A 57,047-nucleotide genomic window follows, 5' to 3' on the forward strand; every position below is an offset into this window, starting at 1 on the left:
CTGATCCTCGGCATCGGGATGCGGGTCGCCGCCGCCGGCGGCGCGGCACTGCTGGTCCTGATGTGGACGGCGGTCCTGCCCCCGGAGAACAACCTCTTCATGGACGACCACATCATCTACGCGATCCTCATCGTCGGACTGGCCCTGGTCAGCGCCGGCGACACCCTGGGCCTCGGCCGCTGGTGGAGCACGACCCGCCTGGTCGAAAGGCTCCCCTTCCTGAAGTGACCAACGGCAATCGCCAAGGACGCCCGCCCTGCGGCGGGCGTCCTGCTATGGGCCGGTGTTCCGGCGCCACCGCCGCCCACGTGCCGGGATGCTCTATCTGCGAGGCTCAATGGCCGCGGAAGTTGTCGGTCGGCACCAATCAGGCTTCCTTGAGCGGTGCCTGCCAGGTGAGGACCGTGCCGCCGTCCGGGCGGGGTTCGGCGGTAAAGGAGCCGCCCAGCTTCTCTGCCCTTTCGGCCATGTTGCGCAGGCCGCTGCGGCGGCCCTCTTCGGGGATGCCGACGCCGTTGTCCTCGACGCGGAGGAGCAGGTCGTCGTGGACGTCGATCGCCACGGTGACCTGGGATGCGTGGGCGTGGCGGGCGACGTTGGACAGGGCCTCGCGGACGACAGCCTGCAGATGTTCGCCGCAGTCGTCGTCGACCGCGGTGTCCAGCAGCCCGTCCAGCCGCACAGATGGGGCGAACCCCAACTGTTCGGCGGCGGCGTCCACGAGGGCATGCACGCGGCTGCGCAGCGATTCGGTGTCGGCCGGCGCCTGCAGCGCGAAGATCGTCGAGCGGATCTGGCGCATGGTGTCGTCCAGGTCGTCCACCGCCCGCTGGATCCGGACCGCGACCTCCCGCTTCTGCGTGATCTTGATGGCGGCCATCAGCGTCATCGCCGTGGCGAACAGCCGCTGGATGACGGTGTCGTGCAGGTCCTTGGCGATCCGGTCGCGGTCCTCCAGCAGCGCCAGCCGCTCAGTGTCACGGCGCCGGTGGGCCAGTTCCAGCGCCACCGCCGCCTGCCCCGCGAACGCCTCCAGCAGCCGCTGCGCCCCCTCGGAGAACACCGCGCCGCCTGGTGGATTGACCACGGAGATCACCCCGCGCGCGGCCTCACCGACGCCCAGCGGAACCGCCAGCAGCGGGCCCACCGGCACCTGAGTCGGCACCTGAGCCTCGCGGGCCGCCTTGCCCCCGTCGGTCAACCGCAGTGAGACGCCCTCGGTGAACACCGGGCCGGCCACCGAGTGGTCCAGGGGGATTCGCAGGCCCTCCAGCCGCTCGCCGCCGTCGCCGTGCGCCGCCTCCACCAAGAATTTCCGCCCGTCCTCGTCGGCCAGCGCCACCGTCGCCAGGCCCGCTTCGGTTATCTCGCGAGCGCGCTGCGCCACCAGCGCGGTCACATCGTGCGGGTCGGTACCCGACAGCAGCGCCGTGGAGATTTCCGTGGACGCCTGCAGCCAATGTTCGCGGCGCCGCGTCTCCTGGTACAGCCGGGCGTTCTCGATCGCCACACCGGCCGCCGTCGCCAGCGCGGTCACCACGACCTCGTCCTCGTCCTCGAACTCGCCGCCGCCGGCCTTCTCGGTCAGGTACAAGTTGCCGAACACCTCGTCCCGCACGAGGATCGGCACCCCCAGGAACGTCCGCATCGGCGGATGGTTCACCGGGAACCCTACGGAGTCGGCATGCTCGCCCAGGTCCGCGAGCCGGATGGCACGTGGCTCGCGGATGAGCAGGCCCAGGATGCCGTGCCCGTGCGGCCAGTGCCCGATCGCGTCGATCTCGTCCTCGCTCGCCCCCACCGTGATGAACTGGACGAGCCGCTCCCCTTCCTCAGCGATCACGCCGAGGGCGCCGTACCGCGCGTCGACCAGCGTGGTCGCCGCCTCGGTGATGCGCCGCAGCACCGACTCAAGATCGAGTTCGCTGCCGATGGAGACCACGGCCTCCAGCAGCGCGTGCACGCGGTCACGCGTCGCCCGCGCGGCCTCCAGCCGTGTCTGCAACTCGGTCAGCAGGTCGTCCAACTGCAGCTGCGGGAGAACGAGCCTCGCCCGATCTTCACCGGCTCGGGGTTCGTCGGCCATACGCCCAGTATTCCCGGCGACACCGGTAATGTCAGCCCTGGATCAACGACACCGACCATGCGGTCATGTCTCTTCGATCACTTCCCCGACGGGGCGGCGGACCGTTCCCAGCTCCTCCGCTGCGGGGACGCCGAGGCGCAGCAGCATCTGCGGGTGAGCGCCGCCGCAGAAGCCGGTCTTGATGAAGGCACGCAACTCGGGCACTTCGAGGGCCTGCGTGTGGAAGGCCGCTGCCAGGTCGCGTTCGGTGGCCCTCAGGAGTACACGCTGCAGGGCCTGCCCCGCGCGCAGCCAGTCGGCGGGCTCATCGCCGCCGGAGACCAGCAGCAACGTCAACCCGGCCAGCGCCTTTTCCTCGTCCTGCGTGCTCTGCGCACCCCACCCGTGGCCGCGAGCGAAGTCCCGGGCCGGGAAGTGCGGCGTGGTCTGCGGGGTCCGCTGCGGGTAGGCGCTCTCCTGGACGCCGTCGGCCCTGGACGTCCGGGGCGAGGGTGCCCAGCGGGCGATCTCCGCCTTATGCGCCGGAGTGCGCTGCTGGACGTGCTCGGCCGCCTCGGTCAAGGCCGCCAAGGCCCCCTTGACGTGGGCGTCCACGGCCTCGACCAGCCGGGCCCCCTCGCGCTCGGCGTCGTGCCGCATGGCCGCCAGGACCCCGGCGGGCACCGGGTCGGAGCGGAATCCGCCCCGGTGGGTGCGGCGCCGCCGGATCTGCGCATGCTCACGCAGGGTCTGCTGGTCCGGGGGCTCGCCCGGCTCTAGGTCGATGTCGGCCAGCAGGTGCGGGCGATCTGGGTCGGGCAGCAGCCGCACACCCGGGATGTACCCGAACGCGCGCAGCGAGGTCTTCAGGTTGTAGAGCGCGGCGCCACAGCTGATCATCATTTCGCGGCCGTCCGGATCCGCCACGTCGAGGCGGCGGTCGATGTCGGCGCTCAGGCTGATCCGTGCCCCGTGCAGGCCGAACCGCCATGGCTGGGTGTTGTGCACCGAAGGGGCCCACACCGCATCCTCGACGGCCTTGCGGGCATCGGCCAGCACCTGCTCGGACGGGCTTACCGCGTTGCTGTACTGCATGGTCGCTCCCTTCGAGGTCGGCTGTCCTCATTCATGCCCCGAAAGTCGGGGTAACTGCCGGGACGAAGGTCCGCTGTGGCAGAGACCTCCGTATCGACCGGTCCCCGTGCTCCCGGTGGCGATCCTCACCGACCGGGTAACGTTCAGGCATTGCGGGAAAGGCAGGGGAATGCTGCAATGACCAGTCCGAGCCGTGATGTCACCGGCCCCATCCGGGTGTTCCTGCTGGACGATCACGAGGTCGTCCGCCGCGGGGTGGCCGCGCTGCTGTCGGCCGAGGACGACATCGAGATCGTCGGAGAGGCCGGCACCGCCGAGCACGCCCTCGCCCGCATCCCGGCCGCCCGTCCCGACGTGGCGGTGCTGGACGTCCGGCTGCCCGACGGCGACGGCGTCGGCGTCTGCCGCGAGCTCCGCTCCCAGATGCCCGACCTGGCCTGCCTGATGCTGACCTCCTTCGACGACGAGGACGCCCTGTTCGAGGCCGTCATGGCCGGGGCGGCCGGCTACGTCCTCAAGCAGATCCACGGCTCGGACCTGGTCGGCGCCGTCCGCACCGTCGCCACCGGCCAGTCCCTGCTCGACCCCCGCTCCACCGCCCGCATGCTGCAGCGCCTGCGCGACCGGCAGGACAAGCAGGACCCGCTCAAGAGCCTGACCGAGCAGGAGCGCCACATCTTCGACCTCATCGGCGAGGGCCTGACCAACCGGCAGATCGGCGAGCGCCTCTTCCTGGCCGAGAAGACCGTCAAGAACTACATCTCCAACATCTTCGCCAAGCTCGGCATGAGCCGCCGCACCCAGGCCGCCGCCCTCGCCGCCCAGCTCAAGGCCGATTCCAGGAAAAGGCACGAGTAGGGCCGCTCAGGGGCGTCCGGGGACGATGGCGACCGGGCAGTGCGCGCGCAGGAGCATCGCGTGGCCGACCGACCCCAGCAGCAGCCCGGTGAATCCGCCGCGCCCGCGCGAACCCACGACCAGCAGATCGGCGTGCACGGACGCTTCGGCCAGGACGCGCGCGGCCCTGCCCCGGACGGCCTCGGCCACGACCTCGACATCGGGGTACTTCGCCCGCCACCCGGCGAGTGACTCGGCGAGAAGGCGCTGTTCGTCGGCGGCGAGGCTCTCGGGGTTGTAGACCAGCGGAAGCATGTCGCCGGGTCCGGTGGAGACGGGATGCGTCCAGGCCAGCAGTGCCCGCAGCCGAACCCCGCGCACGGACACCTCCTCGAAGGCGAACCCGGTCGCATCGGCTCCGGCCGGCGCCCCGTCGACGCCGACCACGATCTCGCCGTGGCCGGACGGTCGGAAGGCGCGGACGACCACCGCGGGGCAGGGCGCGTGCGCGGCGACCTGCATCGCCACCGAGCCCAGGACGAGGCCGGAGAGGCCGCCCGCGCCGCGCGGGCCGGTCACGAGCATGAGCGCGTCCCGGGACTGCTCGATGAGGACCTTGGCGGGCTGCCCGCCGGTCTGCTCCCCCGTCACATCCAGGCCGGGCAACCGCCCACGGGCGCGGGTCACGCCGGCGTCGACGATTCCCTGGCCGTCGCGCAGCATCTGCTTCCTGACCTGCGCCGCTCCCAGGTCGTCCGGGACGTCGAACAGCCACGGGGCGACGGCGTACACCACGTGCAGCGCCGCGCCTCTGCGGGTTGCCTCGGCGGCGGCCCAGTCGATCGCGAGCAGGCTCGGCTCCGAGCCGTCCGTCCCAACGACGATCTTGTTCATACGGTGACCCTCCGCAGCTCGCGGGCGATGCCGGCGGCCCACTCCGCGACCTGGTCACGGTCCCGGTAGTCGCCGCTCATCCGTTTGGCGATCTTGGACGCCAGGAAGCCCCGGGCGTCCGGGGCCAGGCGTCCGCCGAAGGTGGCGTGGCCGCGGGCGTGCAGCCGGTCGGCGAACTTGGCGACGCCCGGAACGGGCTCGATCGTGCGCTCCCGCGCGGTGTGGTCCAGCGGGCCGCTGCTGAACAGCCACACCGGCCGGTGCGCCAAGCCGCTGGCGTGATGCCGGACGAAGCGGCGCGCCTCCCGATGCCAGCGCCCCTCGTACAGCGCGCCGCCGACGACGACGGCGTCGTACCCGTCCAGGTCCGGGACCTCCCCAGCCGGACGCACATCGGGCTCCACACCCGCCCGTCGCAGCGCGGCGCCGATCCAGTCGGCGACCTCGGCGGTGCCTCCGCGTTCGGAGGCGTACGCCACCAGTACTCGGATCATGACGACTCCTCGATGTTCGGGTCGCGCTCATGGACGACCGCGATGGGGCTCGGCGCCTCGTGCAGCACGGCACGGGTGACCGCGCCGAGCAGGGTTCTGGGGGACGATCCGATCCCGCGATCGCCGACCACGAGCAGCAGCGCGTCCCGGGCGTTGTCGGCCAGGACGCGCTGGGCGCGTTCCATGACGAACCGGCGTTCCACGGCGACATCGGGATAGGCGGCCAGGCACGGCTCCACCGCAGCGGCGAACCGCACCTTGGCCTGCTTCTTGATGGCTTCGGGGTCGGTGAACGGCAGCCGTTCGGGGCCGGGCAGCGCGGCGGGATCCCACCACGCGCACACCAACGTGACCGTGGCATTGCGGAGCCTGGCCTCCCGCAGGGCGAATCGCAGTGCGGCCTCACTCGCCGGCGAACCGTCGATGCCCACGACGATCCGCGCGGCCGGCCGCCGTTCATGGGCGGGCACGACGACCACGGGTCGATCTGCATGCGCGGGAACATGCAGGGCCGTGGAGCCGATCGGCAGCTTGTCGAATCCGCCCGCCCCTCGGGCACCGATCACGATCAGCGCCGCGTCCGCCGACGCCTCCAGGAGCGCCCCGGGCGGCGTGCCCTTGACCAGCAGCGGCCGGACGTCCAGGTCCGGAGCGATCCGACAGGCGAGCCGGACACCCTCGTCGAGGGCCAGAGCCGCCATTCCCTGGACGATCTCCAGCGTGTCCTGGTCCCGCGGAGTCAGCGGGTAGGGCCAGGTCCATGCGTGGCAGACCAGCAGGGGCACCCCCCGCAGGGACGCCTCAGCAGCCGCCCAGCGCACTGCGCGTTCGGCCGCCGGTGAGGCGTCGAACCCCACCAGAACAGCACGTCCGTCCATTGAGGTCACCTCCTGGCTTTCAAGCCTCATTGGTCGGGGGCGCCGGATTCAGGGGCATGGGTCCGCCGATGCGCAGGACCTTCGGCCCTGGGTGTGCTCTGGCCGGGATAGCAGGCTGGAGGCAGAAGGAGGTGCGGTCATGAACATCGGATACGCCCTCGTGGCCGCCGCCCCCGGCGGCGGCTGGGGACACATGGGAAACGGCGGCTGGTCCGGCTGGATGTGGCTGTGGGGGACGGCGATGGTCCTGTTCTGGGTCATCGTGATCGGCGCGGCGGCATGGCTGGTCGTCCGAGCCGCGACACCGCACCGCGCCCCCACGCCGAGTTCTGCGACGGCGGGGCTGGAGCACGCCCGCGAGATCCTCGCCGAGCGCTACGCACGCGGCGAGATCGGCACCGAGGAGTACGAGGAGCGGCTGGCCAAGCTACGCAGTCCCAACATCCGCGCCTGACCTCTGCCGTCCCAGCAGACCCGACGCAGAGACCCGACGCGCAAGGCCCGACAAGGCCGAGATCACCGGGAGGAAGAGCATGACCGCGCACCCGCCGCTGGAACAGCGCCCCGCCGCCGACGTGATGACCCGGGACCTGCTCACCATCGCCGCGAGCGAGTCGGTGCTGATGGCCTGGGAGCTGATGTGCAAGGCCGAGGTGCATCATCTACCAGTCACCGACGACGAGGGCGGCTTCCTCGGCGTCCTCGACGCGCAGACGCTCACCTCGGCGTGGAACGCCGCCGTCCCGCAGCATGCCCGCCGGCCCGTGACGAGCCTCCTGCCGTCCCGGCCGCCCGCGACGGTGCGGCCATCGGCCACCATCCGCGAAGCGGCACGCGCCATGCTCGAATCCAGCACCGACTACGTACCGGTCACAAGCGACCACGGTCGGCTAGTGGGCCTGATCACCGCCCGAGACCTGATCGCCGCACTCGCCGGGCTGGAACGCGACATCGCCCCGCCCAGAGGCGGCATGCCGTCCCTCTACCGCATCGAACCGATACTGCCGAGTACCCCGCCGGCCCACCCGGGCCACAGCACCTTGGCACCCGACTGAGCGAACCCGTCGCGCCCCGGGTCCGGCGTCCGCGCCCCAGGGCTCGGCGACACGGTCAGGCGGCACGCCGCGTGACCTGCCGCGGCTGCGGGACGATCGCCACCGCGCACGGAGCGTGGTGCAGCATGGTCGAACTCGTCGCGCCCAGCAGCAGCGGATCCAGGCTTCCGGTGCCGCGATCGCCCACCACCAGCAGATCGGCGTCCGTGGCCGCCGCCAGCAGGGCCTCGCGGGGACGCTCCAGCAGCAGTGATACCTGCACGCCGACCTCCGGGTAACGCTGTCTCCACGGCTGGACCGCCTTGTCCAGCATGGCGGCGCGCGTCTCGAAGAGCTTGTTCTTGTCGGTGAACAGGGGCAGGTCGGCCTCGAGGACGGCGCCGGGTTCCCAGGCGCCGTAGACCACGCGCAGGTCGGAGTCGCGGAGGGCGGCCTCCTCGATCGCGAAGCCCAGGGCCGCATCCGCGCCGGCTGATCCGTCGACGCCGGCCACGATGAGTCCGTGCCGTCCGCCGGTGTCGCGGACGGCGATCACAGGGCGCCGCGTCCGCGCCGGCAGTTGCACCGCCGTGGATCCGGCGAGCAGCTGGTCCCGCTCGTGGGAACCAACGACGATCAGCTCCGCGTCGTCGGACTCGTGCACGAGTGTTTCGGTGACGGGTTCGCGTCTGAGCAGCGTGGAGACTTTGCCGCCCGCTCCCAGGTCGCGGGCTCGCTGGGCGCCTTCGCGTAGCAGGTTCTCACCGGCTCGCTGGACGATCACCTCAACACCGGCGTCCACGTATCCCGGTGGATAGGGCCAATGCCAGCAATGGCACACGATCAGGTTGAGTTCACGCAGGCGGGACTCCTCTGCCGCCCAACGCAGCGCGGGCTCGTTCTCCTCGGTCCCGTCATACCCGAACAGGATGTTCGGCCGCTGGGTCCGTATCAGTGTGGTCATCCGCCCGTCCCCTTCCTCAAGCCATGGACACAGTTCCAGTCTTGGCAGGCCGCGCACGCGTTGGAGGGGCCCAAGGTCCCAGGGCGGGCGGGTCGTCCGGCACTGCCCGGGAGGGACGCCTGGTGAGAACGTGGCGGTGCCGGGAATGCCCTGCGGAAGGCCCTGCGAAACTGCGAGAGGTCACCATGGAACGGTGGATCCTGTCCTATGACGACTACACCCCTGAAGCCGAGGGGCTGCGGGAAGCCCTGTGCACCTTGGGCAACGGCTACTTCGCCACCCGGGGCGCCGCTCCCGAGTCGTCCGCCGACGGCGTCCACTATCCGGGGACCTACATCGCAGGCTGCTACGACCGCCTGCCGGCGGAGATGGACGGGCGGCACACCCACAACGCCGACCTGGTCAACATGCCGAACTGGCTGCCGCTGACCTTCCGCGCCGCGGGCGGCGCCTGGTTCGACCTGGACCGCGCCCAGCGGGACGAGCGCCTGCTGTCGTATAGGCAGGAGCTCGATCTGCGGCGCGGCGTGCTGACCCGGCTGGTCCGGGTGCGTGACGCGCAAGGGCGGACGACGCGAGTGGCCCAGCGCCGGATCGTGTCGATGGACGATCCCCACCTGGCCGCGCTGGAGACCACGATCGTGGCCGAGGACTGGAGCGGCCCGATCGAGATCACCTCGGCGGTGGACGGACGCGTCGTCAACTCCGGAGTGGAGCGGTACCGGAACCTGCCCAACGCGCACCTGACGCATGAGAAGAGCCCGCAGCCGAGTGATCCAGAGCTGCTCCTGCTCCGCGCTTCGACCGTTTCATCCAAGATCGGTGTCGCCGTGGCGGCCCGCACCCGCGTCCGCCCGCCGGTCGAGCGGGGCCATCGCGCCGAGGACGGCTGGACGGGCCAGGACCTCACCGTGGACGCCGACGAGGGCGTGCCGGTCACTGTGGAGAAGGTCGCCGCCGTGTTCACCTCCCGCGACCGCGCCATCGAAGAGCACGGCCAGGCGGCCCTGGCGGCCGCCGCCGGCGCGGGCGGCTTCGACACCCTGCTGGAGAGGCACACACTGGCGTGGTCCAGGCTGTGGCGGCGCTGCCAGCTGAGCGTCGATCAGATCGAGGTGCAGCGCGTTCTGAACCTGCACATCTTCCATCTGCTGCAGACGGTGTCGGAGCACAGCGTCGACCTCGACGTCGGTGTCCCCGCCCGCGGCCTGCACGGCGAGGCCTACCGCGGCCACGTCTTCTGGGACGAGCTGTTCATCCTGCCGTTCCTGACCATGCGGTTCCCCGAGATCGCCCGCGCGCTGCTGATGTACCGGTGGCGGCGCCTGCCCGCGGCGCGCCATGCGGCGACCGATGCCGGGCACAGCGGGGCGATGTACCCGTGGCAGAGCGCGGCCGACGGCCGCGAGGAGACCCAGCGCATCCACCTCAACCCGCGTTCCGGCCGCTGGCTGCCCGACCACTCCCACGTGCAGCGCCACGTCGGGCTGACCATCGCCCACAACGTGTGGCGCTACTACGAGGCGACCGGGGACACCGGGTTCCTCGCCGAGTACGGCACCGAGACCATGCTGGAGATCGCCCGGTTCTTCGCCGACCTGGCCGCCTACGACCGCTCCACCGACCGGTACCAGATCCGCGGCGTCATGGGCCCCGACGAGTACCACGACGCCTACCCCAGACGCGACGAGCCCGGCCTGGACGACAACGCCTACACCAACGTCCTCACCGTCTGGGTGCTGCGCCGGGCCCTCGATGCGCTCGCCCTGCTGCCCGAAGACCGCCGCGTGGAACTGCGGGAACGCCTCGCCCTGACCCGCGAGGAGATCACCCGGTTCGAGGACGTCGCACGCAAGATGTACGTCCCGTTCCACGACGGCGTGATCAGCCAGTTCGACGGCTACGCCGACCTGCCCGAACTCGACTGGGCCGGCTATCGCGAGCGGTACGGCGACATCCGGAGGCTGGACCGCATCCTCGAAGCCGAAGGCGACTCCACCAACCGCTACAAGGCCTCCAAGCAGGCCGACGTGCTCATGCTCTTCTACGTCCTGTCCCCTGGCGAACTCGACGACATCTTGCGGCAACTCGGCTACGAGCACGGCCCTGCCCTGGCCGCCAGGACCATCGCCTACTACTTGCCGCGCACCAGCGACGGTTCCACGCTCAGCTCACTGGTGCACGCCTGGATCCTCGCCCGCACCGACGGGGACGAGGCCTGGCGGATCTTTCTGGAATCGCTGTTCAGCGACATCACCGACGCCCAGCACGGCACCACCCCCGAAGGTGTCCACCTGGGTGCGATGGCGGGCACCGTCGACCTGCTCCAGCGCTGCCACGCAGGAATCACCACCCGCGGCGGCACCCTGCGCCTGGAGCCGCGGCTGCCCTCGGCGATCGGCGAACTCCGCCTCGGCCTCCGCTACCGGGGCCACTGGGGCATCGACCTGACCTGCCGGCAGGACCTGGTCCGCGTGACCCTCCGACCCGGTGCCGCCTCCCCCATCCACATCCGCTACGCGGACGAGGACATCCAAATCCCCCCGGGCGCATCGTGGGAGAGCCCCTTGCTGCATGGCCGGACGACACCACCCGGCGCCTGACCCGGCAGGGGCCGACACGGGATGACTTTGGTCCCGGCGGCGGGTGACTCATGGCCGTGGGGACGATCCGCTTCCAGCGGAAACATGAAGGTGCATCCCACCGATGAGGAGCGGAAGCATCCGAATGCCCACCATGCTCCCCACCCGTGGGTGTCGCTCAGATTCGAGCCGAGGGAGGCACCATGAGCGCACTGGAGCGGCGCGAAACGCGCGGCATCTTCCCCGAACTGTTCGACTGGATCGAGTCGCCGCTCACCGCGTTCCGCACCGGGACCGGCCAGGCCATGCGGGTCGAGAACTACATCGACGAGGGCGACCACGTCATCCGCGCCGAACTGCCCGGCATCGACCCCGACAAGGACGTCGAGATCACCGTCACCGGAGGCGTCCTGCGCATCCACGCCGAGCGCCACGAGGAGAAGAAGGAGGGCCACCGGTCGGAGTTCCACTACGGCTCCTTCACCCGGTCATTCACCCTCCCGGCCGCCACCGAGATCGACGCCATCAAGGCGTCCTACGACAAGGGCATCCTCACCGTCCGCGTGCCGATGCCCAAGGCCGCCAAGGCCGAGGCCAAGCGGATCACCGTCGAGAAGTGAGACCGGCGGGCGGAGGGCATCGCATCGAGGACTCGGTTCGATGCCCTCCGTCCCCGTTCGCGCCCGAAGTGAGATGAGGCCGGTCCGGGCTGCCTGCCTGCGCCACGCCCCCTGCCCCGTCGTGTTCGTCGCCCGCAGCACCGGCCAAGACCGCGCCCGGGCCAAGGTCTGGCATCACCTGCAGGAGGGGCGGACGCCATCTGACCCCGTGGCATTGGCCTCCGCCGTCGGTGCCGGCGAAGGTGGAGCACGGGGCCATGAACGACACCAGGATGGGGACGAAAAACCGCCCGCGATCCGCAGGCCGCGGCTTCTTGACGAGGACGGCTCCGGCGCTGCTCAGGAAGTACATTTTCACTGAACAGGCGTGTCCATCAAGCTTCTGCCGGTGTAGGCCGGAGCACAGGCCGTAGCCATCGGCACGTCGGCTTCACACCCCGGCGGGACAGGGGACGACCGCGACCGGGCAGTGTGCGTGGTGGATGAGGGCGTGCGTCACCGCGTGGCTGCGCGCCACCGGCAGGCCCGTGCGCGGGTGCGTGCCGGCGATCACCAGGTCGACGTCGCGGGACGCGGCGACGAGGGCGGCGGCGGGGTTGTCCTGGACGATGTCCACGCCCGGGTGGTACTTGCGCATCGGGGCGTGCGCCTCGATGACGCGCCACCGCGCCCGCTCCTCGATGCGCCGCAGGTCGCCCCCCGCTCCGGGCTCGTCCAGCGCTTCGGGGAACGGCCAGGCGTGCACGACCCGCAGTCTGGCGTTACGGGCAGCGGCGGCCCGGAAGGCGTACTCCAGGGCCGCGCCATCGTCTCCGAGGCCGATGCCCACGGCGATCTCGCCCCGCTCAGCCGCCGGCTCGCCGCGTACGAGCACCATCGGGGACGCGGCGTTCCGGACCACTCCGAGCCCGACCGACCCCAGCAGGAGCCCGGCGAACCCGCCCAGGCCGCGGTGCCCCACCACCAGCTCGAACGACTCCCTGGAGTGCTCGGCCAGCACCTGGACGGTCCGTCCGGACGCCAGTTCGACACTCACCTGCACCCCGGGCCGGCGGGCGTGGGCGACGCGCTCGGCGCCCGCAAGCACCTCGCTCCCCGTGCGGGAGAGCGAGCCCGCCTCACCGGGCGCGAGGGTCAGCGGCACGTCGAACGGCCATTTCTCAATGGCGTGGACGATTCTCAGGTCGCTCTTGTACCGGGCCGCCTCATCGGCTGCCCAGGCCACCGCGTGCTCGGACGGCGCCGAGCCATCGGCGCCGACGACGATGGGATTGGACATGATCAACGCCTCCTTTTCACTCCTTCAACGGCTGCCCTAGCACAGACCGTGACGACCTCAGCCGCAGTCGGGCACGACGACGACAGGGCATCGTGCGTGGTGCAGCACCGTGTGATTGACCCGGCCCAGCACCATCCCCGCCAGGGGGCCGCGCCGACGGCGAGCACCGACCACCACCAGTCCCGCGCTCTCCGACGCCTCCACCAGCGCCTGGGCGGGTGTCCGGTCGGAGACCAGCCAGTCGACCGCGACATCGGGGTACCGCTCCCGGTAGCCGGCCAGGCACTCCGCCAGCTCCATGTCCTCGATCACCCGGCGGCGCGGGGAGAACTCCCCGCCCACCGCATGCAGAGCCAGAACCCTTGCATTGCGGAGCGCGGCCTCCTTGAACGCCCACTCAATGGAGAAGCGTTCGTCGTCCAGCCCCTCGATCCCGATCACGATGTCCGCCGGCGCGTCGGACGGGTACGGCGCCGACCGCGACACCACCAGCACCGGGCAGCGGGCGTGCGCGGCGGTGTACAGGCCGACCGAGCCGAACAGCAGACCCTCGAAGCCGCCCTGCCCGCGCGACCCGACGGTCACCAGGTCGGCGTGCTCGCTCTCCTCCACCAAGGCCCGGCCGGGATCGGCCGACACCAGCCGCGTCTCGGCATCGAGCCCCGAGTGGAGTTTCAGCGCGTACTGGCGGGCCTCGGCTAGCAGATCCTCGCGTTCGGCGACGAGGCGGCGCAGCGCGTCCGGCGGGATCGTCCCCTCGTCCAGGAGGGCACGCGAGGCATGCACCAGGAGCAGCGGGAGATGATGACGGTGGGCACGGTCGGCCGCCCAGTCCAGTGCGCGCCACGCATGCGCGGAGCCGTCGATTCCCACGACGATCGGAGCCGGCATCCGTCTTCCTTCCTCATTCATCGTTCACGTTCATTCTCGATGCTAGGGCGAAGCTCTCAGCTTCTTCTGCGGCCGAAGGTCCCGCCCCGGGCGACAACGGTCATCAATCCGCATCTGCATCTCGGTGCCCGGCGACAGCCTCACTTGGCCCGCTCTCAGCCCAGCAAACGCCCTCGTCCAGGGGCGGAGGCGGGGAACTGCGGCCACCACGGGGATGGCCGCAGGTTCCATCGTCGGGTCAGCGGGTCAGGACGACCTTGAGCGCGCCGGTGTCGGCGGCGTCGCCGAAGACGTCGTAGGCCTTGATGAACTCCTCCATCGGGAAGTGGTGGGTGATGAACCGTCCGGCGTCGAGCTGACCGCCGGCGACCAGCCGCAGCAGTGTGGGCGTGGAGTAGGTGTCGACCAGCCCCGTGGTGATCGTGATGCCGCGGATCCACTGCTCTTCCAGGTGCAGGGTGGCCGGGCCGCCGTGCACGCCGATGTTGGCGATGCGGCCGCCTGGCCGGGCCAGCGCCACCGCCGCCTCGAAGGTCGCGGGCACCCCGACGGCCTCGATGGCCACGTCCGCGCCCAACCCGCCGGTGAGGTCCCGGACGGCCGCGAGCGGATCCTGGCGCGAGTTGTTGACGGTGACGTCGGCGCCGAACCGCTTGGCCGCCTCCAGGCGGCTGTCGGCGAGGTCGATCGCGATGACCCGGCTGGGGCTGAACAGCCGCGCCCCCATGATCGCCGACAGCCCGATCGGCCCGGCACCCACGACCGCGACGACATCGCCCGGACGGACGGCCCCGTTGAGGACCCCGACCTCGTATCCGGTCGGCAGGATGTCGGCCAGCATCAGCACGTCCTGGGCGGGCACCCCGTCCGGAAGCGGGTGCACGGAGGTGTCGGCGAACGGCACCCGCACGTACTCGGCCTGCGTCCCGTCGATCTTGTGCCCGAGGATCCAACCGCCACCGCCCATGCACAGTCCGTAGCGGCCCTCGCGGCAGAACCGGCACGTCCCGCACGCGGTGATGCACGACACCAGCACCTGGTCGCCGGGCTTGACCGTCCGCACGCCCGCACCGACCGCCTCGACCGTCCCGACCGCCTCATGCCCCAGGATCCGGCCGTCGGTCACCGCCGGGACGTCGCCCTTGAGAATGTGCAGGTCCGTCCCGCAGATGGTCACCGCGTCGACGCGCACGATCGCATCGCCGTCCTCGACGATCTGCGGCTTGGGCACTTCCTCCCACGCCTTGTTTCCAGGGCCGTGGTACACCAGCGCTCGCATGATGCGCCTCCTCCATCGATTCGGCTGAGGTCTTCAGAGTCGAACTCGCCGGCCCGGCACCGGCAGGGGCCAACGTCCCGGGACATGGCGCTAACGTCCCTCCCCTGCCATGTCGGTGTGCATCACCGGCTCTGCTCCGCCCATGTCGAGCCGGAACGGCGGGTACCGGTCGGTCATCAGAAAGGCATAGGCGGCCACCCGCAGCGTCCAGCGGTTCATGCCCATGACGAAGCCGAAGACACCGCGCAGGTAACGCGTGGTGAACAGCAGCGCGACGGCCGCGATGAGGACCAGCACCCCGACCAGGCCGGGCACGTTCCGGCTCCCATCATCTGAGCCGATGCCGATGCCTCCGCCGGTGAACAGGGCGATCACCAAGTAGTGCGGGATCGCCAGCAGCCACCACTTCACCAGCACCAGCCCCCGCGACAACCGCTCCGGGTAATCGATGTCCAGGCGAGCCGGATAGTCGGGGACGTCCTTCAACGTGAAAGGCGGGTACTGGTCGGTCGCCAGCGCGCCGTACCCGTAGAAGGCCACCCGCCACACCCAGCGCAGCACCCCGAGGTTGAACTCGAAGATCGACCGGGGATAGTCGCCCGTGAACAGGATCGCGAAGAAGGCGACCACGGTCAGCACCGCGAAAGCGATCCCGAGGAAGAACAGCACGATGTAGTGCGGAATCAGCAGCAGCCACTTCAACAGCCACAGCCACCGCGACAGCGGCTCATCCAGCCGACCGTCCACCCGGACCGGACTCTCACGACCGTTCATATCGGCCTCCACGGGTCTAGCACCCAGGCCATGCGGTGACGACCGGGCACCATTTACTGCGACCGTCGTCGCAATGGCCGCTGAACTGTAGGGAGATAGGTCCCTTCCCTTCGAGGACCTAGGTCATCCTTGCCTCTCGGGGACGTTGCTCCCCGGCCCAGTCGGACCAACGGGGGTAGAGCAAGAGACTGGTAGCGGAGACAGTGAGGTCTGGAAGGGCATCCGACCCAGTGAGCAGAAACGGCGGACGCACGATGAGACCTGACCAGGACACCAGGCCGTGGAGAGAGCCCGGCCTGCTCGTCGGCTATGACGACTCCGACGACGCACGCTTCGCGCTGGGATGGGCGCTCGCCGAGGCACGGCTGCGGCACTGCACCGTCACCGTCTGCGACGTTTGGAGTCCGCCGTGGGACGCGGGCATCGACGACCTGACCGCCAACCTGTTTCGCACCGGGGAGAGCCGCATCCTCGGTGAGGCCGTCGCCATGGCCCGCCGCTGGGAACACGGAGTCCCTGTGCACCCCTTGCTCCTCCGAGGGTTCCCGGTGACCGAATTGAGGCACGCGAGCTCACAGGCGGATCTGCTCGTCGTCGGCTCACGCGGGCACGGCGCCATCGGCCACGTGCTGGGCTCGGTGAGCGCCGGTGTCGCCGCGCACGCCCCGTGCCCGGTCGTGATCGCACGTCCTCCACTCGCGCACCGCCCGGAGACACCCATCATGGCCGGGTTCGACGGTTCCGATCTGGCACGGCAGGCGCTCAAGATCGCCTACTTGGAAGCCGAACTGCACAACGCCCCGCTCATCGTCCTGCGCGCCCTCCTACCGGGCGCCGGCTGTAACGACCCGGCCGAACCCGGACTCGACCTGGAAATCGACCGGCTCGGTGCCAGGTATCCGTCGGTCCGGTGCCGGGTGGAAACGAGTCCCGGCAAACCCCGCGACGTGCTGCTGGAGGCCGCCCAGGACGCGAGGATGCTGGTCGTCGGATCGCGCGGCGCCGGTGGAGTCCGCGGTCTGGTGCTGGGCTCGGTCAGCCAGTACCTGGTCCACCATGCGCCCTGCACGATGGTCATCGCTCACCATCGCAGCGCGCCTTAGGGGCATCCGTAGCGCTCCGCTCTTCTAGGGCCGAAGGTCCCTTTTCCCAGCGCAACACCGCGGACGCCCGCCGCGACGAAGGTCCCTGGCGCCGTCCACTTGGTTCCACCGAGCCTGGAGAGGTCGCAGACCATGTCGGCCGGCGAGAGTCCTTGAGCCGACACCCGCAACCCATGGGAGACGAGATGACCACCCCGGTAGGAATCAATGGATTCGGGCGCATCGGGCGCAACTACCTGCGCCTGGCGCTGGAGCGCGGCCAGGAGGTCGCCGCGATCAACGATGTCACCGACACCGCCACACTCTCGCACCTGCTGATGTACGACTCCACCTACGGCAGGCTCGGCCGGACAGTGGAGCACGACGATGCAGCACTGATCGTCGATGGCCGCCGCATCCCGGTCACCGCCCACCGCGATCCCGCCGACCTCGACTGGGGCGCGGCCGGCGCCGAGATCGTGATCGAGTCCACCGGCAAGTTCCGCCGGCGCGAGGACGCCGCCGCGCACCTGAAGTCCGGCGCCCGCAAGGTCATCCTCTCCGCCCCCGGCAAGGACGTCGACGCCACGCTCGTGATGGGCGTCAACGAGCACGTCTACGACCCCGACCGGCACACCGTCGTCTCCAACGCCTCCTGCACGACCAACTGCGTCGCCCCCATGGCCAAAGTGCTGCACGACACGTTCGGGGTGGCCAAGGGCTACATGACCACCGTCCACGGCTACACCAACGACCAGAACCTTCTCGACTCACCGCACAAGGACCTGCACCGCGCGCGTTCCGCTGCCGTGAACATGATCCCCACCAGCACGGGCGCCGCCCGCTCCGTGGGCGCGGTGATCCCCGAACTGGCCGGACGGTTCGACGGCATGGCCCTGCGCGTGCCCGTCGAGGACGGATCCCTGGTCGATCTCGCCTGCCTGCTCGACCGCCCGGCGACCGCCGACGAGATCAACAAGGCCTTCGAACGGGCCGCCGACGGCCCCCTCGCCGGAATCATCCGGTACAACACACACCCGATCGTGTCCCGCGACGTGATCGGCGACCCGGCCTCCTGCGTCTTCGACGCCCCGCTCACCCAGTCCAGCGGCGACCTGGTGAAGGTGTTCGGCTGGTACGACAACGAGTGGGGCTACACCTGCCGCCTCGCCGACCTCGTCAACCACGTCGCCGCCCGTCTCTAATTGCGTTTCGATCATTTTCACCGCTGTGTCGTTGGCCGGCCCGCTTCCCCGGGGCCGCACGGGCCGGCCCCGGGACCTGTGTCTCAGGCGCGCGTCCGCTCCGGCTCAGGACCGAGCGGGTTCCCGCAGCGATCTCCAGGTCCTCACGTGCCGGCACCACGATCGTCGCCACGGCGGCACCGGGCGGGCTGATCACAGCGTCACCGCGGGCGGCGGCATTGAGCGCGGGATCGATCTCGAGACCGTGCTCCGCGGCTCCTAGGACTTCCATCCAGGCGCGGGCACCTGCCCGATGGTCAACTCGCCGAGTTGCCAGCGGGGTGACTCGTCCCGTACCACCCCTGTCGGCGCTTCCAGATCGGGCACCGAAACCCTGGTCAAATCAACCTCCGAAGCCTCCACCGCCTGCGCCACGCCTCCCCATGAGGTGCCCCGGATCTTCCGGACAGCTCCCCAACTAGTGTTGGGGAGAAGCGGAAAGGAAGGTCGTTGGCACGGCAGAGGCGGCGTTTCACCCAGGAGCACAAGGACGAGATCGTCCGCATGGTCTTGGACGGCCCGCGCCCCATCGCCCACGTTGCGCGTGAGGTCGGGATCCACGACACCACCCTGGGCAACTGGGTGAAGGCCTACCGCAGAAGGCACGGTGACGCGGCCGCCGCCGGCACTGGCGGAGGCGAACGGAAGAGCGAGCGGAAACTCCAGCTGGAGCGAGAGAACCGCAAGCTCCGCGAAGAGAACGAGTTCTTGAAAAAAGCCGCGGCCTTCTTCGCCAAGGATCACCGGTGACAGCCAAGTACGAGTTCATCGACGCGGAGAAGGCCAGCCACGCCATCATCGACATGTGCGCCTGGCTGCACGTGTCACGATCGGGGTATTGCGACTGGCGCAGCCGTGTCCCTGCCGAAAACCTCGTCCGCGCAGGTCAAGCGGCATGTTCGTACTCGTTGAGGATTCCGCCCAGCCGTTGTCTTCTTCGAATGTTCAGGTGGGCGATCTCGTCGGAATCGACGATTGGTGGAGGCAACGGCCTTAACGGGCGGGCGTTGGTGATGCCCTGATGGGGCCGATGCTCGTTGTAGAAGGTCTCGAACTCGTGGAGGGCGTGGAGCAGATGCCGCTGGTTCCAGATCAACGTGCGGTCGAGCAGTTCACGGCGGCAGGTCTGGACCCATCGCTCCATCACCGCGTTCATCCTGGGCATCCGCACCCCGGTCAGCACCGTCTGGATGCCGGCATCGGTCAGAACGGTGTCGAAGAGGTCAGGGAATTTGGCGTCGCGGTCACGGATCAGGAACCGTGCCCGGCAGCCGGCATCCTCCAGGTCCATGACCAGGTTCCGCGTCGCTTGGGTCACCCACGCCGCGGTCGGGTGAGCAGTCGCGCCCAGGACACGGATGCGGCGGGTGTGGTGCTCGATGACCGCCAGCACGTACATCCGCGCGCCCGTGAGCGTGACAGTCTCCAGGAAGTCACAGGCCAGCAGTGCCTCGGCCTGGGGAGCGCAGGAAGTCGGCCCAGGGTGTGGCGGAACGCTCGGGTGCCGGATCGACGCCGGCGTCGTTGAGGATCTCCCAGACGGTGGAGGCCGCGACCTTGATACCGAGCACCAGCAGTTCGCCGTGCACCCGTCGATAGCCCCAGCCCGGGTTCTCCCGCACCAGGCGCAATACCAGCAGCCGGACGGAGCGGACGGTCGGTGGACGACCCAGCCGCTTGGGTTTGGATCGGGCGGCGTGCCGACCGGCAATCAGATCACGGTGCCAACGCAGCACCGTGTCCGGCCGCACCAGGAGCCGCATCCGGCGCAGTACACCGCGAGGCAGCCGGTTCAGCAGCGCCGCAAGCAGTGCTCGGTCCGGAGCAGTGAACCGCACCCGCGTCCCGGCCAGCTGGCGCTCCAACACGGCGACCTGATGCCGCAACACCAGGATTTCGGCGTGGGGGCTTCCCCTCGAAATGTGGACACCGGTTCATGCGGCAGCGGTCAGGCTACCTGTGGTCTTCTCGTAGTTGATCGGTGAGAGCTGGCCGAGGGCCGAGTGGCGGCGGCGGGTGTTGTAGCGGTTGATCCAGGCGAACACGGCCTGGCGGGCGGTGCGTGCGTCGGGCCAGTGAGCGGCTCCTTGGAGGGTTTCGCGTTTGAGGGTGGCGTTGAACGCTTCGGCGGCGGCGTTGTCGGCGCTGGTCCCGACCGCGCCGCGGGACCGGGTGACCCTCAGCCGGCGGCACGCCCGTTCGAACTCCGTACTGCAGTACTGCTTAGGTTCAAGGAGTCGTCGCAACACTTCCTGTCGGAGAGCATAGATGCTCGCTGAAGGCTTCGGCCGGGGTCTTCCATCCCAGGGTTTTGCGGGGGCGGCTGTTGAGAGCGGCGGCGACGGCATCGAGTTCGTCTAGGCCGTGTCTGCTCAGGTTGGTTCCCTTGGGGAAGTACTGGCGCAGCAGGCCATTGGTGTTTTCGTTGCTGCCGCGTTGCCAGGGGCTGTGCGGGTCGGCGAAGTAGATCTCCAGTCCGGTGTCGATGCGCAACTGGGCGTGCTGGGCCATCTCCGCCCCTTGATCCCAGGTCAGCGACCGGCGCAACTGCTCGGGCCAGGTGGTGAGCGTGGCGGCGATGGCATCGCGCACCGCCTCGGCTCCGTGCCCGGCCAGCGGCGGGCCGTTGTTCACCCGCGCCTGGGCACCATGGCCGTCCATGGGCGGCAGATGTAGCAGCATGGTGTAGCGGGTGGTCCGCTCGACCAGGGTGCCGATCGCCGAGCTGTCGAGCCCGATGATCAGATCACCTTCCCAGTGTCCGGGCACGGCCCGGTCATCGGCCTCGGCGGGCCGACGGCTGATCATCACCTCGTCGGTGACGAACTTCTTGCCGCGGCCCCGAGTCCGGGCGCGGGGCACCCGCAGCGCCCGGCCGGTCCGCAGGCACGCCGTCAGCTCACGCTTGAGCGTCCCACGCCCCTGGAAGTAGAGGGCCTGGTAGATGGCCTCATGTGAGATCCGCATCGTCTCGTCCTCGGGAAAGTCGACCTTGAGCCGGTGGGCGATCTGCTCCGGGCTCCATGAGCGGGCCCCCAGCGTCGATCCTTGCGGCGCCCGTGCCGCCGCCCGATCCAGCGGACTTGCGGCCCGGGAACCTTGGTGCCATCGGGATGTGAGATCACGCCCGCGAGCCGGTCCTGCACATACTCGCGCAGCCGGTCGTGGGCGGCCAGTTTGCTCACCTTGGGGCGGCGGGCGGCCCGGTCGGCGTGCCACTGGGCCACCGAGGCCCGGTAGTCCAACCGACCGCCGCGCGTGGCGGCGTTGCGGCGCAATTCCCGCGAGATCGTCGACGGATGCCGGCCCAATCGGCGGGCGATCTCACGTACCCCGCACTCCTGGGCCCGCAGCACCGCGATCTCCTCGCGCTCGACGAACGACAGATAGCGGCCCGACGACGGCTCGAGACTGATCGGCGGCATCCCGCCACCCTCACGGAACCAGCGGGGCCCCAGTGGCTGCGACACGCCACACGCGATGGCCGCGTCCTCGCTGGACAGCCCTTCAGCGATCTTCCGCCAGAACCGCCGCATCTCCTCGCGCCGGTTGACCGGCGGCCGACCCGGCGACCGCAGCGGCCGACGACCCGCCTCGATCGCCGCACGCGCCCTTCCCTGCGCCACAACACCCCTCCTCGATCCAGGTGTTGCGACGACCAGTTGAATCCGCCCTGTGCGCCGTTGTCGCTGTGGAAGATCGCCTCCTCCAGCCGTCCACCGCGGGTGGCCGCGGCCGCTTGCAGCGCGTCGACCACCAGCTCGGTGCGCATGTGGTCGGCGATCGACCAGCCCGCCAGCCGCCGCGAGCCCAGATCCAGCACGGTGGCCAGGTAGAGGAACGACCCGTCGGCGACCGGCAGGTAGGTGATGTCGCCGACGTAGCGCCGGCCGGGGGCCGGGGCGGTGAAGTCCCGCTTGATCAGGTCGGGCACCGGGGAGGCGTCGGGGTCGGGCACCGTGGTGCGGATCTTGCGGCGCAGCCGTAGCCCGGCAATCCCGAACGCGCGCATCACCCGCCCGATCCGCTTATGGTTGACCCGCAGCCCCTGGTCGCGTAGCTCGGCGGTGATCCGCGGGGACCCGTAGGTGCCGTCCAGCTCGGCGTGGATCCTGCGGATCCGCCCGGCCAGGTCCTCATCGGCACGCCGCCGGGCCAGCCGGGCGGCGGCGGCCTTGCGCCACCGGTAGAAGCTGGAACGTGCGATCTGCAGCACCCGGCACAACCGCTTCACCCCGTAGGTGTGACGGTGGTCGTCGACGAACTGGAAGCGGTTCACCAGCGCGTCTCCCCGGCGAAATATTTCGCGGCCTTCCGCAGGATGTCGCGTTCGGTCTCCAGCTCACGGATCCGTGCCTTGAGCTGCTGGTTCTCCTGTTCATGCACGTCAGCAGACGACAGGGCGCGCTGTGCCGGCGGCAGCTGCGCGGGGGCCGGCCGGGCCGGCGCCGTCCCACGCCGCCGGGCCTCCAGCACCCAGTTGCGCAGCGTCCCCCGGCTGATCCCCAGGTCGGCAGCGATCCGCTTGTAGGTGTTGGACGGATCGGCCAGGAACAACGCCACCGCGTCGGCCTTGAACTCCTCCGGATAATGCTTCAGCGCCATCAAGGACACATCCTTCCCCTAGAACCCATGATCCAGGGCTCAGGGTGTCCACACTTCAGGGGGAAGGCCCGTCCTTCTCCTGATCGGTCATCGGAAGCATGCGAAGGGCGGCGAAGGTGTTCGCCACAGTCAAGTAGGCAAAGCGCAACAGCACAACCACCCATCATCCCGCGGCACAGCCGCGTCGTAACCCATCCCGGAACTGTCCAAGCCCGGCACCACTTCCTGCCAGGCACTACGTCCCTCACCTGCACGGACGTAGTTTTCGGCACGCACACCGCTCGCCGACCGTGCAGCCGAACTCGCCGAACTGGCATCCGAGGCCCACCAAGCGCCGATCGACGGCATTCCTGGTCTCATAGCCCCGCCCCACCCGGAAGCAGCCGCCATAACCCCGGCCTGATGTGGGGTTGGGATTGGCGGGGGCGGTCATGGTGACGCGAGGGTTCCTCCCGTAGATGGCACTTGCGGAATCCCTACGGGTCACCGTCGACACCGCCCTTGCAAGGACCCTCGATGTTCAGTTCAAGCGAATTTGCCGTATCTGCCTCATGCCGCCACCGCGTTAACGAATGGGCCGTTCCGCTTCACCCGATGACCGACGAGCAGGCTCTTTCGACGGTTCGTGCCCTCTTCCCTGACCGCCTGGTTACCCTGAACCGCTCGGGAGAACCGGTCGCCGACCGTTCCCACGCCGCCTGCAACGCCGAGGCGTATCGCAGCCTCCTGCGCCGCCTGGCTGAGCCCGGGCTGGCCAAAGCCGTCGACGTCTCCATCAGAGCATCGGAGATGGGCGGGGACCAGGCTTTCGACGGCGAAATGATCGCACTGGACAATCTCAGGCTGATCTGCCGGACCGCTGCGGACGTCGGCGCGACCGTCACTGTCGAGATGGAGGACCACAGCACTACCGACAGGACGATATCGATCGTTCAAGACCTGCGTATGGACTATCCATGGGCGGGAGCAGTTCTGCAAGCGCGCCTGCGGCGCACACGGGCCGACTGCGGCGAACTGGCCTACACCGGATCACGTGTCCGCCTGTGCAAGGGCGCCTATAAGGAACCAGTCTCGGTCGCCTACCACGACTGGCGCGAGGTCGACGCCTCCTACGTGCAGTGCCTGAAAGCGCTGTTGGAAACCCAGAGCCACCCCATGGTGGCCACCCATGATCATCGCCTCATCGAGACCGCACGCCGACTGGCGCGGATCGATGAACGAGCACCGGTGGACCTGGAGTTCCAGATACTCCGCACGGCGCACCCGAGTCTGCAGCGCCACCTCGCCGGCCAATGCCTGAGGACCCGCGTCTACCTGGCTGGCGGTACGCGCGGATTGCCGGGACTCCAACGTGGCCCCTCCGTCCCTTCCCGCTCAACTGAACGGCCGGATACCACCAGCCCCGCAGCCGGCACGCTCCCCCGCGACGCGTCGGCCGCGGCACTACCAACTCCACCCCGATGACCCAATAGCCCCCGACTTTCGTGACCCCGCACCCGCTGACCCGTTCTGGCCGTGGCGAGGATCGATGGCAGACGAGCACAGTGCCGACAGTGCGTTCCAGGATGCCGCACTGGTGGCCGCTCCGGCTCAGGCGACGGGCTCGGTGAAGGAGCCAGGGAGCACCACCACGAGCCGGCGGCGGTCAGAGCCAAGGTGAATCTCACTTCGGCCGGCGGCTGGGGGATCATGCATGGTCCACGTGCCCATCGATGGACTGCCGTACGCGGCAACGCCATCGTCGTCGATCTCGGCGCCCCCGCCGAACTCCGGTCATGATCTCCGACCGCCGACTGATCATCGCCTCGGTCGACTACGGCTGACCATCACCTCCGAGGCAGCTGACCGTCGCATGAGGCACGGGTTATCCCCATCCGGGATCGGACGCCGGGGCTCGATCACTTGAACGATCTGCCCAGGAGGTCATCCGTGCTAGAACGCACCGCATCCGTATTCGCCCCGGCCTTCGTCCTGGCGGCCTTCTGACGGGCCCCGCGCACACCGACGAGATCCGGCCACGGACTCGGCCACGGTGGCACCCGTCTAGATCACCGGGGATCCCGCCGAGCGGTTCAACGTGGTGATCCTCGGCGACGGCTGCACCGCGGCCGACGTGGTGACGTTCCGGCGCAACGTCGATAGGCACCTGAACGTGCTGTGGAGCAGCGGATCGCACAAGTCCTACCGCAGCCACTTCAACGTCTACCGGGTCGAGATCCTCTCGAAGATCTCCGGAGCCGATTACGACCCGGAACCATTATTCGGGACTTATGGCCACTTGGGATTACACCGGGCACAGCGTGCTGGATCACACTAAACCCGCCACCCGCCCCGTTACAGAGCGGAGGACAAACCTCACAACTCACTGCCCTTTATGTCGCCACATCGGGGATTCGTAAGGGAGAGTAAACGAAGAAGGTCAGTACCAGCATCAAGGTGCCCTCGCGGAGAGTTCCCCTGGTGGGGCTGCTCGTCGCACTCATGACCGCCGCGTCCGCAGCCTTCATGGCGAGCCCGGCCGCCGCGGCGATCTGCTACTACGGCGCCTGCTTCAACTACGTCAGTGGCTCGCAGAGCGTCAGCGGCACCGGCGCTCAGGTGACGATGACCGTCGGCCAGCCTCGGCTGTCGGGCGGTCCGAGCGAGCACTCGCTCATGGAACTCGCCATCCAGGGTTCCAACAGCAACAACGTCGAGGTCGGCTGGATGGTCGACCCGGCCACCTTCGGTGACTCCAGACCGCACCTGTTCGTCTACCACTGGGTGAACGGCCAGACCAGCTGCTACAACGGATGCGGCTGGCGGTCTTCCGGAAGCAGCAGCCGCGCCGGTATGGCGCTCCAAGCCGGCCAGTCGATCACCGTCGGCATCCAGAACTCCGCTGGCGACTGGTGGGTGTCGTTCAACGGAACGAACATCGGCTACTTCCCCGGCTCGCTGTGGAATAACGGCTTCACCCGGTACAACCGTGTCCAGGCGTTCGGCGAGGTCGCCTCCCGAAGCGGCTCGGCCTGCATCGGCATGGGCAATGGCACCTGGGGCTCTCAGTCCGGAGCCGCGTCGATCAGAAACTACCGCCTGACCGGCGCAAGCGCCCAGCCCGGGTTCAGCGTCTCCTCCACCGACCCTTCCCTGTACAACTCCGGGTCCGTCTCCAGGACCTCCTTCGCCCTCGGCGGACCCGGAAACTGTCGGTAGCGATGACGTGGCGAATGATGCCGCCGCCTACTGCCGCCCGTGTCCCTGACCCGACTACTGCCCGACGTAATACCCCAACGACGTCCGCCAACGGCGGAACACGTTCACAGCTCTGATCAATCGGCGCAGTGACCGCTCGCTGTGGGTCCTTGCTGGGACCGGCCGCACATTGCCGATTCCAGCAAGGACCCTGGACATCCGGCGTTCCCCCCGCCACCACCTGGTCTTCCTCTTCGGCATACCATGCTGGACCAGAATCTGGCCCGCGCCGAACCACGGAGCCGGTGACGTGGGTGGCCCGCCACCGAGATCCTTCGGTGGCGGGCCGGTCATTCGCGTGGCTCCGATCGGAGCCGGCGAGGGGGTGCGGGATCAGTGGCGAGAACGCGGCCAAGCCCGCCGTCGCCAACATCAGCATCGGCGGCTCCACCAACACCGCAGCCAATGACGCGGTGGAGCGGGCCGTGGCGGCCGGCATCACCATGTCTGTCGCGGCCGGCAACGAGGCCGACGATGCTTGCCGGCACAGTCCGGCCAGTGCCCCATCGGCCATCACGGTCGGTGGCACCGACAGATACGACGACAGGTACTCGGGAAGCAACTACGGCAGGTGCGTGGACATCCTCGGCCCGGCCGTGAACGTCACCTCCACCTCCAGGACCGGTGGAACGGCGAACATGACCGGCACCTCGATGGCCACTCCGCACGTCACGGGCGCCGCCGCGCTGTACCTGTCGTCCAACCCGTCCGCCAGCCCCACCCAGGTCACCAAGGCGCTGGTCGACAACGCCACGCCCAACGTGGGACTATTCGATCCCGGCCGCGATCTGCTGGGTCGTGCTGAAGACGGCGGGGCCGCTCGCGGACGCCACCAGCAGCGTGTCGGTGCCGCCGGCGTTGACGATGATCGCCGCGTCGACCGTCCGGTCCAGGATCAGCCGCCGGGCGCGCTGCTCGCTCGGGGTCGTGGGGGCCTGGAACGGCCCGCCCTCCAGCGCGTTCAGCTGCGCGGCGACGGTGCCCGCCGCCTGCGCGGGCGCGACGACCGCGACCGGGATGCGGTGCGGGGTCGGCGAGTGGAACGCGCCGTTGTAGGACAGGATGAACGCCAGTTGCAGGACCAGCACACCCACGACCAGAATCAAGCGGCGCAGCGTCACCGCGTCGCGCAGTTCACCTGTGAAACCGCGGTCGGGCGCGGCCCCGTCCCGTCCGGTCGCGGGTGTACTCATGCTGGAGGCGTACCCGCTGAGCAGCCACTACTCCTGCGGGAAGCGCGCCACCCAGCGTCACTCTCGGGCAGTTTCGACCGCTTTGCGGCAATAGTTCCCGCTCGTCCATGCGAGGCGCGATCGGTGGGGAGACCCTACGACGAGTTACCTTGCGCTGCCCACTCTCCGATCATGGCAATGAAGGTCCTCGCTGACGGTCGGCTTGCCCCTCGCGCCGCCCCAAAGGATCTGTTTCCGTGCTGTCTGGCCGGCCCGGTCACTGTCCGGGAGAACCGGGCAGGCAGGTCTGTGCTGGTCACGTCCTCGCGCGAGATACAGCATGTACGGCACGGCACCACAGCCGAGCCGCCTCGCCGCGCCGCAGCCCCCGTAGCGCGAGCCACAGATGGCGTGCAGGACTGCGGCGGTCTGCTCGGCCGTCCCCACCGCCACCGAAGGACGTTCCCTGGTCCTTTCCCGCTGCTCGACACGGGCGGCCGTCCACACCACGGCCGCGGCCGCCGCGCCGCCGCCCTCGCCAGCAGCGCCGCCGAGTTCGACGCTGCCGCATCGGTGACCAGCCACTGCAGCCTGGTCGTGCATACGGTCTGTCAGGACGGGTAACTGAGGGTGCCCGGCGCAGTCCTCGGTGAACAGGGGACCTTTGATGCGTTGCAGTACGGCGAGGATCTTCCCCAGATCGCGGCCGAACCGCGTGGTGTGGTCGGTGTCCATGCGGGCCAGGGCGGTGGCACCGTCGGTGCCCCCGATCCAGGTCTGCACGTAGCAGGGCCGCTACCGTCACCAACGGCGGCGACCACGGGGGTGGCGGCTCCGCCCGCGGCCGCGGGCGGACGATAAACGTCTCCATCCGCCCTTGAGCCCGTAGCCGGGTGTCAGCCTCCGGCACCGGTGGACTGCCGCGTGATGCCCTCGAATGCGACGTTCGAGGGCATCCCAATTTCCAATAACTCCCCCATTATATGGGCAGTGACCTGGGGAAACATCGAGATCAGCGAGTTGCCGAAAAAAGTCGGACGCCGTTGTTAACCGTTGCGTTATCCGCGTCACCAACGCTGAGGTGCACAAAGTTCTTTTCCGAGGAAGGAAAGAAAAAGTGCGCCGCTCAACAAGGCTCACGGGCACCGCGCTCGCCGCCGCGGCCCTCGCCGCCGGCTCGGCCCTCGCCGCCCCGCCGGCCAGCGCCGATCCTTCGCCCGCCGCGGGACCGGGAAAGGTGCCCGTCGAGGTCTTCTCCCCCGACGGCTCCATCGGCCGTACCGCGGCCTCCCCCGACCAGCCCACCCCCAAGACCCGCGCCCTGGCGCCCGCCACGGTCACCCCGATCGAGGTCAACGGGCCCAGCGAGAACCGGATCGACCTGGTCTTCCTCGGCGACGGCTACACCGCCGGCGAGCAGGATCTGGCGGCCGAGCACATCCGGCGGAGCTGGGAGGTGCTCGCCGCCCGCGAGCCGTTCCGCAGCTACCGCGAGCTGTTCAACGTCTGGGAGGTCGGGATCGTCTCGCCCGTCTCCGGCGTCAGCGGCGACCCGTCCGCGGACGTCGTCAAGAACACCCCGCTGGGCGCGGGCTTCTGGTGCGAGGGGCTGGAGCGCCTGGTGTGCGCCGACGTGGACACCGTCAAGCAGTACGCGGCGCTCGCCCCCGGGGCCGACCAGATCGGCGTGGTCGTCAACAGCGAGATGTACGGCGGCGCCGGCTACACCGACGACGAGATGGTCACCTTCAGCGGCGGGAACGAGCTCGGCCCCGAGATCCTGCCGCACGAGCTGGGGCACTCCCTCGGCGACCTGGCCGACGAGTACCCCTACTGGTCCAACCCCGGCGACGGCAGCACGTGGGACGAGGGCGAGCCCGTCGAGGCGAACGTCTCCATCAAGCCGGCCGCCACGATGAGGGCCGAGAAGACCAAGTGGTGGTACTGGCTGGGCGAGCCGTCCCCCGACGGCGGCATCACCGGCACCTTCGAGGGCGCCTACTACACCGAGAACGGCATCTACCGGCCCAGCGACAACTCGATGATGCGCAACCTGCGGCGCGAGTTCAACCTGCCCAGCCGGGAGAAGATGATCCAGTCCTTCTACGCCGCGTCCGGGCTGATCGACGCGCACACGCCGAATGCCAGGCCTGTCGCGCGCAAGAGCACGCTGTCAGTCGACACCGTCGGCATCGAGGGCCTGTCGGTCAAGTGGTACATCGACGGGCGCGAGCACAAGCCGTGGCGCGGCCGGACGAGCGTCAAGGTGATCGGCCAGGGCAACGGCGGCACGGTCAAGGTCGTGGTCAGCGACCCGACCCGCTGGGTCCGCAACGCGGCCTACAAGAGCGGTGACCTCACCGAGACGGTCACCTGGCGGGTCGCCCGCGCCGGGCACTGACCATCCCCAAGTGGCGGGCGGGCGGTCCCCCCTCGATCGTCTGCCCGCCGTTCCCCCGGCGGCCATAACTCCGTGGTGATGACCAACTGGGAGTACTTGCCCTGTTCCCGCACGTGTGACGATGCGCGGAATTCATCACTGGGAAGGAAGACCCGATGCCGACGATCCGGATCCGCCGAGCCGCGGACGGCGCCGACCACGCCCGGTCTCCGTGGCGGTCGGCCTGGCTCCGGTTCCGCCGCGACCGCGCCGGCGTCGTCTCCGGAGTCATCGTCCTGGCATTCTTCGCCGCCGGCGTGTGCGCGCCGCTCTTCTCGCTGCTGTACGGCAAGGACCCCTACCAGACCTACGGTCAGGACCGTCCCGAACTCCTCGACCCGTACGGGTTCCCGGTCGGCCCGATGGGCGGCGCGTCCGGCGAGTTCTGGCTGGGCCTGGAGCCCGGCCTCGGCCGCGATGTGCTCACCCAGCTGCTCTACGGCATCCGCACGTCGCTGCTCATCGCCCTCGCCGTCGTCCTCATCATCAGCGTGATCGGCACGCTGATCGGCGTCGCCGCCGGGTACTTCGGCGGGGTCGCCGACTTCCTGGCCGGACGGGTCATCGACGTGCTGCTCGCCTTCCCCGGCACGCTGTTCTTCATCACCTTCATGCCGGTGCTAACCGCGCTGCTGATCAGCGGGGACGAGGAGGTGCCCACCGCGGTCCGGGTCGGGTCGATCATCCTCGTCCTGTCCTTCTTCGGCTGGACCCGCAACGCGCGGCTGCTGCGCGCCCAGGTGCTGTCCCTGCGGGAGCGCGAGTTCGTCGCCGCGGCCAAGGTCGGCGGCGCCGGCCACTGGCGGATCATCCGCCGCGAACTGCTGCCCAACCTGTGGACCCCGATCCTCGTCATCGCCACCCTCGACGTCCCCGCCTACGTGACCATCGAGGCCGCGCTGTCGTTCCTGGGCGTCGGGATCATCGAGCCCACCCCGGACCTGGGACGCATGATCCACCGCGGCGCCCAGGTCTACTCCGCCGACATCGCCTACATGCTCATCCCGAGCATCGCGATGTTGGTCTTCGTCGTCGCCTTCAACCTCCTCGGCGACTCCGCCCGGGACGCACTCGACCCCAAGGCCGCCCGCTGACCTCCCCCTCACCCCCTGCGAAGGAACCCGATGAAACGAACCTCGCTCGCCGTCGCGCTCACCGCGACGTTGGTCGCCTCGGCCGCCTGCGGCGGCTCCGGCGGGAAGTCCGGCGAGAACACGAAGAAGGCCGAGAAGTTCAGCGTCGTGGTCGGCGACGGGGCCGCCTCGACCGGCCCCGCCACCGCACCGGAGGGCGCCCGCCAGGGCGGCACCGCCTTCGTCCTGGAGCAGTCGGCCATCCCCCACCTGGACCCGGCCGAGGTCTACACCTCCACCGCACAGGCCACGTCCATGCTGTTCACCCGGCAGCTGACCTCCTACCGGAAGGTCAACGGCCAGTGGACGCTCGTCGGCGACCTGGCGACCGACCCCGGCAGCACCAGCGACGGCGGCAAGACCTGGAAGTTCACCCTGAAGGAGGGCGTGAAGTTCGACGACGGCACCCCGGTGACGTCCGAGGACGTCAAGTACGGAGTGGAACGCACCTACGACTCCGGCAAGGTGCTCGGCCCCAAGTGGATCCCGCAGTGGCTGTCGGGCAGTGACTACGCCAAGGCGTACGAGGGCCCGGGCAAGGGCGAGTCGCTGCCCGACGACGTCGTGGAGACGCCCGACGACAGGACGGTCGTCTTCCACCTCAGGGAGGCGCACGCGGACTTCCCGTTCGCCGTCGCGATGCCCTACAGCTCACCGGTGCAGAAGTCGCGGGACGGCAAGTCCTACGACAACAAGCCGTCCGCTACCGGCCCCTACAAGATCGAGAAGCACGACGACACCAAGCTCACGCTGGTCCGCAACGAGCAGTGGGATCCGGCCACCGACCCGATCCGCACCGCCTACCCCGAACGGTACGAGTTCGCCTACGGCAGCGAGGCGACGCAGATCGCCCAGCGCCTCATCAGCGACAACGGGGACGACAAGAACGCCGTCACCCTCAACACCGGCATCCCCAGCCAGTTCGCCCAGCAGGTCATGGGCCAGGCCGACCTGAAGGCCCGGATGCTGTCCGCGCTCAACCCCTACTCGTACTTCTACGCGATCAACACCTCGCGGGTGACGGACCTGAACGTCCGCAAGGCGCTCATCACGGCGTTCCCCAAGCAGCAGGTGCGCCAGGTCGCGGGCGGCCCGCTCGCCGGCGACCTCGCCACCACCATCCTCAGCCCGACCGTGCAGGGCCAGGACCCCTTCGACCTGTACAAGGTGCCGGCCACCGGGGACCCCGAGGCCGCCAAGAAGCTGCTGAACGGCAAGACGCCCACCATCGTCTTCGCCTACCAGCAGACCGAGACCAACGAGCGCTCGGCCGTCGTGATCACCCAGGCGCTGGAGAAGGCCGACTTCAAGGTCGTCCGCAAGCCCATCAGCGCGGAGACCTGGTACGACCAGCTCAACAAGAAGGACAACGGCCTCGATCTGTACCTCGCCGGCTGGGCCGCCGACTGGCCGGGCGGCTCCGGCGTGATCCCGGCGATCTTCGACGGGCGGACCATCGCCGACGGCACCTACAACTACGCGCGGCTGGACGACCCGGAGATCAACGCCGAGATCGACCGGATCGGCAAGATGCCGAACCTGGTCGAGCAGAACAAGCAGTGGGCGGCACTGGACAAGAAGATCATGGAGAAGGCCGCCGTCGTCCCCTACCTCTACGAGCGCAGCAACCGGCTGCACGGCTCCGGCGTGGGCGGCGCGGCCATCGACATCTTCGGCCAGACCTCGCTGGCCACCCTCTTCCTGAAGAGCTGACCGCACGCCGGAGCGGCCGGGCCGACGGCGTCCCGGCCGCTCCGGCCGCCCCTCCCGGCCGCCAGGCCCTACCGCGAAGAAGTGTTCATGTTCGCTTTCCTCGCCCGGCGGATCAGCAGCGGGGTGCTGATCCTCGTGACGATCATCGTCGTCACGTTCGGGCTCTTCTACGCCCTGCCGCGCGATCCCGCCCGGCTGTTCTGCGGCAAGATCTGCACTCCCGAGATGCTGGCGGCGGCCCGCCGCAACCTCGGGCTCGACGAGGCGCTGCTCACCCAGCTCTGGCAGTACCTGAGCGGGCTGGTGGCCGGGCGCGACATCGGCGACGTGCACTGCGCCGCGCCCTGCCTGGGCTACTCCTACATCACCCAGCGCCCCGTCCTGGACGTGCTGTTCGAGCGCTTCCCGGTCACCCTCTCGCTGGCGGCCGGCAGCTCGGTCATCTTCCTGGTGGTCGGCGGCGGCGCCGGCCTGCTGGCCGCGCGCTTCCGCGGCACCTGGGTGGACAAGGGCGCCACCTCGTTCTCCCTCGCCGGGTCGGCGATGCAGGTCTACTTCGTGGGCGTCATCGCGCTCTATCTGCTGGTCGACCAGTCGCAGCTGATGTCCCGCCCCGGCTGGACGAGTCCTCTGGACGACCTGGCCGCCTGGTTCGGCGGGCTGCTGCTGCCCTGGATCATCCTGTCGATCATCTTCACCGCGACCTACACCCGGTTCACCCGTTCCACCATGGTCGAGACGCTCGGCGAGGACTTCGTCCGCACGGCGCGGGCCAAGGGCATGCCGGGGCGGACCGTCTTCTTCAAGTACGCGGCGCGCGGCACCGCCGCACCGGTCATCACGCTCTTCGGCATCGACGCCGCGGTGCTGCTGAGCGGCGCGGTCATCACCGAGACCGTGTTCAACCTGCCGGGGATCGGCAAGCTCGCCGTCGACTCGGTGACCAACGCCGACCTGCCGATGCTGATGGGCGTGACGCTGGTGGCCGCCACCGCGATGATCGTCGCGAACATCGTCGTGGACGCCTGCTACGCGCTGATCGACCCCAGGGTGAGGACGTCATGAACCCGCTGCTGTCCGTCCGCGACCTGCGGGTGCGCTTCTCCGTCGACGACGGGACGGTGCACGCGGTCAACGGGCTGTCGTTCGACCTGGAGACCGGGCGCACGCTCGCGATCGTCGGGGAGTCCGGGTCCGGGAAGTCGGTGGCCAACCTGGCGGTGCTCGGCCTGCACGACCGGCGCCGCACCGAGGTGACGGGCTCGATCCGCTTCGACGGCACGGAGCTGACCGGGGCCTCCGAGCGGGAGCTGACCCGCGTCCGGGGCGACCGGATCGCGATGATCTTCCAGGATCCACTGACGGCGCTGTCCCCGTACCACAACGTCGGCGCCCAGATCGCCGAGAGCTACCGCCGGCACCGGGGCGCGAGCCGCCGCGCGGCCGCGAAGCGGGCCGTCGAGGCGCTGGACCGGGTGGGCATCCCGCAGGCCGCCGCGCGGGCCCGCAGCCACCCGCACGAGTTCTCCGGCGGCATGCGGCAGCGCGCCATGATCGCGATGGCCCTGGTCTGCGAGCCCGACCTCCTCATCGCCGACGAGCCGACCACCGCGCTGGACGTCACCGTGCAGGCCCAGATCCTCGACCTGCTCGCCTCCATCCGGGACGAGTACGGGACCGCGATCATCCTCGTCACCCACGACCTCGGCGTCGTCGCCGAGGCCGCCCAGGACATCCTGGTGATGTACGCGGGGCGCTGCGTGGAGAACGGGCCGGTACGGGACGTGCTCGACGAGCCCCGGCACCCCTACACGCGCGGCCTCCTCGCGTCCACCCCGCGGCTCACGGGCGACGTCCACGCGGAGCTGACCGCCGTCGAGGGAGTGCCGCCCAGCCTGCTCGGACCCCCGTCCGGCTGCCCCTTCGAGCCCCGCTGCCACTACACCGGCCTGGTCGAGGGCGACCTGTGCCGGACCGTCCTCCCGCCGCTGCTCACCGAGGGAGGCCGCGGCTCGGCCTGCCACATCCCCCACCCGCGCTTCACCACGGAGAAGGACCGATGACCCCGTTGCTGCAGGTGGAGGGCCTCACCAAGCACTACCCGTCCGGCGGGTCCCGCCTCTTCGGGCGCGCGAGCCCGGTCCGGGCGGTGGACGGCATCGGGTTCGAGGTCCCCGCGGGGCAGAGCCTCGGCCTCGTCGGCGAGTCGGGCTGCGGGAAGTCCACCACCGCCAAGATCGTGGCGGGGCTGGAGCGGCCCACCGCGGGCCGGGTCGTCTACCGCGGCGAGGACGTGGCCCGGATGGGGCGGCGGGAGTTCCGGGCGATCCGCCCCGAGATCCAGATGGTCTTCCAGGACCCGTACTCCTCACTCAACCCCCGGCACACCGTCGGCGCCATCATCGAGGGGCCGATGGAGGTCAACGGGATCGAGCCGCCCGGCGGGCGCCGCGCCCGCGTCCGGGAGCTGCTGGAGCTGGTCGGGCTCGGTCCCGAACACTACAACCGGTTCCCGCACGAGTTCTCCGGCGGGCAGCGGCAGCGGATCGGCATCGCCCGCGCCCTGGTCACCGAGCCGAAGCTGATCATCGCCGACGAGCCGGTGTCCGCGCTGGACGTCTCGGTGCAGGCGCAGGTGATCAACCTGCTGCGGCGGCTGCAGGCCGAGCTCGGGGTGTCGTTCCTGTTCATCGCGCACGACCTGGCCGTCGTCCGGTACTTCTGCCACCGCGTCGCCGTGATGTACCTGGGGAAGGTCGTGGAGGTCGCGGACCGGGAGACGCTCTACTCCGCCCCCGCCCACCCGTACACCAAGGCGCTGCTGTCGGCGGCCCCCGACCCCACCGGGACGGCCGGACGGGAGCGGATCCGGCTCACCGGGGACCTGCCCAGCCCGGCGGACCCGCCGTCCGGCTGCCGGTTCCGCACCCGCTGCTGGAAGGCCACCGAGCGGTGCGCGAGCGAGGAGCCCGTCCTCACCGGCGGCCCGCATCCGGTGGCCTGCCACTATCCCGAGACGTCCGCGGAGTCCGCGGCGGACCTCAGCGCCGAACCAGTGTGAGCAGCCGCTCGAAGACGGTCTCGCGGATGCCGAGAGCGTCGTGGGCGTGCTCGTTGGTGATCCAGGGACGCAGCCCCCGGATCGCGGCCGCGGTCGCCAGCGACATCTCACGGTCGACGTACATGTCGTCGTAGCAGATGAGGGCCGCCACCGGCACGGTGTTGCCGGCCAGCCGGTCCGCGTCGTACAGCGCGGGCCAGTCCGTCCGGGACGCCAGCTCCCGCGCGCAGCCGGCCAGCGGGATCAGCGCCGGGTCCTCGTCGAACAGCCAGGGATAGATCATCTCCCCGGTGAAGCGGACGGGCCCGTCCCCGTCCAAGTCGAACTCGGGGAACTCGGCCCGGACGCGGTGGGCCGCCCAGCCGGACGCCCGGCCCTGGCAGTAGACCGACTCGTGCATCAGCGCGTAGAGCGGCTGCGTGGCGAAGGAGACGGCGGCGTCCACCCCGCGCAGGAAGGCGTCCGACAGCTCCCTGCCGCCGGGCCCGTCGACGAACGCCTCCGCCAGCAGATGGTGCAGCGCGTCGAACCGGCTCTCCGCGCCGAAGTGGATGCCGAGCGTCTGGAAGCGCCGCGGGGTGAGCCGGTCCCCGCCCGGCAGCCGGACGTCCCGCCCGCACAGCGCGTCCACCACCCGCCGGGCGGCCGGCGCGTCATCTGGATAGCGCTCGGCGTAGCGCTCGTTGTGCGCCAGGACGCGGGGGTAGGCGGCCCGGTAGACGTCCTCGGCCGATGCCTCCAGCGGCGGCAGCCCGCCGGTGATCAGCACCTCGCGCAGCCCTTCGGGCGCCCGGGACAGGTAGGCGACCGCGCAGAAGCCGCCGAAGCTCTGCCCGAGCACCGTCCAGGGCCGGTCCCCGGCGAGGTGGGCGCGCAGCAGTTCGGCGTCGGCGACGATGGCGTCGGCCCGGAAATGGCGGAGGTGCCCGGCCGGGTCGTCCAGCCCGGCGAGGGTCTGCCGGGTGGCCGGGGTGCTGCGGCCGGTTCCGCGCTGGTCCATCAGCACCACCCGGTACTCGCGGGTCGCCCGCCGCAGCCAGGCCGGCAGGTGGCGCGGGGCGGAGTGCCCGGGGCCTCCCTCCAGGTACAGCAGGAAGGGCAGGTCCGCCGCGGGCGGGTCCGCCGCGGTCACCTCCCTGGCGAACAGCTCGATCCGCCGTCCGCCCGGGTCGGCGTGGTCGAGCGGGACGGTGAGGGTGTGCTCGGTGAAGACGAGCCCGGAGTGCCGATATATCACCTGGCCATCATCCCGAGTCGGCAGATCACACGGCCAATCCCGATCGTCTATATTCGGAGCGTTATGGGGTGAAAGTAGGTCGCTGTGCAGCTTGAGCTACGCCATCTGCGCGCGTTGTGCGCGATCGCCGACGCCGGGAGCCTGAGCCGGGCCGCCACGGTGGTCGGCGTCTCCCAGCCCGCCCTCACCGCCCAGCTCCAGCGGATCGAGGCCGCCCTGGGCGGCCAGGTCTTCCGGCGCGACCGGCTGGGCGTCAGCCCCACCCCGTTCGGCCTGTTCGTGCTGAGCCGCGCCCGCTCGGCCCTGGTCACCGTGGACGAGCTGCTGCTCGGCACCGCCGCCGAGCCCGACACCGCCCAAGTGCGCATCGGCGGCTACGCCAACACCGTCCTCAACGGCCTGCTGCGCGAGCTCTTCGAGATCCCCGGCATGCGGGTCACCGTGCACACCGAGTACTCCCCCCGCCTGCTGCTCGACCTGCTGGCCTCGCGCCGCCTGGACCTCGCCACCCTCATCGACTACCCGGGGAACGAGCTGCCCGCCGTCCCCTCGGTCAGCACCATGGTGATCACCACCGAACCCATCTTCATCGCGCTGCCGGAAACCCACCCGCTGGCCGCCGCGAAGGAGGTCGCCCTGGCCGACCTCGCCGACGCGGACTGGCTGGTCTCCCCGCCCGACGGCTCCGGCTGGCCGGAGGTCTTCTACTCCACCTGCCAGGAGGAGGGCTTCACCCCCCGCGTCCTGCACACGACCAGCGACCGCGAGATGATCCGCACCCTGGTCCGCAAGAGCGGCGCCGTCGTCCCCTGCCAGGCGACGCTCAGGGAGGATCCAGACCTCGCGGTCCGCCCCCTGGCCGGATCTCCGCTGATCATGCGGCACCTCCTCGCCTGGCGCGACGGCGGTCCCCTCGCCGACCGCGCCGCCGAGCTGGCCGCCGCCGCCCGCACCGTCTACCTCGAAGCCGCCACCGACAACCCCACCTACCAGGCCTGGCTCTCCTGCACCGAGAACACCATCGGATAGCCTCGGCGCCCAGGCTCCCGGGCGCCGTCGGGTCATCGAACGACTAATTAGGTCTGGAGCAAGCTGCGTGCCGACCCGCGATCAGCTCCCGGTGCCAGCGCAGCACACTGTGTCCAGCCGCACGAGCAGCCGCATACGGCGCAGTACACCACGAGGCAACCGGTGCAGCAGCGCCGCCAGCGGCAATCGATCCGGACCGGCGAACCGCACCCTCGCCCCGCCCAGCCGGCGCTCCAGCACCGTGATCTGATGCCGCAGCACCAAGATCTCGGCGTCCTTCTCCCGATCGGTCATCGCAAGCAGACGCAGCACCGCGAACGCGTTCGCCACGGTCAAGTAAGCCAGTCGCAACAGCACAACCGCCCATCATCCCGAGGCGAGGGCACTGTCGTGGCCCCGTCCGCGACAGTTCCCAGCCCTACACCGCTACCCGCCGCACACTAGGGCTCTCACCCGCACGGACGTACTTTCAGCAACCACAACCACCCTGAGCATCCAGAGCCACCTCGCAATGCCAAGGCGCACTGAACGCGCATCTTGTGGCAAGCGCAGCGATCCCGGGAGGCGGTGTGGGGTGGAAGCGGCTGGAGCGATTCCACCCCACACCACAGGCTCCAGCTCAACTAACGTTATTCTGGCGCGGTCGCCCCTCTCTCCCTTTTCATCTCTTCTTCACGTAGCCATTTTGGCTTGACGCGTTCGGGCTGCCCAAACCTTGCACGCTTTTGAGCCACAAGAAATGTGATCACACCAGCGACCCACAATGCAACTCCTAGCCAATTGAGCAAGTAACCAAACCGGTCAGCGACTTTGATCAATAGGGCACCAATTGCCCACAAGCCGAAAGCTGAGCCGACCAAAAATTGCACAAGGATGGTCGAGCGCTCAAACTTCGATCCTTGGCTGCCAAAATAAGCTTCTACCATGCCGACCCTTCGGCGATCGAAGAATGCATCCAAGAAGGTATGAGTGCGCCACTTCTTCGTTATGCAAGCATGCAGCATAAACCCTAGAAGAGAAAGGGCAGCCAGGGCAATGACTATTACCCACCCCAAAGGCTCGTCTTCGCTCGGAAAGATACTCGCTTCGATCACAATCCACCCTTTCAACTCTACGCCATGTTCCCCTAGCGCCTGGGGGCCTCCGGCAAGTCAAGCAGGGCGCCCTCCAAGCCCATGCCTGGTCAACATTATTCCTAGCAGCCGCAGTGGACATGACGCTAACGCCAACTGCCACCCGGTCAACTCCCGCACGCGGGTACATCCCCGGTCCAAGGGTCTTCAGATCCGCTCCGCGATTGCCCACCGACACCTCGATGTGCTCGACTATCGAAAGTTCCTACTGCACTTTGCTGAAAACTCCGTCCGTACAGGTCGGGCGAGGCCGCCGCCGAGCAAGCCACCGATTACCAACAGCCCATGGCGGCTCGTTGTCGGTTCGGCGGTTCTGAAACGAATCGGCATGCAGTGACATTGGACGGCAGAGAAATCGGGCGGGACGCGGGCGATTCGACATGCAATGACACTGCCGAACCTGTTCCGACACGACAATTTCGGACTTTTAATCCGCAGGGTGTCTAACTGTTGGGATCCGACCGCCCGCATCCGGGTTCATCCAGGTGAGAGGCGGCCTTATCCGGCAGTCCACTCCATCGACACGAACCAAGGGCGACTGACGCTGCAGCGGCCTCCGCCGCCGCATATGATCTTGTTCGTCGTTGAGCGCCTCCGACCTTGCGGGGAGCCGCAGGGGGAGCCAATTGGGGAGCCACCGTAGGTGGACTCCCCCGGACCCAACGCGACTCCCCTACGGCGTTTTCGCAGGTGAGAGGATCCCCGATCGACTCCCCTCGACCTTGATCGACTGGTCTTCTGTGCCTGGGGGTCAAGGGGTCGTGGGTTCAAATCCCGCCGTCCCGACAAGAAGTACCAGCTCAGAGGCCGTTTCTCCATCACGGAGGACCGGCCTCTTGATCGTTTGTTAGCCGTTCGTTGGCGAACCCGACCGCCTCCAGCGTCGCTGCGCTAAGCCGTGACCGGGGCGGCCTTGAGGTGGCGGCCACGGGGCGCGGGGTCCACAAGGACGCCATCGTCGACAACGACTCGGCCGCCAACCAGGACTGTTCTCGGGCGGCCCGTGATGGTCATGCCCTCGTACGGCGTGTAGTCGGTGGCCATGTGCAGGTCGCCTGTGGTGACCTGCCATTCGGCGGTCGGGTCCCAGATGGCGACGTCCGCGTCCGCGCCTGGCAGGAGGGTGCCCTTGCGGGGGTAGAGGCCGTTCGTGCGTGCGGGGTTCGCGGCGGTGAGCTCGACGAAGCGCGTCACCGGCAGTCCGCGGCGGACGACGTACTCCGAGAAGATCACCGGGAGTCGGGTCTCGACTCCGGGCAGGCCGTTGGGCATAGCGCGGACGTCTCCGCTGCGCGACTCCTTCTGTGCCGTGTCGTAGCAGCAGTGGTCGCTGCCGATGGTGGTGACCTCGCCGGTGAACAGGTGGCGTCCGAGAGCCTGCACCTGGTCGGCGGGACGCAGCGGTGGGCAGCACACGAAACGTTCGGGACGCTCACCCCCGTAGGCGGAGTCGTCCAGGACGAGGTGGTGCGCGACGGCCTCGCTGTAGGCGCGGACACCGCGGCGGCGGGCGGCGGCGACGAGTTCGACGGCCTCGGCGGTGGACTGGTGCACGAAGTAGACGGGCGCGTCCACCGACTCGGCGATCGCGAGGATCTCCGCGACCGAGGCGGTCTCGGCGAGGCCCGGGCGGGTGTCGGCCATGTGGGACGCGCCGATCCGGCCCGCGTCGGCGCAGCGCTGCTGGGCGTCGCCGATGATGTGGTCGGCTTCGCAGTGGATGACGACCATGCCGCCGAGCGCGGCGAGGGTCTTCATGGTCCGCAGGACGGTGTCCTCGTCAGCCATGGTCTCGCCGCGGTAGGTGGTGAACATCTTGACCGTGGCGATCCCGTCCCCGACGAGCGAGGCGAGCTGATCGGGAACCGTGTCGTCCCACTCGACGACGCAGGCGTGCAGTGCGCTGTCGCACAGTCCCTCGCCGGCTTTGGCGCGCTGGGCATAGGCGACGTCGGCCGGGTTCTCGCCGGGGCGCGGGATCGCGAAGTCCACGATCGTGGTGGTGCCGCCGTGCACGGCGGCGGTGGTGCACTGGCGGTAATCGTCCAGTGAGGTGAAGTCGCCGGAGGTGAAGCCGACGTGGCAGTGCGGGTCGACGCCGCCGGGCATGACGAGGTGCCCGGTCGCGTCGATGACGGACGCGGCGGTGGGCGCCGTCCCCGGGGCGGCGAGCGCGGTGACGCGGCCGCCGGTGATGACGACGTCGGCGAGGCCCGACCAGCCCGCCTCGACCAGGGTGCCGCCCCGGACCACCACGTCGGCTGTCACCGGGACACCGCCGCCAGGTGGGCGCGCCAGCCGCCGGCGTCGCTGATGTCCACGACTCCGGGCAGGTCCAGGGACTCGGCGCGCATATGCATGCACAGCGTCCCGGAGCCGTCGGCGAGCTCGATCACGCCGAGCTCCAGTTCGGGCGGCTCTCCGGGCAGCAGGTGTTCGCGCAGGATCTCGTAGGTGACGGCGTACAGTTCGCCGGGCACCACGCGGCCGCCGGACGACACCGGGTGGAGTCCGGGGAACTCGTCGCGCACCGAGTAGAACCGGTAGCGGGGCGCGGTCTCGGCCGGTCCGAGGAACTCGGCGCCCTCCAGCGCCGCGTTCAGCGAGCCGCCGGACATGGCCTGTCCGTTGACGAACATCCGCAGGGTTTCCATGGGGCCTTCCTGGTCGTGGGTCATGGGGTGGTCTGGCGGGCCCGTTCGGCGGCCGGGTCCGGGACGGGCACGGCGTCCAGCAGCGAGCGGGTGTAGGGATGCCGGGGGCGGCGGTAGATCTCCTCGCGGGTGCCGATCTCCACCAGCACGCCTTGGTCCAGCACCGCGACGCGGTCGCACAGGTAGTGCACGACGGCGAGATCGTGGGCGATGAAGAGGATCGACAGACCGAGTCGCTCCCTCAGGTCCCGGAAGAGGTTGAGCACCTGCGCCTGGACGGAGACGTCGAGCGAGGAGACGACCTCATCGCAGATCAGCACCTTGGGCTCGACCGCGAGAGCACGGGCGATCGCGATGCGCTGGCGCTGGCCGCCGGAGAAGCCGCGGGGATGCCGGCCGGCGTCGGCGGCGGACAGCCCGACGGTCTCCAGCAGCTCGGCCGCCCGTGCGGCGCGGGCTCGGCGGTCCGGCTCCAGCCCGTGGACGAGCAGTCCCTCCTCGACCAGTTCCCCGGCGGTCATCCGCGGATTGAGCGAGGAGTACGGGTCCTGGAAGACCATCTGGATGTCCCGGCGGAGCGTTCGCAGGTCCCGCCGGGACGCGCTGAGCAGGTCGCGGTCACCGAGCATGACCCGGCCGGAGTCCGGCCGGGTCAGCCGGGCGACGCAGCGGGCCACCGTCGACTTGCCGGAACCCGACTCGCCGACGAGTCCGAGCACCTCGCCGGGAGCGAGATCGAACGATACGTCCTTCACCACGGGACGGCCGCCGAAGCTCTTCACCAGATTCCGCACGCTCAGGGCGGTCATCGGCTGCCTCCTTCCAGGGCGCCGGCCACCGGGACGTCCGCATCAAGGGCGTCGTCCACGGTCGTCAGCCGGCGGGACGGGTCGTCGTCGATGCGCGGCACCGAGGCCAGCAGCCCGCGCGTGTAGGGGTGCTTCGGCTCGGCGTAGATGGCGTCGACCTGGCCCTCCTCGACGGGCGCGCCATGCCGCATGACCACGACGCGGTCGGCGAAGCCCGCCACGATCCCGAGGTCGTGGGTGATGAGCAGCACGGACATGGAGCGTTCGTCGGCCAGTTCCCGCAGCAGGGTCAGGACCTGGGCCTGTACCCGCACGTCGAGTGCGGTCGTCGGTTCGTCGGCGATGAGCAGCGCGGGCTCGGCGATCACCGCGATGGCGATGACGACGCGCTGGCGCATGCCGCCGGAGAACTGGTGCGGGTAGTCGTCGAAGCGGCGGCCGGCGTCGCGGACGCCGAGCCGCTCGAGCAGGTCGATGCCGCGCCGCCGGGCCTCCTTCTTGCGGACGCCACGGATGACGAGCGGCTGCATGATCTGCCAGCCGATCGTCATCACCGGGTTGAGGGAGGCGAGGGGGTCCTGGAAGACCAGCCCGATCCGGGCGCCTCGGATATCGCGCATCGCACGTTCGGGCAGGGTGAGCAGGTCGGTGCCGTCCAGCGTGACACGGCCGCCGAGGTCGGCGTCGCGGTCCAGGCGCAGGACGGCCCGCGCGGTGACCGACTTCCCGGAACCGGACTCGCCGACCAGCGCGACCTTCTCCCCTGCCGCGATGTCCAGGTTCACCCCGCGCAGGATCTCCACGGGGCCGTCCGGTCCGGGGAAGCCCGCGCGCAGGTCCCGCACCTCCAGCAGCGGCTTCATGATTGCCTCCCGCGCAGTGTCGGATCGTTGCGGACGCGGAGCCAGTCGCCCACGAGGTTGAACGAGACCGCGGTCAGCATGATCGCGAGGCCGGGGAAGACGACGGCCCACCAGCCGTTGGTGAGGTTCCCGGCCGCTCCGGCGATCATCGCGCCCCATTCGGCGGACGGAACCTGGGCACCGACCCCGACGAACGACAAGCCGGAGATGACGAGCATGACCGCCGACACGTCCAGCGTCGTCTGCACGTAGAGGGTGTCGAGGGAGTTGGGCAGGACGTGCCGGAACACGAGCCGCGGTGTGGAGACGCCGAGCGTGCGGGCCGCCTCGACGTATTCGGCGTCCCGCACGTCGCGCACCAGGGTGCGGACGAGGCGGGCGTATCCGGGCCACCACGTGAGGCAGAGCGCGATCACCGCGGACTGCAGGCCGGGGCCGAGCGCGGCGGCCAGCCCGAGCGCCAGGATGATCGCCGGCAGCGACAGGCCGATGTCGCAGATCCGCATGAGGATCTCGTCCACGATTCGCCCGCCGAGCGCGGCCAGCGTGCCGATCAGGGTGCCGATCAGCGTGGCGACGGCGATCACGACCACCGTCGCCAGCAGCGACACCCGCGCGCCGTACAGGACGCGGCTGAAGACGTCGCGGCCGTTGGCGTCGGTGCCGAACCAGTGCGCGCCCGAGGGGCCGCGGAGCGCTTGCCCGAGGTCGACCGCATAGGGGTCGTGCGGCGCGAGCAGCGGGCCGATGAACGCGGTGAGGACCATCACCGCCGCGACCGTCAGCGCGACCCGGTCCACGATGGACGTGCGTCCCGTCCGTGAAGGCCGCGTGCGGCGCAGGATGGACCCGCCGCGTCCCCCTCCGGGGGCATCCGGTCCCTGTTTCGTCATGGAGACAACGGCTGTCTTCACAGGGCCGCTCCTTCCATGGCGCCCTTCTCCAGCGGCTCCCCTGCGGTGACGGCCGCCGGACGTGCGCGCGCCGGTTGCCGCAGGCGCGGGTTGAGCCAGAGCTGGACGAGGTCGACGACGATGTTGGCCAGCACGAAGACCACTCCGATCACGAGCACGCTGCCGATCACCGCGTACAGGTCGTTCTGCAGGACGGCGTTGACCGCGTAGGCGCCGATTCCTCTGCGTCCGAACACCGACTCGACCAGCACGGTGGAGCCGAGCATCCAGCCGAGCTGCATGCCGAGGATGGTGCTGACCGGCACGAGCGCGTTGCGCAGGCCGTGCCGGATCACCACCCGGCGCTCGGATGCCCCGGTCGCGCGGGCGAGCGTGATGTAGTCCGAGTCCAGCACGCTGATCATGGAGGAGCGGACGGTGCGGGCGACGACCGCGATGAACGCGGCGGCCAGCGTGACGGCGGGCAGCAGCAGGTGTGCCACCGCGTCGCCGAACGCGGCCATGTCTCCGCTCAGCAGCGCGTCCAGCGAGGTCATGCCGGTGAGCTCGGGCACCTCGCGGCCGAAGCCGAGTTGCCCGGTCAGGGGCAGCATGCCGAGCCGGTCCGCGAACACGAGCTGGAGCATCAGCCCCAGCCAGAAGACCGGTACTCCGGCGCCGAAGAGCACGATGAGCCGGGCCGCGACGTCGGTGGCGCGGCCCCGGCGGTAGGCGGCGTACACGCCGAGCGGCACCGCGATCACCACGTTGATGAGCATCGCGGCGAGGACGAGCTCGATCGATGACGGCAGCGCCTCGGCGATGTCGTCCAGGACCGGGCGCTGGGTGAACACCGATGTGCCGAGGTCGCCCTGCAGGAGGTTCCCGAGATATCGGGGGAACTGCTCCCAGATCGGCTGGTCGAGCCCGAGCCGCGCGGACACCGCGGCGACCTGCTCGGCGGTGGCGTTGCGGCCGGCCGCCGCCCGCGCGGGGTCGCCGGGCAGCACCTGGGACATCAGGAACGTGACGACGCCCAGGCCGAACAGCACGACGACGCTGGTGATGAGCCGTCTCAGCAGAAATCGCGTCATGCCGTGCCTCCCCTCGCTGGAGATCTCATGGATGGTGTGCGCCGGGCCCCGCGAGCCTCCCCGGTGGGAACGGGGGCCCGGCGCGGTTCAGGACGGGCCGGTCAGCCGACCTTGATGCCGTAGACGTCGACGGTCTGGTGGTGCGACGGCTGGTAGGCGTAGCCGCTGATGCCCTTGCGCAGGACGGTCACGGTCCGCGGGTTGGACATGTTGACCGACGGGACGTCGGCGGCGATGAGTTGCTGCGCCTCCTTGTAGAGGCCGCAGCGCTCGGTCTCGTCGGTGACGGCCTGGGCCTTCTCGACCAGCGAGTCGACCTTGGCGTTGTCGTAGCCGCCGGTGTTCTGCCCGTTGTTGATGAACTTGGAGTCGAAGAGCTGGTAGAGGATCGAGTCCGGGTCGGGGTTGGGCGGGAAGGCGTAGATCATGGCCAGGTCGGGCGTGGTCTTGTTGCTCTTCAGCCGCTGCACGTGCTCGGGGTAGGTGATCGCTTCGAGCTTCAGCTTGACCCCGATCTTGGCCAGGTCGGACTGGAGCAGCGTGGCGGCCTGCTCCATCTCGGCCGTCGCCTTGAGGTAGGTCATCGTGAGGGTGGCGCCGGAGAGCCCCGCGGACTTCAGCGACTCCTGGGCCTTGGCGACGTCGTAGGTCGGCTGCGGGACGGAGGCGTCGGAGCAGGCCATGGTGGACGGCAGCACGCCCACCGCCTTCTTGCCCGCGCCCTTGAGGATCGAGTTGAGGTGCTGGTCGTACTGGTAGGAGGAGGCGATCGCCTCGCGCAGCGACTTGTTCGACACCGGCGAGTCCTTCATTTTGAAGAACACGTAGAGCTGGACGTTGGTGTCGGCCTTGTCGACCTTGTAGTCGCCGTTGCCCTCGAAGGACTTCCAGTCGTTGGGGTCGATGTCCATGGCGATGTCGATGTCACCGGCCAGCAGCGAACTCTTCTGCGTCGCGGCCTGCGGCAGGTACCGGAAGACCACGTCCTCGGCCTGACCGGAGAAGCCGCCCCAGTACTTGGCGTACTGGGTGAACTTCGCCTCCTGGTTGGCGGTGTAGCCGGTCAGCTTGTAGGGCCCGGAGCCGGCGTCGGCGGTGGCGAGCCACTTCTGACCTTCATCGTCGCCCTTGTGCGACTCGACCAGCTTGGAGTTGAGCAGGTAGACGCGGGTCAGCGCCGGGATCATCGGCGCGTAGGCGCGGCTCAGCTTGATCGTCAGGTGGGTGTCGTCGACGACCTTGGTGGAGTCGTAAGGGGTCAGCAGCGACGCCACCCCCACCTTCAGCTTCTTGATCCGGTCGAGGCTGTACTGGACGTCGGTGGCGGTGAGCTTGGCGCCGTCGTGGAAGGTGACGTCGCCGCGCAGGGTCATGTCGATGGAGCGGCCGTCCTCGGAGACCTTCCATTCGGTGGCGACGCTCGGAACGATCTTGCTGTCCGCGTCGTACTTGACGAGGGTGTCGTACACGGGCCGGGCCACTTCGTCGACCGTGGAGTTGTCGGCCTGGGCCGGGTCGAACGTCGCGGGCGGCTCGTTCTCGGCGATGATCAGGGTCTGGGTGCGGGCGGTGGAGCCGCCGGCGGAACCGCCGCACGCGGCCGCGGCGAGGGCCCCGGCCGCGAGCACGGCCGTCAGCCGCAGCCCGGCGGCGCGCCCGCGGGTGCGGAGCCCGCCGGGGAACCACCTGTTCCTCGGCGCCGTTTCACCGGCCGCAAGAGATGTGTGGAGCACGGGTCGTCTCCCCTTCGTGGACGTGTCCGGTCGGACGGTGTCAGGTGTCGTGCCGATCGGCGGGGGGCTGCGTCCGGCGCCGTTCGGCGCGGGCCGGGGTCTCGTGGTGGGAGCCGTCGGGGGCGACGATCAGTCCGTACTCGCGCTCGGCGGCCTCGACGGTGACGTAGCCGTCCATGACATCGGCGACGACGGCCGCGGCATCGCGGTCGAGCGGGTCGCCGTAGCCGCCTCCGCCGGCCGTGCGGTTGACGAAGCGGTCGTCGGCCCGCATCGTGGCGCGGTACATGCCGACCCGCTTCTCACGGTCGGTTCCAGGCCACAGCGTCATGCCGCTGGGTTCGGGTTCGAGGCCGCCGTTCAGCGCCCACGGTCGGGTCTTGCTCTTCTTCTTCATCGACAGCACCTCGCCCTCGGCGAGGTAGCGGACCTCCCGCAGGACGCCGACGCCGCCCCGGTACCGGCCGGCGCCTCCGGAGTCGGGGATCAGCTCCAGCCGCTCGTGGAAGATCGTCGACTTGTGCTCCAGCACCTCGATCGGGGTGTTGCGGACGACGCTCTGGGACGGGTGCTGCTGCGCGTTGGCGCCGTCGCGGTCCCGGCCCGCACCCCAGCCGATGCCCTCGTTGTTGCTGATGACGAAGTCCTCGCCGGTTCGAGGGTCGTGCCCGAGGGCCATGAAGCCCGGCTCGTCGCCTCCCGACGATGCCGGGATGGAGTCGAGGACGCCCGAGAGCGCCTTGTGGATCAGCTCGAAGGCGACGATGCCGCTCCACTGGGTGAACGTCGCGGACGGGTAGACGGCGTGGAAGAAGTTGCCCGGATCCGCCTTGATCGTCAGGGCGCGGTAGTGGCCGGCGTTGGACGGCTCGTCCGGCGTGGTCAGCTCCTTGAAGGTCGACTTGGCCAGGCTCTCGGTGGCGCCGATCGGGAGGTTCACCGGACCGAGGACGGCGCCGTCGGAGCCGTTGAAGTCGACCTCCATCCGGTCGCCGTCGATGGTGACCTTGACCTCCATGCGGATCAGGTCGTCGGTGATCCCGTCGTCGTCGCAGTAGTCGAACGCGGTCCAGGTGCCGTCCGGCAGTGCCGCGACGGCCTTGCGCGCGACCCGCTCGCCGTGCTCGATGATCTGCTTGACGGCCTGGTCCACGACCTCGCCGCCGAACTTGTCCCACACCTGCGCGAGCCGGTTCTCTCCGGTGCGCAGGGCGGCGAGCTGCGCGTGGAAGTCGCCGATGGTCAGGTCCGGCAGCCGCGAGTTGAAGCGGATCAGCTCGACGATGTCGCGGACGACCTCGCCCTGGTGGACGATCCGGGTGCCCGGGAAGATCAGCCCTTCCTGGTGCATGTCGGTGGAGTCGAGGACGTAGCCGGGGGACTTCGCGCCGAGGTCCATCCAGTGGGCGCGGACGGCCAGGTAGGCGGCCGGTTCGTCGCGCCCGTCCCGGAACACCGGGGAGAACAGCATCGCGTCGTAGGAGTGCGCGCCGCTCCAGTACGGGTAGTTGAGCAGGTAGACGTCGCCGGGTGCGAGGTTCTCCTTGCCGACGTACTCGACGCCCTTGACGATCGCGTGGTCGTTCGCGCCGAGGAACGAGGTGATCCCGGCGGCCTCGGCCATCAGTTCCAGGTCGCCGTCGTAGATCGAGATGCCGAAGTCGAGGACTTCGTAGATCACCGGGTTGAACGCGGCCCGCACCAGCGTGCGGCGCATCTGCTCGCCGACGGAGACCAGGTAGTTGCGGATCACCTCGACGGTCGCGCCGTCCAGCGGGGCCGCCCCGTCCGCGTTCGCGGTGCCGCCGGCCGTCGTCGTGCTCATCGGACCATCTCCTGTCTGGGTCACTGGGCCGTCTCCGGGCTGCTCACCAGCAGGTGGCCGTGGACGTCCACGGTGAGCCGCTGGTCACTGAAGATCACCGTGGTGGAGGTGCCCTCCTCGACGATCGCGGGGCCGGGCACGGCGTGCCCGGGCGCGAGGGACGCCCGCTCGTACACGGGGAACGTCACGGTGTCGCCCGTGGCGACGTCGAAGGCCGGGCGGCTCCCGACGGGCTCGGGGGTGCCGGTGCCGCTGCCGGACAGCGTGCGGAGCCCCGGCTTCGGCAGGACACCGACCGCCCGCACCCGCAGCGTGAGGATCTGCCCGCCGTCGGGCATCGCGTGCCCGTACCTGGCGCGGTGCAGCTCGTGGAACCGCTCCAGGATCGCGGCGGCGTCGTCGCCGGGCCGCAGGTCGATGCCGAGCGTGTGCTCCTGGCCGCGGTAGCGGACGTCCAGGCGGCGGACCAGGGTGCGGTCCTCCGGTTTGACGCCCTGGAGCGACAGCACCTCTTCGCCCTGGTTCTCCAGATCGGCGAAGGCCGGTTCCAGTTCGGCGAGGGTGCCGTCGCTGAGCGGCTTGAGCACGGTGGTGGCGAACTCGTACTCCAGGTCCGACATCAGCATCCCGAAGGCCGAGAAGGCCGCCGGCACCTGCGGGACGATGGTCTCGGTGATGCCCATCTCGCGGGCGAGCATCGGGCCGAGCAGCGGCCCCGCGCCGCCGAAGGCCAGCAGCGCGAATTCGCGCGGGTCGAGCGCCCGCTCGACCGTGATCTCGCGAAGCGCGCCGACCGTCCGGGCGAGGAGGACCCGCAGGACGCTCGCGGCGGCCCGGGTCACGTCCACGCCGAGCGGGCCGGCGAGCTTCTCGGCCACGGCGGCGCGTGCCGCGTTCGCGTCGATGCTCATGTCGCCGCCGAGGAACGCCGCCGGGTCGAGGTAGCCGAGCACCAGCGCGACGTCGGTGACGGTCGGCTCGGTGCCGCCGGCCCCGTAGGCGACCGGGCCGGGTACGGCGCCGGCGCTCTGCGGGCCGACCTTGAGGAGTCCGTGGTCCATCCAGGCGATGGAGCCGCCGCCCGCGCCGACCGTGCGGATGTCGAAGATCGGGATGAGCATCGGGAAGCCGTCGATCGCGGCCTCATGCACCTCGCCGGGCGATCCGCCCTCGATCACGCAGCAGTCCACGCTGGTACCGCCGACGTCGAACGAGATCACGTCCCGGCCCAGCTCGCGGGCCAGGAAGGAGGCGCCGACCACGCCGCCCGCCGGACCCGACAGCACCGTCATCAGCGGCGCGCTGCGGGCCAGTTCCGCGGTCATCGCGCCGCCGCCCGACCGCATGATGTGCAGCGGGTGGGCGAGCCCGGCGTCGCCGAGGCGCTCCTCCAGCGCTCCGATGTAGTCGCTGAGGACGGGCCGGATGTAGGCGTCCAGGGTCGCGGTGCTGGTCCGCTCGTACTCCCGGTACTCGCGGCTGATGTCGGTGGACACCGAGATGGACACGTCCGGGTACGCCTCGCGCAGGATCTGCGCCGCGCGCCGCTCGTGCGCCGGCTCGGCGTAGGAGTGCAGGAAGCAGATCGCGACGGAGCGCAGCCCATGCTCCTCGACCAGGACGCGGCCCGCCTCGCGGACGGCGTCCTCGTCGAGCGGCTCCACCTCGGCGCCCTGCGCGTCGATCCGGCCGGGCACCCCCGTCCGGTGCCGGCGCGGCACGAGCGGCGGCGGCGGGGCGTAGGCGAAGTCGTACATGTACTGGCCCGGCACGTTGGCCCGCGCGATCTCCAGCAGGTCGCGGAACCCGGCGTTGGTGATGATCCCGACGTCGGCGCCGCGGCGCTGCAGGATCGCGTTGAGCCCGAGGGTGGTGCCGTGCACGAACGCCTCGACGTCGTCCAGCCGGTCGGCGAGCCCGCCCACGGCGTCCAGGACACCTTGCGCCGGCGCATCCGGGGTGGTCGGGGCCTTGTGCAGCCGCAGCTCGCCGGTCACCTCGTCGTAGGCGATGGCGTCGACGAACGTGCCTCCGATGTCGACCGCGAGGCGGGTGCGGTGCGAGGACGTCACAGGGTGCCTCCGGGGGTGTCGGCGGCGGCCCGGCCGGCCGGCGCGGTGGGAAGGTCGTCGCGGACGACGCGTCCGCCCTGCATGACGAAGGGGATGCGGCGGAGCGCGGACAGGTCCGACAGCGGGTCGCGGTCGGTGACGATCAGGTCGGCGAGCAGGCCTTCCTCGACCGCCCCGGCCTTCCCCTGGAGGCCGACGAGCCGGGCGGCGTCGCTGGTGCCGCCGCGCAAGGCCTGCGCCGGGCTCAACCCGGCCTCGGTGAGGAACTCCATCTCGCGGACGGCGACGACGGTGTCCTCGATGGGCTCGCCCGGCGGGTAGTCGGTGCCGGCGAGCATGGTGATCCCGGGTGCGCCCGGGTCCTGCGGGTCGGCGATGCCCGCCGCGACCGCCCTGCGGATGCTGGCGAGGTGGCCCGGGCCGACCTCCAGGGCGCGCTGGATCTGCCATTCGCTGAACGAGTGCTCGGCCATCCAGTCGGGGCAGCGGGTGACGCACAGGGTGGGGGTGAGGAAGACGCGCCGCTCGGCCATCTCCTTCGCGGTCGCGTCGTCCAGCTCGTAGGCGTGCTCGTAACCGCGGACACCGGCCGCGAGCGCCTCGCGGATCGCCGACCCCGCTCCGGCGTGCGCGGTGACGTAGGTGCCGTGCTCCTCCGCCGCCCGCACCACCGCGCGCATCTCGTCGAGCGTCATCTGGGCGCCGGTGAACGACTCGCCCTCGTGCGCGATGCCGCCGGTGATGAACACCTTGATCAGGTCCGCGCCGGCGGCCAGTTCGGTGCGCGCGGCCGCCAGGAAGCCGTCGTGGCCGTCGGCGTAGGAGCAGGCCGAGCCGTGGCCGTGGCCGCCCGTGGTGGAGACGGCGCGGCCGGCGCCGATGATGCGGGGCGCGTCCACCCACCCCTGCTCGACGCTGGTGCGGATGAGCAGGTCGGCGCGGTTCTGCTCGTGGACGCAGCGGATCGTCGTGACGCCCGCGTGCAGCGCGTCCTGGGCCCGGGACAGCGCCCGCAGCGCGGTCAGGGCCGGGTTCTCGGCCTCGTCGGTGGCGGAGAACGGGTACACGACCGAAAGGTGCGTGTGCACCGAGATCAGGCCGGGCAGCAGATACCGGCCGCCGAGATCGATGCGCTGGGCGCCCGGCTCCGGCGCCTCGGTGGTGATCTTCTCGATCCGGCCCGCCGCGACCGCGACGTTGACGTTCCGGCGGATCGTCCCGCCGAGCACGTCGACGACATGCCCGCCGGTCAGCCAGAGGGTCCCCTCCCGCGGTATCGGCCGCCGTGCGGTGGTCGTTGTAGGCACCGCTGTCTCCTCTCTCATCGGGCCTGCTCAATCGGCGTGGCGGGCTCGGCCGGCTCCATGAGCCGGTCCGGCCCGAGGTCGTGGACGTCGACCGGGGTCGGCTTCCCCTCGACCAGGCAGCGCAGGGTCTCGCCCCACAGCGGGGCGAAGGTGAAGGCGTAGGTGCCGCCGGCGATCAGGAAGCCGGGCGCGCCCGGCACCTCCCCGATCACCGGCATCTCGTCGGGGGTGGCGGCCAGCGGACCCGCCCAGGTCCGCAGCAGCCGGAGGTCCCGCACGAACGGCAGGACGCGGGCGGCCTGGGCGACATTGCCGAGGACGCTGGACAGGCTGACCGGGCTGCGGCCGTCCGGGTCCAGGCGCAGCGCGGGCCAGCCGCCGCCGATCAGCAGGTTCCCCGCCGTGACCTGCTTGACCGACAGGCCCTCGCCGATGTGCTGGACGAGGTGCCGCAGCGTCTCGGGCAGCCGCACGGTCACGTGCATCTGGATGGCGACGGGTGTCATCCGGAGCCCGATCCCCGCCAGCGCGGCGATCTCCCCGAGCCAGGGCCCGGCGACGTCCACCACGTGCGGGGCCTCGACGGTGAGCTCTCCCGTGGTGACCCGCCAGCCCGATCCGGAACGTTCCACGGCGCGGACCGGGCAGAACGGGTACAGCCGGGCCCCGTGCCGCGCCGCCGCCGCCAGGTAGGCGGGGGTGGTCAGCAGCGGGTTGGCGTACCCGTCCAGCGGGCACCACGTGGCGGCGGTGACGGTGGGGCCGAGCTGCGGCAGCGCGGCACGGGCACCGTCGCCGTCCAGGACCTCGGTCTCGATTCCGGCCCGCTCCTCCCAGGCGTGCTTGGCGATCAGCTCGGCACGCTGCTCGGGCGTCTCGGCGATGGTGAACCCGCCGCTGCGGCGCAGTTCCACCGAGGTCTCCAGCTCCGCCTCGACCGAGTTCCACCGGTCGCTCGCGGCGCGCTGCAGAGGCAGGAACCGGGCGCTGTCGAGCGGGATCTCCTGCCCTGGCCGCCGGGTGTGGACGGCCTGAACGTGCAGGTTACCCGCTGTTGTGCCCGATCCCTCCCGGCCCGGAGCCCCTCGCTCAAGGACGATCACCCGGTGCCCGCCCCTGGCGAGATGGAAGGCGGCCGCGCCGCCCAGCACCCCGGCGCCGATCACGACCACGTCTGCGGTCAGCGCGCTCATCCGGCCCCCTCCCCTGCGAGGTCGGCCTGGTCTCCGAGCGCGAGCAGGGTCTCGACGGGAACCGGGCGGACCGGCTGGCGCGCCGGGAAGACCGGGACGCCGCACGGTGCCCCGCCGGGGTCCGAGGCGCCGCGGACGAGGCCGGCGATGGCGAAGCCGCAGAATCGGCCCTGGCAGGGCCCCATGCCGGCGCGCGACCAGGACTTGGTGGCGTTGAGATCGCCACCGGCCCTCTCCACGGCTGCGGAGCGCACGGCGCCGGCGGTGACCGCTTCGCAGCGGCACACGATGGTGTCGTCGTTCAGGGAGCCCACCAGTGCTTCCTGCAACCGGGCCGGGCTCGGGTACAGGGCGTCGCTGAGCGCGGTGAACCGGGTGAGCGCACGTCCCTTGGCGGCGAGCCGGGCGATCTCCCGAGGGCCTGGCGCGGACGAGTTCCTCTCCCGGACGAGGATGTGCGCGGCGGCCATCGACCCGCGCGTGCGAGCCTGGTGGACGCCGCCGATGCCGGCGGCCTCACCGACCACGTACACGCCGGGACGGCTCGTCCGGCCGAAGACGTCGGTGACGGGTTCGGCGTCGCCGGTCACGGCGTCGGAGCTGATCTCGCAGCCGAGCAGGCGGGCCAGGTCCGTCTGCGGCCGGAACCCGTACCCGACGCAGAGTGCATCGACGTCCAGCGTCCGGAGCGGGCGTGCCGGATCATCGGTGGCGGCGAGCGTGACCGACGAGACGCGGTCCTGGCCAGCGGCATGGGTCACCACGCGTCCCTGCCAGAGCGGAACCCGCGCACGGGCCAGACGGGCCGCATATCCCGCGAGTTCGCGGAGGCGAGCCGGGTGCCGCAGCGTCGGCACCGCACGGAGATCGGGCCGGTAGGGATGCCCGGCCTCGGCGATGCCGACCACGTGGGCGCCGGCGTCCAGCAACGAGCAGGCGACGGGCAGCAGGAACGGACCCGACCCGGCCACCAGCACCCGGTCACCGACCGGGGTGCCGTCGGCCGCGGCCAGGTGCTGGGCGAAGCCGGGCGTGGTGACGCCCGGGAGCTGCCAGCCCGGGAACGGATGGGTCCGCTCGTAGGCGCCGGTGGCCACGATCACGTAGCGTCCGCGGAGCCGGATCGGGGTTCCGTCCGCGCCGGTGGCGAGGAGCGTCCGGCCGTCGTCCTCCATCCCCCAGACCAGGTGGCCCGTCCGGCAGTCGACGCCGAGGTTCCGCACGTGCGCGATCAGCCGGCCGCCCTCCGGACGGTGGTCACCGTGCTCGCGCAGTGTGGCGGGCGACGGCCGGCGGTAGTACTGCCCGCCGAGTTCGGGCTGCTCGTCGACCAGCGTCACGGTGAGCCCGGCGGCGGCCAGCCCGGCCGCCGCGGACAGCCCGGCAGGGCCTCCGCCCACGATCAGCACGTCACACGAAACGGTCATCGGCGCGGTCCCGTCTCGACCGTCATGCCGGGCAGCACCCGGGTCAGGCACGCCCGCACGCCCGGCCGCCCGTCGACGGTGACCTCGCACTCGAAGCAGACGCCCATGCCGCAGAACGGCCCGCGCGGCTCACCGCTGACCGGGTTGTCGCGCAGCCGCCAGCGGCGGCCGGCGACGAACACCGCGGTCAGCGAGGTTCCCACGGCGGCGTCCACGGGCTCGCCGTCGATCGTGATCCGGGTGTCGGTGCTCACGGCCGTGCTCCGGCCTCGTCCCGCTCCTCGGCGAGGGCCTTGGTGAGCCCGGATTCCTCCAGGACCGAACCGATCACCTCAAGCGCGTCGCCCGTCACCGGGCGCAGCGGAGGACGGACGTGCCCGCCCGGCTGCCCGAGCAGCGACATGGCGCCCTTGAGCTGCGAGATGGGCGAGCCGTACACGCCGCTGTAGTCAGGGCGGATGAGCCGTCCCGACAACCCGGCGTACTGGTCCACCCACGTGCGTGCCGCGGCACCGTCCCGTCGCGCGACGGCCTCGTAGTACGGGACGGCGAACGGCGCACCGAGCCCGCCACCGTCGATGTTGCCGTCGCCACCGAGCTCCAGCAGAACGGCCAGACCGCGCCGGTGCAGGAAACTGCCGAAGACGCGGACCTGGTCGGCGACCGCCTCGACCGTCGCGAGCATCCGCAGCCAGTCTCCGGTGCTGTCCTTGATCGCGGCGACATGGGGAAGGTCGGCCAGCCGCCGGACGAGGTCCGGGTGGTCGCCGATATCGACGGCGACGCCGCGCGGCCAGTTGTAGACCATGAAGGGCAGATCGGTGGCTGCGCTGACCTCGGCGAAGAATCCGAAGATCTCCTCAGCCCCGGGGTGGACGTACGGCGGCGGAGTGGCCAGCACGCCATCGGCCCCCGTGTCGGCGGCGTGCCTGGCCAGCTCGATCGCCTCGGCCGGGGTGTACGCGGTGACGCCGATGACCACCGGAACCCGGCCGGCCACCTCGGCGACGGCGACCTCGGCCACCCGCCGGCGCTCGGCCGGGCTCTGGCTGAACCACTCCCCCGTGCTGCCGTTGACCAGCACGCCGTGGACGCCCTGCCGCAGATACAGCCGCAACAGCGCACGCCAGGCGTCCTCATCGAGGGCGCCCTCCGCGGTGAAAGGCGTGGGCGCCGCGGGCCAGTAGCCGTGCCATGAGACGTCGTCGCGATCCAAGATCTTTCCCCGAGTCTGTAGAGCGCATCCCGCTGGGATCGGTTGCACAAGGTTGCGGCAGACGCATCCTGGGTGTCAAGAGTCGATTTCAACCTTTTTGAGGCCCTGCCCCTGCCGAGCATCCTGTGGCAAGATGGGCCCGCCATTGGGATCGATTGCAGAACCGGAGCACGATGAGCGTCACCCTGAAGGACGTGGCCGCCGCCGCCGGCGTGTCCCGCAGCACCGCCTCGCGGGCGCTGAGCGGCTCGTCCTTGATCGCCGCCGAGACCCGGGCTCTGGTCGAGGAGGCCGCCCGCCGGCTGGGCTACCGGCCGAACCGTGCCGCCAGTTCGCTGCGGTCCCGGCAGTCGCACCTGATCGGGCTCGTCGTCGGAAATCTGGTGAACGCCTCGTTCCACACCATCGCCGAGGTCGTCCAGCGCCGCGCCGCCGCCGAGGACTACCAGATGATGCTGTACATCACCGACGCGGACCCGCGCCGCGAGGAGACCATCCTCAAGACGCTCGGCGAGCACGGCGTGGACGGCCTGATCCTGATCGGCACGGGGTCGAACGCCGCCGCCTCCAATGCCTTACTGGCGAGCGGCACCGCCGTCGTCAACCTCATCCGCGGCGCCACCGAGAGCGCCGCCCCGACCGTGCTGGCGGCCGACCGCGACGGAGCCCACGAGGCGACCCGGCACCTGCTGGAACTCGGTCACCGGCGCATCGGCTACATCGGCGGCCCCTCGGACACGAACTCCGGCCGGGAGCGGTTCGCGGGATACGAGCAGGCCCTGCGCGAGCACGGCCTGCCCATCGACGAACGCCTGATCGAGCGCGGCCCGTTCGAGCCGGCCTTCGGCTCCAGCGCGACCGACCGGCTGCTGCGCCGCGTCCCGGAGATGACCGCACTGCTGGCGGCCAACCACGAAGCCGTCTTCGGGGTCCTGCCGGCCCTCGCGGCCGCCGGTGTCCGCGTCCCCGACGACCTGTCCCTCATCTGCTACGAGGACATCAGCTGGCTGCGCTGGTGGCACCCTCCCGTCACCGTCGTCGACAACGGTGCCCGAGAACTGGGCGAACTCGCCATGGACCTGCTCCTCCAGCAACTGGAGCGCGACCGCGGCAAAGTGCCCCCCGCCAGAAATGGCCGCACTTACCGCGTAGGCGCCCAGCTGATCCAGCGCGGTTCCTGCGCTCCTCC

General features: G+C 70.2%; 50 protein-coding genes and 5 pseudogenes (1 of these 55 running past the window's edge). 21 read left to right on the forward strand and 34 right to left on the reverse strand.

All coding sequences use genetic code 11. The features are described from left to right. Window positions 1–228 (forward strand): annotated as a pseudogene (locus tag ABZ806_RS25875) (hypothetical protein); the annotation flags it as partial. A gap of 139 nt (window positions 229–367) precedes the next feature. Here ABZ806_RS25875 and ABZ806_RS25880 read toward each other — a convergent pair. Continuing rightward, window positions 368–2,086, reverse strand: a complete 1,719-nt coding sequence (locus ABZ806_RS25880; RefSeq protein WP_500219971.1) for a sensor histidine kinase — start codon at window positions 2,084–2,086, stop codon at window positions 368–370. 63 nt (window positions 2,087–2,149) lie between these two features. Then, the gene (locus tag ABZ806_RS25885; RefSeq protein ID WP_500219972.1) at window positions 2,150–3,160 is read right to left on the reverse strand and encodes an Acg family FMN-binding oxidoreductase; all 1,011 of its coding nucleotides are present in this window, start codon (window positions 3,158–3,160) and stop codon (window positions 2,150–2,152) included. A 177-nt stretch (window positions 3,161–3,337) separates the two neighbouring features. Here ABZ806_RS25885 and ABZ806_RS25890 point away from each other — a divergent pair, with 177 nt between their 5' ends. After that, a complete protein-coding gene (locus ABZ806_RS25890) occupies window positions 3,338–4,018 on the forward strand; it encodes a response regulator transcription factor (protein ID WP_500219973.1) in 681 nt (226 codons plus the stop codon). A 6-nt stretch (window positions 4,019–4,024) separates the two neighbouring features. On the opposite strand, the gene ABZ806_RS25895 is transcribed toward ABZ806_RS25890, so the two are convergent. From ABZ806_RS25895 to ABZ806_RS25905, 3 genes are read right to left on the reverse strand one after another with little or no spacing between them, the layout of a single operon-like run. Next, window positions 4,025–4,891, reverse strand: coding sequence for a universal stress protein (locus ABZ806_RS25895; protein ID WP_500219974.1), 867 nt, complete (start codon window positions 4,889–4,891; stop codon window positions 4,025–4,027). Next, on the reverse strand, window positions 4,888–5,385 hold the full coding sequence (locus ABZ806_RS25900; RefSeq protein WP_500219975.1) for a flavodoxin domain-containing protein: 498 nt from the start codon (window positions 5,383–5,385) through the stop codon (window positions 4,888–4,890). The genes ABZ806_RS25895 and ABZ806_RS25900 overlap by 4 nt, the downstream gene beginning before the upstream one ends. Continuing rightward, the gene (locus ABZ806_RS25905) at window positions 5,382–6,263 is read right to left on the reverse strand and encodes a universal stress protein (RefSeq protein ID WP_500219976.1); all 882 of its coding nucleotides are present in this window, start codon (window positions 6,261–6,263) and stop codon (window positions 5,382–5,384) included. The genes ABZ806_RS25900 and ABZ806_RS25905 overlap by 4 nt, the downstream gene beginning before the upstream one ends. Before the next feature lie 139 nt (window positions 6,264–6,402). Between ABZ806_RS25905 and ABZ806_RS25910 the strand changes: the two genes are divergently transcribed. After that, the gene (locus ABZ806_RS25910) at window positions 6,403–6,717 is read left to right on the forward strand and encodes an SHOCT domain-containing protein (protein ID WP_500219977.1); all 315 of its coding nucleotides are present in this window, start codon (window positions 6,403–6,405) and stop codon (window positions 6,715–6,717) included. Window positions 6,718–6,796: 79 nt separating this feature from the next. After that, window positions 6,797–7,318, forward strand: a complete 522-nt coding sequence (locus ABZ806_RS25915; RefSeq protein WP_500219978.1) for a CBS domain-containing protein — start codon at window positions 6,797–6,799, stop codon at window positions 7,316–7,318. Window positions 7,319–7,373: 55 nt separating this feature from the next. Here ABZ806_RS25915 and ABZ806_RS25920 read toward each other — a convergent pair whose 3' ends face one another. Next, window positions 7,374–8,261, reverse strand: a complete 888-nt coding sequence (locus tag ABZ806_RS25920) for a universal stress protein (protein WP_500219979.1) — start codon at window positions 8,259–8,261, stop codon at window positions 7,374–7,376. A 185-nt stretch (window positions 8,262–8,446) separates the two neighbouring features. On the opposite strand from ABZ806_RS25920, the gene ABZ806_RS25925 reads away from it, so the two are divergent. Next, entirely contained in the window at window positions 8,447–10,864 is a 2,418-nt protein-coding gene (locus ABZ806_RS25925; RefSeq protein WP_500219980.1) for a glycoside hydrolase family 65 protein, read from the forward strand. 182 nt (window positions 10,865–11,046) lie between these two features. Next, the gene (locus tag ABZ806_RS25930; protein WP_500219981.1) at window positions 11,047–11,463 is read left to right on the forward strand and encodes an Hsp20/alpha crystallin family protein; all 417 of its coding nucleotides are present in this window, start codon (window positions 11,047–11,049) and stop codon (window positions 11,461–11,463) included. A gap of 430 nt (window positions 11,464–11,893) precedes the next feature. On the opposite strand, the gene ABZ806_RS25935 is transcribed toward ABZ806_RS25930, so the two are convergent. The 4 genes from ABZ806_RS25935 to ABZ806_RS25950 form a co-directional block, all read right to left on the reverse strand. Beyond that, window positions 11,894–12,742, reverse strand: coding sequence for a universal stress protein (locus ABZ806_RS25935; protein ID WP_500219982.1), 849 nt, complete (start codon window positions 12,740–12,742; stop codon window positions 11,894–11,896). 57 nt (window positions 12,743–12,799) lie between these two features. Then, complete coding sequence (locus ABZ806_RS25940) at window positions 12,800–13,633, reverse strand: universal stress protein (RefSeq protein ID WP_500219983.1); 834 nt, start codon at window positions 13,631–13,633, stop codon at window positions 12,800–12,802. A 238-nt stretch (window positions 13,634–13,871) separates the two neighbouring features. Continuing rightward, entirely contained in the window at window positions 13,872–14,912 is a 1,041-nt protein-coding gene (locus tag ABZ806_RS25945) for a zinc-dependent alcohol dehydrogenase family protein (protein ID WP_500219984.1), read from the reverse strand. A gap of 90 nt (window positions 14,913–15,002) precedes the next feature. Continuing rightward, complete coding sequence (locus tag ABZ806_RS25950) at window positions 15,003–15,686, reverse strand: DUF4389 domain-containing protein (RefSeq protein ID WP_500219985.1); 684 nt, start codon at window positions 15,684–15,686, stop codon at window positions 15,003–15,005. A 254-nt stretch (window positions 15,687–15,940) separates the two neighbouring features. Between ABZ806_RS25950 and ABZ806_RS25955 the strand changes: the two genes are divergently transcribed. From ABZ806_RS25955 to ABZ806_RS25965, 3 genes are all read left to right on the forward strand, one after another. Beyond that, window positions 15,941–16,789, forward strand: coding sequence for a universal stress protein (locus tag ABZ806_RS25955; protein WP_500219986.1), 849 nt, complete (start codon window positions 15,941–15,943; stop codon window positions 16,787–16,789). A 185-nt stretch (window positions 16,790–16,974) separates the two neighbouring features. Next, window positions 16,975–17,973, forward strand: coding sequence for a type I glyceraldehyde-3-phosphate dehydrogenase (gap, locus tag ABZ806_RS25960; RefSeq protein WP_500219987.1), 999 nt, complete (start codon window positions 16,975–16,977; stop codon window positions 17,971–17,973). A gap of 489 nt (window positions 17,974–18,462) precedes the next feature. Beyond that, on the forward strand, window positions 18,463–18,762 hold the full coding sequence (locus tag ABZ806_RS25965; RefSeq protein WP_500219988.1) for a transposase: 300 nt from the start codon (window positions 18,463–18,465) through the stop codon (window positions 18,760–18,762). 136 nt (window positions 18,763–18,898) lie between these two features. Here the strand turns inward: ABZ806_RS25965 and ABZ806_RS25970 are convergent, their stop codons facing one another. The 5 genes and pseudogenes from ABZ806_RS25970 to ABZ806_RS25990 all read right to left on the reverse strand — a co-directional run. After that, window positions 18,899–19,411 carry an integrase core domain-containing protein gene (locus tag ABZ806_RS25970; protein ID WP_500219989.1) on the reverse strand — a complete coding sequence of 171 codons (513 nt, stop codon included), beginning with the start codon at window positions 19,409–19,411 and terminating at the stop codon, window positions 18,899–18,901. Between the two features lie 34 nt (window positions 19,412–19,445). Then, window positions 19,446–19,877, reverse strand: coding sequence for a hypothetical protein (locus ABZ806_RS25975; protein WP_500219990.1), 432 nt, complete (start codon window positions 19,875–19,877; stop codon window positions 19,446–19,448). A gap of 69 nt (window positions 19,878–19,946) precedes the next feature. Next, a pseudogene (locus tag ABZ806_RS25980) lies at window positions 19,947–20,234 on the reverse strand (integrase core domain-containing protein); the annotation flags it as partial. Between the two features lie 7 nt (window positions 20,235–20,241). Continuing rightward, window positions 20,242–21,548: pseudogene (locus tag ABZ806_RS25985) on the reverse strand (IS30 family transposase). A 140-nt stretch (window positions 21,549–21,688) separates the two neighbouring features. Beyond that, a pseudogene (locus tag ABZ806_RS25990) lies at window positions 21,689–22,617 on the reverse strand (IS3 family transposase); the annotation flags it as partial. A gap of 594 nt (window positions 22,618–23,211) precedes the next feature. Between ABZ806_RS25990 and ABZ806_RS25995 the strand changes: the two are divergent. From ABZ806_RS25995 to ABZ806_RS26010, 4 genes and pseudogenes are all read left to right on the forward strand, one after another. Further along, window positions 23,212–24,081 carry a proline dehydrogenase family protein gene (locus ABZ806_RS25995; protein WP_500219991.1) on the forward strand — a complete coding sequence of 290 codons (870 nt, stop codon included), beginning with the start codon at window positions 23,212–23,214 and terminating at the stop codon, window positions 24,079–24,081. Between the two features lie 583 nt (window positions 24,082–24,664). Beyond that, window positions 24,665–24,934, forward strand: coding sequence for a M64 family metallopeptidase (locus ABZ806_RS26000; protein ID WP_500220025.1), 270 nt, complete (start codon window positions 24,665–24,667; stop codon window positions 24,932–24,934). A gap of 143 nt (window positions 24,935–25,077) precedes the next feature. Beyond that, window positions 25,078–25,815: a neprosin family prolyl endopeptidase gene (locus tag ABZ806_RS26005; RefSeq protein WP_500219992.1), complete on the forward strand. Its 738-nt coding sequence runs from the start codon at window positions 25,078–25,080 to the stop codon at window positions 25,813–25,815. A 317-nt stretch (window positions 25,816–26,132) separates the two neighbouring features. Next, window positions 26,133–26,555 (forward strand): annotated as a pseudogene (locus ABZ806_RS26010) (S8 family serine peptidase); the annotation flags it as partial. A gap of 66 nt (window positions 26,556–26,621) precedes the next feature. On the opposite strand, the gene ABZ806_RS26015 reads toward ABZ806_RS26010, so the two are convergent. Together ABZ806_RS26015 and ABZ806_RS26020 are read right to left on the reverse strand one after the other, a co-directional pair. Next, a complete protein-coding gene (locus tag ABZ806_RS26015) occupies window positions 26,622–27,047 on the reverse strand; it encodes a hypothetical protein (protein WP_500220027.1) in 426 nt (141 codons plus the stop codon). A 144-nt stretch (window positions 27,048–27,191) separates the two neighbouring features. Further along, window positions 27,192–27,761, reverse strand: coding sequence for a hypothetical protein (locus ABZ806_RS26020; RefSeq protein WP_500220028.1), 570 nt, complete (start codon window positions 27,759–27,761; stop codon window positions 27,192–27,194). A gap of 382 nt (window positions 27,762–28,143) precedes the next feature. Here ABZ806_RS26020 and ABZ806_RS26025 point away from each other — a divergent pair, with 382 nt between their 5' ends. From ABZ806_RS26025 to ABZ806_RS26050, 6 genes are all read left to right on the forward strand, one after another. Further along, window positions 28,144–29,427 carry a M64 family metallopeptidase gene (locus ABZ806_RS26025; RefSeq protein WP_500219993.1) on the forward strand — a complete coding sequence of 428 codons (1,284 nt, stop codon included), beginning with the start codon at window positions 28,144–28,146 and terminating at the stop codon, window positions 29,425–29,427. Between the two features lie 155 nt (window positions 29,428–29,582). Further along, window positions 29,583–30,560: an ABC transporter permease gene (locus ABZ806_RS26030; RefSeq protein ID WP_500219994.1), complete on the forward strand. Its 978-nt coding sequence runs from the start codon at window positions 29,583–29,585 to the stop codon at window positions 30,558–30,560. 30 nt (window positions 30,561–30,590) lie between these two features. Beyond that, complete coding sequence (locus tag ABZ806_RS26035) at window positions 30,591–32,312, forward strand: ABC transporter substrate-binding protein (RefSeq protein WP_500219995.1); 1,722 nt, start codon at window positions 30,591–30,593, stop codon at window positions 32,310–32,312. An 87-nt stretch (window positions 32,313–32,399) separates the two neighbouring features. Beyond that, window positions 32,400–33,377 carry an ABC transporter permease gene (locus ABZ806_RS26040; RefSeq protein ID WP_500219996.1) on the forward strand — a complete coding sequence of 326 codons (978 nt, stop codon included), beginning with the start codon at window positions 32,400–32,402 and terminating at the stop codon, window positions 33,375–33,377. After that, window positions 33,374–34,375 carry an ABC transporter ATP-binding protein gene (locus tag ABZ806_RS26045; RefSeq protein WP_500219997.1) on the forward strand — a complete coding sequence of 334 codons (1,002 nt, stop codon included), beginning with the start codon at window positions 33,374–33,376 and terminating at the stop codon, window positions 34,373–34,375. Before ABZ806_RS26040 ends, ABZ806_RS26045 begins: the two co-directional genes overlap by 4 nt. Continuing rightward, window positions 34,372–35,373 carry an ABC transporter ATP-binding protein gene (locus ABZ806_RS26050; RefSeq protein ID WP_500219998.1) on the forward strand — a complete coding sequence of 334 codons (1,002 nt, stop codon included), beginning with the start codon at window positions 34,372–34,374 and terminating at the stop codon, window positions 35,371–35,373. Before ABZ806_RS26045 ends, ABZ806_RS26050 begins: the two co-directional genes overlap by 4 nt. Here the strand turns inward: ABZ806_RS26050 and ABZ806_RS26055 are convergent. Next, complete coding sequence (locus tag ABZ806_RS26055; protein WP_500219999.1) at window positions 35,354–36,610, reverse strand: alpha/beta fold hydrolase; 1,257 nt, start codon at window positions 36,608–36,610, stop codon at window positions 35,354–35,356. The genes ABZ806_RS26050 and ABZ806_RS26055 overlap by 20 nt on opposite strands. Before the next feature lie 84 nt (window positions 36,611–36,694). Between ABZ806_RS26055 and ABZ806_RS26060 the strand changes: the two genes are divergently transcribed. Further along, a complete protein-coding gene (locus ABZ806_RS26060) occupies window positions 36,695–37,639 on the forward strand; it encodes a LysR family transcriptional regulator (protein ID WP_500220000.1) in 945 nt (314 codons plus the stop codon). A gap of 81 nt (window positions 37,640–37,720) precedes the next feature. On the opposite strand, the gene ABZ806_RS26065 is transcribed toward ABZ806_RS26060, so the two are convergent. The 16 genes from ABZ806_RS26065 to ABZ806_RS26140 all read right to left on the reverse strand — a co-directional run bounded on the left by ABZ806_RS26065 (window position 37,721) and on the right by ABZ806_RS26140 (window position 55,858). Further along, window positions 37,721–37,996: a hypothetical protein gene (locus tag ABZ806_RS26065; RefSeq protein ID WP_500220001.1), complete on the reverse strand. Its 276-nt coding sequence runs from the start codon at window positions 37,994–37,996 to the stop codon at window positions 37,721–37,723. 272 nt (window positions 37,997–38,268) lie between these two features. Beyond that, entirely contained in the window at window positions 38,269–38,733 is a 465-nt protein-coding gene (locus ABZ806_RS26070) for a hypothetical protein (RefSeq protein ID WP_500220002.1), read from the reverse strand. A 930-nt stretch (window positions 38,734–39,663) separates the two neighbouring features. Next, entirely contained in the window at window positions 39,664–41,040 is a 1,377-nt protein-coding gene (gene hydA / locus ABZ806_RS26075) for a dihydropyrimidinase (RefSeq protein ID WP_500220003.1), read from the reverse strand. Beyond that, window positions 41,037–41,426 carry an allophanate hydrolase-related protein gene (locus ABZ806_RS26080; protein WP_500220004.1) on the reverse strand — a complete coding sequence of 130 codons (390 nt, stop codon included), beginning with the start codon at window positions 41,424–41,426 and terminating at the stop codon, window positions 41,037–41,039. Before ABZ806_RS26080 ends, hydA begins: the two co-directional genes overlap by 4 nt. A gap of 20 nt (window positions 41,427–41,446) precedes the next feature. Then, complete coding sequence (locus ABZ806_RS26085; RefSeq protein WP_500220005.1) at window positions 41,447–42,235, reverse strand: ATP-binding cassette domain-containing protein; 789 nt, start codon at window positions 42,233–42,235, stop codon at window positions 41,447–41,449. Beyond that, on the reverse strand, window positions 42,232–43,098 hold the full coding sequence (locus ABZ806_RS26090) for an ABC transporter ATP-binding protein (RefSeq protein ID WP_500220006.1): 867 nt from the start codon (window positions 43,096–43,098) through the stop codon (window positions 42,232–42,234). The genes ABZ806_RS26085 and ABZ806_RS26090 overlap by 4 nt, the downstream gene beginning before the upstream one ends. Then, on the reverse strand, window positions 43,095–44,012 hold the full coding sequence (locus tag ABZ806_RS26095) for an ABC transporter permease (RefSeq protein WP_500220007.1): 918 nt from the start codon (window positions 44,010–44,012) through the stop codon (window positions 43,095–43,097). Before ABZ806_RS26095 ends, ABZ806_RS26090 begins: the two co-directional genes overlap by 4 nt. Next, window positions 44,009–45,085 (reverse strand): ABC transporter permease, encoded by a 1,077-nt coding sequence (locus ABZ806_RS26100; protein WP_500220008.1) that lies wholly within the window; start codon window positions 45,083–45,085, stop codon window positions 44,009–44,011. The genes ABZ806_RS26095 and ABZ806_RS26100 overlap by 4 nt, the downstream gene beginning before the upstream one ends. Before the next feature lie 101 nt (window positions 45,086–45,186). Beyond that, window positions 45,187–46,818 carry an ABC transporter substrate-binding protein gene (locus ABZ806_RS26105; RefSeq protein ID WP_500220009.1) on the reverse strand — a complete coding sequence of 544 codons (1,632 nt, stop codon included), beginning with the start codon at window positions 46,816–46,818 and terminating at the stop codon, window positions 45,187–45,189. A gap of 40 nt (window positions 46,819–46,858) precedes the next feature. After that, the gene (locus ABZ806_RS26110) at window positions 46,859–48,643 is read right to left on the reverse strand and encodes a hydantoinase B/oxoprolinase family protein (protein ID WP_500220010.1); all 1,785 of its coding nucleotides are present in this window, start codon (window positions 48,641–48,643) and stop codon (window positions 46,859–46,861) included. A gap of 20 nt (window positions 48,644–48,663) precedes the next feature. Beyond that, window positions 48,664–50,715 carry a hydantoinase/oxoprolinase family protein gene (locus ABZ806_RS26115; protein WP_500220011.1) on the reverse strand — a complete coding sequence of 684 codons (2,052 nt, stop codon included), beginning with the start codon at window positions 50,713–50,715 and terminating at the stop codon, window positions 48,664–48,666. Beyond that, window positions 50,712–52,022: a metal-dependent hydrolase family protein gene (locus tag ABZ806_RS26120; protein ID WP_500220012.1), complete on the reverse strand. Its 1,311-nt coding sequence runs from the start codon at window positions 52,020–52,022 to the stop codon at window positions 50,712–50,714. Before ABZ806_RS26120 ends, ABZ806_RS26115 begins: the two co-directional genes overlap by 4 nt. 14 nt (window positions 52,023–52,036) lie before the next feature. Beyond that, entirely contained in the window at window positions 52,037–53,215 is a 1,179-nt protein-coding gene (locus ABZ806_RS26125) for an NAD(P)/FAD-dependent oxidoreductase (protein WP_500220013.1), read from the reverse strand. Beyond that, complete coding sequence (locus tag ABZ806_RS26130; RefSeq protein WP_500220014.1) at window positions 53,212–54,642, reverse strand: FAD-dependent oxidoreductase; 1,431 nt, start codon at window positions 54,640–54,642, stop codon at window positions 53,212–53,214. Before ABZ806_RS26130 ends, ABZ806_RS26125 begins: the two co-directional genes overlap by 4 nt. Further along, window positions 54,639–54,896, reverse strand: coding sequence for a (2Fe-2S)-binding protein (locus tag ABZ806_RS26135; protein ID WP_500220015.1), 258 nt, complete (start codon window positions 54,894–54,896; stop codon window positions 54,639–54,641). The genes ABZ806_RS26130 and ABZ806_RS26135 overlap by 4 nt, the downstream gene beginning before the upstream one ends. Next, window positions 54,893–55,858 carry a dihydrodipicolinate synthase family protein gene (locus ABZ806_RS26140; RefSeq protein WP_500220016.1) on the reverse strand — a complete coding sequence of 322 codons (966 nt, stop codon included), beginning with the start codon at window positions 55,856–55,858 and terminating at the stop codon, window positions 54,893–54,895. The genes ABZ806_RS26135 and ABZ806_RS26140 overlap by 4 nt, the downstream gene beginning before the upstream one ends. A gap of 173 nt (window positions 55,859–56,031) precedes the next feature. On the opposite strand from ABZ806_RS26140, the gene ABZ806_RS26145 reads away from it, so the two are divergent. Then, on the forward strand, window positions 56,032–57,047 hold the 5' portion of the coding sequence (locus ABZ806_RS26145; protein WP_500220017.1) for a LacI family DNA-binding transcriptional regulator. It continues 58 nt past the right edge of the window; the window shows 1,016 of its 1,074 coding nt (coding positions 1–1,016); it begins with the start codon at window positions 56,032–56,034; its stop codon lies beyond the right edge, outside the window.

The organism is Spirillospora sp. NPDC047418 (assembly GCF_040643275.1).
Lineage (GTDB): Bacteria > Actinomycetota > Actinomycetes > Streptosporangiales > Streptosporangiaceae > Spirillospora.

Bases quoted from the DNA above. Each gene is read 5' to 3' on its own strand.
- ABZ806_RS25880 (WP_500219971.1), bottom strand. From the start codon at position 2,086: ATGGCCGACGAACCCCGAGCCGGTGAAGATCGGGCGAGGCTCGTTCTC.
- ABZ806_RS25885 (WP_500219972.1), bottom strand. From the start codon at position 3,160: ATGCAGTACAGCAACGCGGTAAGCCCGTCCGAGCAGGTGCTGGCCGAT.
- ABZ806_RS25890 (WP_500219973.1), top strand. From the start codon at position 3,338: ATGACCAGTCCGAGCCGTGATGTCACCGGCCCCATCCGGGTGTTCCTG.
- ABZ806_RS25895 (WP_500219974.1), bottom strand. From the start codon at position 4,891: ATGAACAAGATCGTCGTTGGGACGGACGGCTCGGAGCCGAGCCTGCTC.
- ABZ806_RS25900 (WP_500219975.1), bottom strand. From the start codon at position 5,385: ATGATCCGAGTACTGGTGGCGTACGCCTCCGAACGCGGAGGCACCGCC.
- ABZ806_RS25905 (WP_500219976.1), bottom strand. From the start codon at position 6,263: ATGGACGGACGTGCTGTTCTGGTGGGGTTCGACGCCTCACCGGCGGCC.
- ABZ806_RS25910 (WP_500219977.1), top strand. From the start codon at position 6,403: ATGAACATCGGATACGCCCTCGTGGCCGCCGCCCCCGGCGGCGGCTGG.
- ABZ806_RS25915 (WP_500219978.1), top strand. From the start codon at position 6,797: ATGACCGCGCACCCGCCGCTGGAACAGCGCCCCGCCGCCGACGTGATG.
- ABZ806_RS25920 (WP_500219979.1), bottom strand. From the start codon at position 8,261: ATGACCACACTGATACGGACCCAGCGGCCGAACATCCTGTTCGGGTAT.
- ABZ806_RS25925 (WP_500219980.1), top strand. From the start codon at position 8,447: ATGGAACGGTGGATCCTGTCCTATGACGACTACACCCCTGAAGCCGAG.
- ABZ806_RS25930 (WP_500219981.1), top strand. From the start codon at position 11,047: ATGAGCGCACTGGAGCGGCGCGAAACGCGCGGCATCTTCCCCGAACTG.
- ABZ806_RS25935 (WP_500219982.1), bottom strand. From the start codon at position 12,742: ATGTCCAATCCCATCGTCGTCGGCGCCGATGGCTCGGCGCCGTCCGAG.
- ABZ806_RS25940 (WP_500219983.1), bottom strand. From the start codon at position 13,633: ATGCCGGCTCCGATCGTCGTGGGAATCGACGGCTCCGCGCATGCGTGG.
- ABZ806_RS25945 (WP_500219984.1), bottom strand. From the start codon at position 14,912: ATGCGAGCGCTGGTGTACCACGGCCCTGGAAACAAGGCGTGGGAGGAA.
- ABZ806_RS25950 (WP_500219985.1), bottom strand. From the start codon at position 15,686: ATGAACGGTCGTGAGAGTCCGGTCCGGGTGGACGGTCGGCTGGATGAG.
- ABZ806_RS25955 (WP_500219986.1), top strand. From the start codon at position 15,941: ATGAGACCTGACCAGGACACCAGGCCGTGGAGAGAGCCCGGCCTGCTC.
- gap (WP_500219987.1), top strand. From the start codon at position 16,975: ATGACCACCCCGGTAGGAATCAATGGATTCGGGCGCATCGGGCGCAAC.
- ABZ806_RS25970 (WP_500219989.1), bottom strand. From the start codon at position 19,411: ATGTACGTGCTGGCGGTCATCGAGCACCACACCCGCCGCATCCGTGTC.
- ABZ806_RS25995 (WP_500219991.1), top strand. From the start codon at position 23,212: ATGACCGACGAGCAGGCTCTTTCGACGGTTCGTGCCCTCTTCCCTGAC.
- ABZ806_RS26015 (WP_500220027.1), bottom strand. From the start codon at position 27,047: ATGAGTACACCCGCGACCGGACGGGACGGGGCCGCGCCCGACCGCGGT.
- ABZ806_RS26020 (WP_500220028.1), bottom strand. From the start codon at position 27,761: ATGGACACCGACCACACCACGCGGTTCGGCCGCGATCTGGGGAAGATC.
- ABZ806_RS26030 (WP_500219994.1), top strand. From the start codon at position 29,583: ATGCCGACGATCCGGATCCGCCGAGCCGCGGACGGCGCCGACCACGCC.
- ABZ806_RS26035 (WP_500219995.1), top strand. From the start codon at position 30,591: ATGAAACGAACCTCGCTCGCCGTCGCGCTCACCGCGACGTTGGTCGCC.
- ABZ806_RS26040 (WP_500219996.1), top strand. From the start codon at position 32,400: ATGTTCGCTTTCCTCGCCCGGCGGATCAGCAGCGGGGTGCTGATCCTC.
- ABZ806_RS26045 (WP_500219997.1), top strand. From the start codon at position 33,374: ATGAACCCGCTGCTGTCCGTCCGCGACCTGCGGGTGCGCTTCTCCGTC.
- ABZ806_RS26050 (WP_500219998.1), top strand. From the start codon at position 34,372: ATGACCCCGTTGCTGCAGGTGGAGGGCCTCACCAAGCACTACCCGTCC.
- ABZ806_RS26080 (WP_500220004.1), bottom strand. From the start codon at position 41,426: ATGGAAACCCTGCGGATGTTCGTCAACGGACAGGCCATGTCCGGCGGC.
- ABZ806_RS26085 (WP_500220005.1), bottom strand. From the start codon at position 42,235: ATGACCGCCCTGAGCGTGCGGAATCTGGTGAAGAGCTTCGGCGGCCGT.
- ABZ806_RS26090 (WP_500220006.1), bottom strand. From the start codon at position 43,098: ATGAAGCCGCTGCTGGAGGTGCGGGACCTGCGCGCGGGCTTCCCCGGA.
- ABZ806_RS26100 (WP_500220008.1), bottom strand. From the start codon at position 45,085: ATGACGCGATTTCTGCTGAGACGGCTCATCACCAGCGTCGTCGTGCTG.
- ABZ806_RS26110 (WP_500220010.1), bottom strand. From the start codon at position 48,643: ATGAGCACGACGACGGCCGGCGGCACCGCGAACGCGGACGGGGCGGCC.
- ABZ806_RS26125 (WP_500220013.1), bottom strand. From the start codon at position 53,215: ATGAGCGCGCTGACCGCAGACGTGGTCGTGATCGGCGCCGGGGTGCTG.
- ABZ806_RS26130 (WP_500220014.1), bottom strand. From the start codon at position 54,642: ATGACCGTTTCGTGTGACGTGCTGATCGTGGGCGGAGGCCCTGCCGGG.